Raw genomic sequence first — 57671 nt, forward strand, 5'->3', positions numbered from 1 at the left:
AAAGGGGGATGCCCCCGTCAACCCCCCCCCCGGTGGGATGGGTCCTGCGCGCCCCCCCCCCCCCCCCCCCCCCCCCCCCCCCCCACCACACGCGTACGGCTACCGGCCATCGCCGCCACGCACGGGGCCGGACGCACCTGGATGCCGCAACCGCTCAACAAGGCTGCCCGGTAAGGATGCTGAGAAGAACGGCGAGGTGGCCGTCACGATGGAGTAGCGGGTCGGTCAACTCGCAGTCGCCCGAACCGACGTGTCGCCCGCCGCAACGACGAGGAGTGACAGGTGCTGAACTTCGCCTGGGCCGTGCTCGCCGGATTCGCCCTGGGCACCCCGGCCGTGCCGTTCGGCCTCTCGATCTCCCTCGCCCCGCCCGTCGCGCTCATCGCCGTGCTCCTCGGCACGGCCGGGTGCCTGCTGTCCGCCGTCTTCGCGGCCGGGTGGCTGCGTACCCGATGGCTGGTCCGGCGCTCGAAGCGGCAGCCCGTCACCGCCGGGTCGCCGCCCGAGAATCGTCGGAACCGCCTCGACGGCCCGGCCGGCCGGCGGGCCCGGCGCGTGGTGAACCGGTACGGCGTGATCGGCTTCGGCATCATCGGGCCGGCGCTCTTCGGCACCTGGGGATCAGCCATGCTGGGCACGGCGCTGGGCCTGCCGCGGTGGCGGCTGATCGGCTGGCTCATGGCAGGCGTCACCCTGTGGTGCACCGTCATGCTGCTCGCCTCCGAGGCACTCATCGACGCCCTCGGGCTGAGGTGACGACACACGCCGCGTGCCTCCGGATGCGGCCTTCCGGCCCACCCGCCCTGGATCTCCACCTCGAACGAGTCCGGCAGCTCTTCCGCCAGAGGGCTTTCGGACGGACCCGGACGCGGCGATCAGCGCAGCAGTCGTTCTGAGACGATCAGTCGGGCACCACGGCACGGCCCGGGGGGGTGCTCCCGCTCTCCCCGTGCCGGGCTTCGTGCGGGTGGCCGACAGCCCGTACGGCGGTTCCTAGTCCTCCGTGTACGGCCGGGCACCGCGTTCCTGTCGCAGCCGGCCTTGGTTGATCGGGGCGAGCGTGACGGTGACGGCCCCCTCGGAGAACGCTCCGCCGTGCCGCCCGTGGAAGCTGGCCGGCAGCGCCGCACCGCTCGCGAGGCTTCCCGACGCATAGATGTCGATGATGCCTTCGTAGCCCTGGTTCTGGACGGCGTCGCTCGACCCCGCGGTCTGCTCGATCGTGATGCGGTCGTCGCCGTCCATGGCCACGACCGCGGCAACGTGGTAGGGCCACCCGGACTCGTTCCACGGAGAGGCGTCCTCGTGGTCGGCGTCGTCCATGTCCCACTGGGTCTCGACGATGGCGAACGCCTCACCGGGATCCGGCCGTTCCTCGCCGTTCCCCACTCCCCGGTACTGCGCGTAGGCGAGGGCTTGCCGGACGTTGCCGTTGTGCCCCTCTCCCCCGAACACCGCACCGCCGCGGATCCGGCTGGCGTCCTGCCCCATCTGGAGCCGCTTGCGGTGCATGATCTCCTCGGCGGTGTGCGAGCAGTCCGCCAGGAACGCCGATTCCGGCTCGTACTCCGCGTAGACGCCGGTGAGCGTCTCGCTTCCCACCTGGAGGGTGAGGGTCACGTCCTGCTGGTCGGTGGGCCTGCAGTATCGCGGCGCGGCCGCTCCGGCGCTGCCCCAGATGGTGGTGGTGTCATGCTCGTCGACGATCATGAAGTACTGACCGGTCTGCGACACCTTCAGGTTCAGCACCTCATTGCCCGGAGCACGGAGAATGCCCTCGTGATACCGCTGGACGACTGCCGGACCAAGCGTGGGCGTCCGTTCCTGCGCGGTCTCCACGGCGTCCCGCTGCACCGGCGAACTCGCCATCGCCCGCCGCGCGTTGGCTTCCGCCTCCCGCTCGAACCGGTCCCCCGGGTCGGACACCTTGAGGCCGCTGCCGTTGTCCGTGCCCGCCACGGGCCCCTGCCGTTGCTGGATCACATGCGTGAGCTCGTGGGCAAGGGTGTGCCTGTCCGCGCCGCCCTCGCCGATGACGACATGACTGCCCGAGGTGTAGGCATGGGCCCCGACCTCGCCGGCCGAAGCCTTGGCCGCGGCGTCGTCATGGATACGGACGTCGGAGAAGTCCGCCCCCAGCCGGGACTCCATGTCCGTGCGGGTCGCCTCGTCCAGGGGGCGGCCGGGGGCCTTGAGGACATCGTGGACCGCCGAACGCTGCACGGCCTGCTGGTGCCCGCAGCCGGCGCCGTGCTGGTGCTTCTCCTGGACCCAGGCGTGGCCCGTCTGTCGCAGCATCTGCACCACCGCCGCGTTGCCCGCGCCGGACTGCAGGGCCGGCAGCCGGCCCGTCGCCGCCTCCCGCCCCGCCCCGGCGGCCGTGCGGGACGCGGGCCGCGCCTGGTCGCCGGCCTCCCGGGCCGGTCCGTCCTGGGGATGCCTTGCAGTCATGCGATCACCTTTCACGTGCCCAGGTCACTTGGGGTGACGGAGGTCCTCGGACAGTCTCGGACACCGCGCTAACGCGGGCCTAGTGTTCCCTTAACGCCCCCTCACCGGCCCGTACGACCGGAGTACTGACACTTCGTCACCCTCACGAGTGCCAGGCGTGCTGCCCCCGCCCGGCGAGGGGAAGGCCGGTGGCCACATCCAGGCCGAGCCTTCTGGGCAGGGTGTCGGGACGGCCCGCAGACGCCCTTCGTCGGGCCCGCAGACGCCCTTCGTCCGGCGCGATGCGTTGCGCAGGCCCGTGCGGCAGGGCGGGCCATCGCCTCCCCGTGCGGCGGGTCGCGGACCATCCCGTCCCCGCGCGGTGGCGGTGAGTCAGGGCGCGGGCGGCGGAGGCGGAGAGCCTTCCAGCAGACGGGTGACCTCCTGCCCGAGGGCGTACGGGGGCGCTGTCGCGGTGGTGTCGATCCCCAGTCGTTCCGCAGCCTCGCGGAGGTGGAGGCGGCAGGTGGCCTCCAGCGCTCTCGCCCAGGCGTCCGAAGCGGCACGGGTACGGCGCCGCGCGATGACCGCGACGGCTGCCGCGAGCGGCAGGGCGGGCCACCACCACACGAGGAGCAGCACGTACAGCAGGGCCCAGCCGCCCAGCGCCGTGGCGCGGGCGAGCTCGTCTCGGGCGGTGGTGAGCTGGGTGCGTTCGCCGTCGGAGACCAGCAGCCACAGGTAGGGCCAGCACACGGCGATGTCGAGCCCCAGGTCCCGCTCCAGGCGGACGGCCGTCGCGTTCAGCCGGTCGCCGCTCCAGGTGGGCCTGTCCGGGTACTCCTGGGCGATGTCCTGCATGGACCGGAGCGCTTCCAGCCGAGGTGTCGGGTCGTGCGGCTGCCGGGCCGCGGCGGCCGCTGCCGCCGCATGCCGGAGCCGGTGCCACTCCCGCGCCCGGGTCTTCCACTTCTCCCTGCGGCCGTCGACCCGCCTCGCGACCCAGCCGCGCGGCCAGGTGGGCAGTCGGCGCCATTCCGCCGCCAGCGCGACGCGTTCGAGTACGGTGCCCAGCCACTGTGCGGCGACACCGACGACGGCGGCGCCGGCGAGCAGGCCGAGGACGAGCACGGCCGCCCCGCCGACGCCCTCGGCCGCCTTCGACCTGGCCAGGGAATCCAGCCAGGCCACCAGCCGCGGCAGGTCCAGTGCGTGCCCGTGGCCCAGTACACGGGCGGCCGTCGCCACGGCCAGGTAGAGCGCGCCGGGCAGCACCAGGAGAGACAGCCAGCGTTCGGCCAGCTTCTTCCCCAGCTCGGACACGAAGGCCGTCAGCATCGCTACAGCTTCCTGCGCCGTAGGGGCGCCTCGGAGAGGGCGCACCGCGCTGCCGAGGCCACGTCGTCGGGCAGCCAGAACCGGGAACAGCGGTCTGTGGGGCAGAGGTACACCGACTCCCCCGGCGCCGAGGGCGCGATGCCGGTGGCTGCGGAGGGATCGGGCACGCCGCGCAGTGCTCCGTAGAGGCCGTGGGGGTCTCCCGATGCCTGGAGCGCGGCGTCCAGTTCGTCGAGCGCGGCCACGGGGTCCGTTCCGGCGCGCAAGGCGTCGATCGCGCGGTCCAGCGGGGCCGCGTCGCCGATCATGGACACCAGGAACGGCCGGTAGCGGTCCGCTCGCTCGCACACGGCAGTCGTTGCCGCCTTGGTCATCGCCCGGCGAACAGCAGCGGATTGCGGCACTTGACCCCCTGTGTACAGCATCGGCTCTATGGGAGATTATGAGGCAAGTCCGTTGATGTGTATACGAGTTGTTCCATCGAGGGCGGGGTGGCGTGTACGGGGAACCGGGGGACGGGCTGCGGGAGGAACTGTTGTCCGCGGTCTTGGACGAGCTGCGCGTGATCCAGGAGACCGGCGATGTGTCGGGGCTGAGCCGGCCGGAGGCCGAGGAGCGGGTGGCCAGGCTGGAGTCCTGGCTCGACGAGAACGACTACGCCGATCTGTACGTGGGCCAGGTCCTCGGGTGGATGACCTGGTACAGGGCGCACCTCGCCCCCGAGGGAGCCCGCGAGCCCCGGATCCGCCGTGCCCTCGAACTCCTCATCAATTGCTACGAGAACGGCGTGTCCCACCTGCCCGTGCCGCTGCTCCCCTTCCTTGCCAACGGCGCCGAGCCCGTGGCCATCGACCAGCTGCGGCACGTTCTCGCCGTCGACGATCCCGAGCTGCTCGCGCACACGGTGATGCTCTGGCAGCGCATCGTCGACGACACGCCCCTCGAGTACCCCGACCGCGCCGCGCGACTGTCCAATCTGGCGGGCGCCCTCCATCTCCGCGCCCAGCGTGCCGGCCCCGACGCCGACGTCTCGGACCTGACGCGCGCGATCGAACTGCTCACGGACGCCGCCGCGGCCCGGCACGAACCCAGGTCGGGCGACCTCTCCAACGCGGGCCAGGTCCTGCTGACCGCGTACCGCCTCACCAAGGATCGCGGCAACCTGGACGAGGCCATCGTGAAGATCCGGGAAGCCACGGCCCTGTCACCCGACTCGCCCGCAAGCCTGGTCCTGCTGGGCAACGCGCTGCGTGAGCGGTTCGCCGCGACCGCCGACCCCTCGAACCTCACCGAAGCCCTGGCCTGCCTGCGCACCGCCGACCGGGTCGCACCGCAGGACCACCCCGAACGGGGCACGATCCACGGGGCCCTCGGCGAGGCTCTGCGGGACCTGGCCGCCCGGACGCACCGGACCGGCGACCTGGACGAGGCCGTTGCCCAGTTCGATCTGGCCCTCGCGCACACCCCCGAAGGCCACACGAGCCGGGACCAGCTGGCCGCCCGGCGGGCGGAGGCCCTGGAGCAGCGGGAAGACATCGACGAAGCGCGGGACATCCTGCGGCTCATGACGGAGAGTGTGCCACCCGTGGCCGGGCCGATTCCGGGGCAGGACGACGACGATCCCGCGAGCACCCTCATGGGAATCGGCGGACTGTGCAGACTGCGCAGCCAGACCGACGTCGAGCCCGAGGCGACGCACTGGCTGGAGATGGCCATCGCCTACTACCGGGCCGCGCTGGCCACGGCGGCATCCGACCATCCGAGACGGGCCGACTTCCTCTCGCTCCTCGGCACCGCCCTGGCCGCGCGGGGGCTATCGGGCGCACCCGTTCCCCCCGAGGGCGGCGCGGGCGCGAGCGGAACGTCGTGACGGCCGACAGCCCACGGCGGAGCGCGCCTGCGGACGGCGGCGCGCCGAGCGGGCCCGAAGGGGCTAGCGGACACAAAGTGGCGAGCAGGCCCGGCGGACCTGCCCTACCCCGCGCGGCGCGCCGGCCGGACGACTTCGACGAGGCCGTGGCGCTGCTGGAAGAGGCTGTCCGTGCCACGGCACCCGGCGACCCCGCCCTCGCGGGCCGCCTCACGCTCCTGAGTTCCGCCCTGCGCCGCCGCTACCAGGCCCACCGCGATCCGGACGATCTGAACGGCGCCGTCGCACGCTGCGAGGAGGTGCTGTGCCTCCCCCTGAAGGACGCGGCCGAGCGCGCCGGGCTGCTGATCTCCCTCGGGGGGCTGCTGGAGTTGCGTGCCTTCAGGAGCGGCGAAGTACAGGACGCCGAGGCTTCCGTGGCGGCTTACGTGTCGGCCTCGGCGGACTGCCCCGTCGACAGCCCGGACCATGGACGTCTGCTCTACGGCCTCGGCACCGCCTTGCTGACGCGCTATGAGTGCGTGGGCCGTCTCCAGGACATCGACGCCGCCGTCGAGCGGCTCTCGGAGGCCGTGGCGCACGAGCCGGGCGGTGGCGCCGAGCGCGGCGGGCGGCTGGCGCGGCTCGCGTGGGCGCTGCGGTTGCGTTACGGCCGTACGGAGGAGCGAGCGGACCTGGAGGCTGCGGGTGGGTACGCGTTCACCGCTTTCACGGTGACCCCGCCCGAGGATCCCGCGCATCCCGATCGCGCGTGCGATCTCGGCGGGTTCATGCTCGACTACTACAAGCGCACCGGGAAGCCCGAGTTCCTGGAGGCCTCCATCGGCCTGCTGGAGCAGGCTGCGGCGGCAGGACCGAACCGGACCTTCCTCCTCCACCATCTCGGAGCCGCCCTGCACCGCCGCTACGACGCCCAGGGCACTGCGGCCGATCTGGACCGGGCGGTCGCCGCGCTGACCGCCGCGGTCCAGTCGGCGGATCCGGGGAGCATGAGCCTGCTCGCATCGTTGTCCGGCCTGGCGAACGCCCTCCACGCACGGGCTCTGAGCCCCGGGGCGGCGTCCGCGGCCGTGGACCTCGATCGGGCGGCCGACCATCTGAAGGCGGTCCTGGACGCGACACCCGCGGCACGCCCCGGCGCCGCCGTCACTGCGTCGATCCTTGCCGGGGTCCTGAGCGACCGGCACGACCGCGGCGGTGCGGAGGACGACAGGGCCGAGGCGATCCGCTGGGGCGTCAGGGCGTGGGAGGAGCAGGAGGCGGACGCGGACATCCGTATCACCGCCGCGCTCTCCGTCGCTCGCATGCTGGCGGCCGAGGACCCCGACCGCGCGGCCGATCTCGCCGAGGCCGCCATCGGTCTGCTGCCGCAACTCGCCTCCTTGTACGCGTTCCGGGCGGACCGCCAGGCCATGCTGTCGCGCCTCGGCGGGTCGGCCGGCACGGCAGCCGCTCTCGTTCTCGGGGCCCGGTGCGGAACCGCCCGACAGCGGGCGGAGCGCGCGTTCCGTGTCCTGGAATCGGGGCGGTCGGTGCTGCTCGGCCACGCCCTCGGCACCCGCGGCGACCTGGCGGAGCTCTCCCTGACCGATCCCGGTCTGGTCGCGCGTTTCAGGGAAGCGCGGGGCCGAGTGGAGAATCCGGTCCCCGACGGGTCCCCTCCGGTGGGGGAATCGGAGATCGCGGCCGAGGCCGACCGGAGGGCGCGCACCGCTGCGGCACAGCGCCGCCGCGCCGCCGAGCTCTCCGACCTCACCCGGCGGGTCAGGTCCCGCCTGGGCGGCTTCGGGGCGCCGCCGACACTCGATGAAGCGCGCACGGAGGCCGCCGAGGGCGCCGTGGTGATGCTGAACGTGAGCTCGCTGCGCAGCGACGCGCTTCTGCTGACCCTGGAGGAGATCACGTCCGTGGAACTCACGGCCCTGGCCCCGGGAACCGTCACCCGACAGGTGTCGGCCTTCCGCACGGCTGTGGACACGGTGGCCACGACCGAGGACTTCGCAGAGCTCGCGACCGCGCAGGACGTGATGGCCTCGGTGCTGGAGTGGCTGTGGGACAGCGTGGCCGAGCCCGTGTTGACGGCGCTGGGCCACACACGGCCGCCCGAAGACGGCGAGCCGTGGCCACGGTTGTGGTGGGCACCGGGCGGGGTACTGGGTCTGTTGCCGCTGCACGCCGCCGGACGGCGCTCCGGGCCTGCGGGGCGCAGGGTGCTGGACCGCGTGATCAGCTCGTACACACCCACGCTGCGCGCGCTGCGCCATTCCCGCGAGCAGGCACGGCGGCAGGGCGCCGGGCCCGTCGCGCACCACGCGCTGCTGGTGGCCATGCCGCTCACGCCCGGGCTGCCGGGCGGCGGCCCGCTCACCCAGGCGCTTGACGAGGTCGCCCGGGTGCGGAGCCATTTCGGCGAGGTCACCTTTCTGTGCAACCCGGAGGTCACCACCGGTCCGCCCGCGGACGGCGCGGCCGTTCGCTCCGAAGTGCTGGACAGGCTCCCCGGCGTCACGGTCGCCCACTTCGCCTGCCACGGTACGACCCACACCACCGACCCCTCGGAGAGCCGGCTGCTCCTGCACGACCATCAGCACAGCCCCCTGACCGTGCAGGACCTGTTGCCCGCCGAGCTGGACAGCGCCCGGCTGGCGTACCTGTCGGCGTGCGGCAGCGCTTCGACGAAGGCCGGTGGCGGTCTCCGCGACGAGGCCGTCCACCTCGCGTCCGCCTTCCAGCTCGTCGGCTTCCCGCATGTGATCGGCTCCCTGTGGGACATCGACGATCGCACGGCCGCCACGCTCGCCGACGCCTTCTACGCGGCCTTGCGCACCGGCTCCGCTCCTCCCGACACCGACCGGGCGGCGTGGGCGCTCCACCAGGCGGTACGGGGCATCCGCGACGGCACGGACCTTCCCGGCCCCTACGACCGCACCCGCAACCCGTACCTCTGGGCTGCGTACCTCCACGCGGGTGCCTGAGCAGCGGAGCCGAGGCGGGGGCCGGCGACCGCGAGCCGGGTCGACGGACACACCTCAGCCCCGGCCGGACCGATGGGATCCGACAGGTCCGACCGGGGACGGGCGGGACCGTCAAGTGAGGCCGGCCGCTACTGGACCGTCGGCGCCGGTGGTTCGGTCGACGAACGACTCAGAACACGCCGCCGGCAGCAGTTGGCGTCATTCGCTCCTCCGTGTCAACCTGTCAGGTCGGCCGGCTGAGGAGACCGTCCACGACGGCCGGGAGAGACGTGGGCATCTCGTCGGTGACCCAGGCAACTCCAGGGCTGCGAGCGTGGATCCCCGGTCCGTCCAGACGAGGATCTTGCCGACGTACGCGCCGGACGGGTCATGGACGTGCGCGTCCACTGGCGCGAGTTCGTCCGGCAGTGCTGCATGCTCGCAAGGTTCCCGGACCTGCAGGTCGACGCTCACGGAGTCGGGCCCCCACACGGCGATCACCTGGGTGCGGTCCAGCTGGCTCCGCAGTTGCGAGGCGCCGGCGAACTCCGCCGACAATACGTGTTCAAGCACTGCGCGTTCGTCGGCGTTCAGCGGGCGCGGGTCGATGGACAGAGGAGCCATGCGCCCATTCTGAGGTGGCGAGGGCAATCGGCCCGACATCCACACCGACCGCCGCCGGGGGCCGCTTGAGCTCCGACTTCACCCGAGCCGGAAGGACTCAGCAGGCCGGGGGGGGGAGGCCCCACCGATGTGATCGGCGGGGCCTCCCCCGGCTCGGGCCGGCGACGACGCGCGGATGCGAGGTGCCGCGCCGGGGTCGAAGCCGGTGGCACCGGTCGTCCGGACATGGGCGCGTGGCACCCGGTGGTCCACCTCCAGGTCACTCGGCAGCGCGCAGCAGCCGGTCGGCGAAGTTCTTCATGGGGGCGGTGAGAGGAACGCACGAGGGGAGCAGAGTCAGCGGTGCTCCGGAACCGTCCAGGAGGTCGTTGAACGACCTCCTGGTGGCGCGCAGTACTCCGGGTACCGGCCACATCGGTGCTCCTTCGCCCCGTGACGGTCGCACGGCGGCGCCCAGATCGGCGAGGGGGCTGAGGATCGGGCTGTCGGTGCGCAGGGAGTCGGCTGAGGGCAGAGCTCCCACGGCTGCGAGGAGGGAACGGGCCACCGGTGCGGCTTCGCTCTCCTCCAGGCCGACCGCCGGACGCCCGGTCACACTCGCGCTGAAGTCGATGATCGCGCCCACGTCACGCGGGGTGAGTCCGGCCTTCACCTCCACAGTCCGCAGTCGCGGCCAGGGGTCCGAGGACGCCACGTGGCGGTCGGTGGACGTGAGCCACTGGGTGACGAGCGCCTCGGTGTGGAGGGAACTCGTCGCCCGGTCGCCGAGTCGGCCCAGGAGATAGGCCAGCCATCCGCTCGGCAGACCGACGGAACGACTGCCGAGCCTTTCGCCGAGTCGGCACACCGAGAGCAGGGGCAGGAGGTCCACCTCTGCCGAACGCTGCCGGACAACGTCCCTCCCCTCCTCCGAGCACAGCCACGACTTGACCGCCGCCACCGCTTCCGACCTCTCCTGCGTGGTGGCGTCCCGATCGCTCTCGGCTCTCCCCAGGGCGTGCAGGACACGCTGGGCCGGTCCCGCATCGTCGCCCGGTCCTCCGCCCGCATCCGAGAGACCTCTGTCGTAGCTTTCCCGGTACTCCGCGAAGCGCCGCGGCACCAGGCCTTCCATGCGTTGCCGTCGCCCGAACACCACGTGGGGAAGGTGAAGACGGTGGAGTGCGTCAGCCAGCCACGAGGGGACGTCCAGCCTGGTGAGCCTGCTGCCGGGCTCGACGAGGGAGACCGTGCGCCTGCCTTCGGCGTGTGTCGCCCGTGACACCTCCGCCTGCAGAGAGTGTCCGGGCTCCGGCAGTGTCTCGGCCTCGCGCACGTAGCGGGCCAGTACGCCCGCCGGCTCGACGGCCACCAGAGCGCGGTGCGGCACCTCGGGGCCGTCCCCCGCCGGATCGATGTCGACCACTGTCACCCTGACCCGCTGCCCGACGGCCAGCTTGGCGTGGCTCCGCGCGATCACGGGGTGACCGACGAGGGTGACGGTGTGCGGGCCGGTTCGCAGCACGTCCACATGGCGCTGCGCCAAGTGCCTGACCAGTACGTCACCCGGCACGTCGCCGGCCCACGAGGCCTCGGCGGCGGGTAGCCAGCACAGTCTTCTCGCCTGCGTGTCATGGCACACGACACCGAGACAGCCACCGTCCGGGCCGTTCACGGAGAACATGGGGCGGACGGACGTCTCCGCGTGCTCCCCGCGGTGCGCGTCACTGTCGACCGGGCCGCCGGTCAGGCTACGTGACGCGCTGTCCCAGTGCAGCTTGACCATACTGCCGTCAGCCACGAACGCCGCCGCGGCGGCGGAGACCGCGGCCCTCGGCAGGCCCGGAAGCATGCCGGCCATTCCGACCCGGAACAACGCGCTGCCCGAGCGCACGGCGACGAAGCCCTCGCCGAGGTCCGCCACCGGCCGGACGAGGACCGATCCGTCCGGAGCGAATCCTCGGGGCTGGCCCCGACGCGAGACCGTGAGCTGGGGCACGGGGCCGTCTTCGACGTGCAGCACCGTGACGGGCAGGGACGACAGGCCGGGTGGCAGCGTGGTCTCGCCGCGCAGGGCGGCGGTCAGCTCTCTCCGCAGCCACTCACTCCCCGGCCAGTCGCTCCGCTCGCCCGCCCCGGCGATCAGCAGGCGTGCCCTCGGAAGCCCGAGTACGCGAAGACCGCCGCCCGGTGCGGAAGAGACGAAGACGACGTCGCCGGGGACCACCGGGGAATCCCTCAGGGCTGTGAGCCCGTTGTCGCTGCCCAGCCAGACAGCGGATCCTGTCGGGTGGCCCTCGATGACGTCACGGTCGGCGGGATAGGGGAAGCTGCTCCTGCCCTCACCGAGGTGGATGGCGCCCTGCGTCTCGTCGGAGAAGGAGACCGGCAGCAGCATGCGCCCGTTTCGCGCGGATCCGGTGGCACCTCGCACTCCGGCGTGCCAGGAGTCCAACACGATGTGCCCGCACTCGTCGACGCCGCCTTCGACTCTTCCGTAGACCACGTCGCCCGGGCTGAACAGGGACCAGTCGAGTTCGGCGAGCGAGCTGCCGTCGGCGAGCCGGACCAGTTCCGATCGGACCTCCACCACGCGGCCGGGCGCGACCTCCAGCCAGATGGCTCGCCGCTCCGACCACGCCACCGCCCACGCCGTGCGCCGGCTCGCCTCGTCCGCGTGGACGGCTTCCACCAGTTCGGTGGCCGGGAAGCCGAACCGACGCAGCACACCCAGCCTGTGCCGTAGCGTCCGGCGGCCCTCGGCGGAGGAGAAGAAGACGGGCTCGGACATCGCCGTCGCTTTGTGCGGCAAGGGGACCGGCACCGACCGGCCGCGACCCGCAACCCACTGCCAGGTCCGCGAGTCGTGGTAGCGCCAGTAGCGATGGCGGCACGCCTCCGCGATATCGCTCGCCGTACCGTCCATGAACGAGAGCTGGGACCATTCGACACGAGGGCTCGGCTCGTCGGCCGCCCCCACGACGTCGAATCGCCGCATCGAAGGCCCGTCCGCGAGGTCGTCGGGCAGGACGACGCTCGCGGCCATGGCGCCGCGTGGCAACGGGACCAGGCGCGCGGCGTTGTTACCGCGTCCGGTGTCGGTCACCGCGCCGACGATCTTCGGATGGGCGGCACAGAGAATGTCGTGGGCCAGGGACCGGGCCGCTCCCACGGTGAGGCCCGGCAGTCCGGCCACCGTGAAGTGCTGGGAGTAGCGCGTGAGGGACAGCGCGTTCGGGCCCTTCAGGTCGTCCTTGGGAAACGCCACGACCGGGCGTGGTGTGTTCCCCAGGAAGGTCGCGTCGGCGGGGATCGCCGTCCGGACGCCCACGCCGTCCACGCCGTCGCGCAGCAGACGTACGACGGAACCCGGCGCGATGTCCGCCGCACCCCTGATCTCCGCGGTGGGAAAGAGCACCCCGGGGCGCAGTTCCACGGCACGCCCTGTCACGTCCAGGACGCCGAAGCAGTCCGTGCCGATGCTGTCGAGGTAGCTCCGCAGCAGAGGCAGCGACCGGGGCTTCGGGGACTTGGTGGAGCCGCGCCACACGTTGACCCCGTTGTCGTAGTGCTGATCCAGACGCACCAGCATCTTGGCGTCGCGGTACACGTCTTCGTCGTCCGCCTCGACGGCACGCCGCAGGCAGTTCTCCCGGTGGGAGAACTCGCGCCTGCCCACCTGCACGGTGAGCGGCTGGTCCTGCTGGTCGAGGTCTCCCGGCAGTTCGAACTGGAGGAAGAGGTTGTTGGGGGTCTGGTGGATCGAGCCGGCCAGCAGATAGAGACTGTCCCCTTCCTGAAGGCCGCGGTCCCCACTCCCGTCGGTACGCGGGAGTACGAGCCGGAAGCGTGGCTTCAGCCGAGGACGGCCATCGCTCTCCCCCACCATGCGGGCGAGAATCCGCTGCCGACGGGGAGTTCGCGGCCCCCGAGCGGCCAGTAGGGCCTTGACGTCGTCCGGGTCCAGGAACGCGCTGATCTGCTCCTCGCGTACATGGACGTCCTCAGCCCCGGGCTCGAGTCTGCGGCTGCCGGTGTGCACGCGGAGTACCGCCACATGCTTCCTGAGGTGGTCGATGTCGACGTCGAGGAGGTGGACGACGTGGTCGTCCGCCTCCCTGCGGACCTGACTCTCGATGCCTTTGCTGATGTCGGCGGGGGCGATCTCCATCGTCACGCCGCCGGGTACGGACTTCGTGGTGTCGCGGCCGAACGACACGGCGTCGATCCGGTCACCGTGGAACAGCTTCAGGCCGGCGGGATCGACCGTCCGGCCACCGACGGTCAGACCGGACTCCGGTACGTCGAGGATCCAGCCGTACCCGAACTCGAAGCGGTGGACGAGTCCGTCCGCCGTCGAGTCCACCCCGATGTAGTAGGGACGCCGTGAGGTCCGGCCGACTGCCGGGATCTTGAAGCGTCGTCCGTCGGGGCGCGCCTGCGGAAGTACCTCTGCCATGAATTCGGCCACGGACACAGGGGGTACCCGCAGGAACGAGGCGCGGTAGCCCTTCCCGCTCTGGACGAAGGAACAGCGCGCCCGGTCGGGATAGGGGTCGCGACGTCCCGCGATGAGCATGTGGGGTTCGTCTGCGGCCACCAGCCAGGGCAGGAGGTTTCCCTCGTCGTCCGGTGCGGCTCCTCTGGGGAGCAGCAGGTGGCCGTCCGGAGTCCGCTGGCCTGTGGTCGTGCCGGCGGCGAGCATCCGTCCGAACTCGGCCAGGGTGTCGTGTGGGGGCTCGCGCCGGGGCTCACGGGGCAGCACCTCGTCGACGACCGGGGACAGGACGAAATGGCGCTGTACGTCGACCAGCTGTCGCCTGGTCCCGGGCGTGTCCGCCGTAGGGGCGTCCTGGTCCACGATGTCGTCCATGACCAGGTCGGTCCGCTCGAGGAAGACGTCCTGGGGGTGATCACCGATGACCACGCCGTGTGCGATGGAGACCGTTCCGACGAACGCGCGGTCGTTCATGTGGACGACCGCGCGATGGTCGTACTGGCGTCTGTCGGCCTTCCGGGCCTTCACGCGGCCCATCGTCACGGCGCGGTCGTCGGCAGGGCCCGCGGTGGAGGTGGCGACCAGCGGCAGGCTCGGGTGCTGGTACAGGTACTGCGCGCCTTCCGCCCCAGCCACCTCACCGACCGGTCTCCAGTCCTTGTCCGGAGCCGCCGCCTTCGTCCACAGCGCCCGCAGACGGATGTCGCGCTGGTACACGGCGAAGGTCCATCCGGCGGACTCCCGCCGCGCGACCACGTGGTCACCGGCCGCTGCGTGGCCGTGATCGAAGGCCGCCACCGGGATCCTGGCCTCTTTCGCCCCGCTCGGCGTTCTGAGCCAGAGCACGATGTGCAGGACGGTGGTCGTTTCGGGCTTACGGATCTGACGCGCGACCATGCCGCGCAGCGTGTCCCCGAAGTCCCGGTCGTCGGCACCCTGGCCCATGGCCTCGACCAGGTGGTCGTGCGGCATGGGGGTCGCGGCCCGCCTCGGTCGCCGCGGGCGCTGGGTGTCGCTCACGACCACAGCGCGCCGTGCCGAACCGCCGGCCGTGAACTCGCCTGTCAGGGTGAGGGAATCGGTGGCGGCGAAGCCGAGGATGCCGTGGGTGGTCCGCACCACGTTGGCGCCCTTCTCGGGGTCCCGGTGGCCGGTCTTGTGCAGCAGCTTGATGTCGATCTGCTGATAGGGACGAAACTGATGGAGCAGGGTGAAGTTCTCCGGATTGCAGGGGAGTTCGATCCCCCTCTCCTCCACCGGGAGGACCGTCACCTCGGCTTTGCGGGCCTCCGGCTCGTCCCATTTCGTCACAGCGCACATGAACGTGCTGCCGACGTGCGTCCGCTGCTGCTCCCGCTTGGCGATCACGCTGTCGGGGAAGCCCTCGACGTGTGGCACCGCGATCCGCCAGGAGACGACGCCGTCGGTGCCGGTGGCGCGGACCGCTTCCTCGTAGGTGTCGGCCTCGTCTCGTGTCTCCTCGTCGGAAGCGGAATCCGCGTGGGTGAAGAGGCTCAGCCACCGCACGTTGCGCCGGTCGATCGCCGGGCCGCCGACGGTCGGAGGTGACAGGCGCAGGCGCCTCTCACCGTGGTGGAAGCGCGCGTGGACGATCAGCGCGAACGGTTCGGCGCTGCAGGCACGGTGCAGCGTCCGCCAGTCGTCGTCCTCCCAGTCGGACACGCCGAGCACGTAGGTACGTCCGGGCGTGAGGGCGAACCGCCAGGCCTGACCGTGACCGAAGCGGTCGGTGGCCGGGCCGCACAGGACCAGCCTCAGCAGACCCTGATCCTCGCCCGGGTCCGCAGCGCTGTCGGCCGCTACCGCCAGTTCCGGAAGCCCGGCGTCGAGCGGCATCCAGTGCTGCTCCTCCTCGTGCCAGACGGCCAAGGTCCGCCGTTGCCAGAGTGGTCGGTCGGCGAACGCCCGCGAAAGGTCGGGGTCCCATCGCCGACGGGCGGCGATGTCCCGAGCTGTGGCGCCCGAGGGGTAGACGGATCCCTCGAAGCCGTCGACCTCGAGAGCGAGGCGGGGGAAGGCATGTGTCGAGGCCAGTCGGGCCGCGCGGACCTCACCGGGCGCCGGCTCGGTCGTGGCGAGGGGGGCGATGTGGGTGGCGGTACGTTCACCAGGGCGGATCTTCACGGCGGCGAGGCGCCCCACCGTCCAGCGGCTGTCGTAACGAGGGAGGTCACGGGTGACGAGCTGTGGCAGCCCGCAGTTGAGGGACAGCCGGGCGCCCTGCGCGACGCGCTGTACGCCTGCGACCAGGCCCAGCACGAAGCCCTCGGCGTGCACGTCGCTGTCGGTGCCGGCGTCGAACAGATCGCGGACCGGAGGCCGTCGATCGCCCAGCACGGCGGTGTCCAGCCGTTCGTTGCCGAGGTAGAGCACGGCCTCGGCTGTACGGCGGTCAGCGGTGGCGCCGAGGATGCGTCGTGGGTCGGCGTCCAGGGCATCGGCGGCCTGTCTCCGCGCGGGCGCCTTGCAGGGTTCCCGTGTCCTCTGCCACGCCTCCTCGACCAGGGTGGCCAACCGGGCGGAGTGGACCTGGCTCTCCAGGTGGGCGGTGTCCCTCAGCAGCGTGACCAGCGCGGCTTGCGTCCCTCTGGCGCTGATCCGGGATCCGAAGGCGTCGAAAGGAGTGATCCTGGTCGATGGCGCCGTGTTGCGTGACGACCGGTGGTAGAAGGAGCGGAGCACTCGGTGCCGCAGCCGGCTGGCGCTCTCTGCGGGCAGCGCCAACTCGGCGCCCACTTCCGCGAAGAGTCGGTCGTAGTACAGCGTCGCACGAGAGCTGAGTTCGATGATCGTGTCGATGACGCGTTCCAGAACGGCGTTCAGTCGGTGCTGAGAACCGTCACCGGCCACTTCGGCCGAGAACAGGTCCAGCAGTCGGCCGCGCACCACGCGGGGCAGTCCCTGTGCGGTGTTGAAGCTGCGCAGAAGCTCGGCCCACGAGGCCACCCAGTCGGAGTGGACCCCCTCGTCGCCCAGGCCGGTCTGCTCCAGCAGGGCGGCGATCCGGAGCGTGCGTACGGTGACGGGTACGTGCTGCGCGGCGCGGGTCCCCTGCGCCAGACGCTCCAGCGCCTGCCGCTCCATCGCGTCCCCCATGAGCTCCCACTCGTGGACGGAGAAGGTGGTGTGCGCGCGGTCGGTCGGAGAACTGAGCAGCAGTGCCTTGTGGTCCAGGGGCTGCGGAACGCCGGACCGCACGATCGGCGTGGGAACCGGACCTCCGGCTTCGGGGCTCCAGTCCCAGCGGAAGTGTGCGGTGTGGGTGCCGCCACGTACCTCGCTCCGCAGCAGGGCGGCCTGGACGGACAGGGGCCTGGACGGGTCCGTCTCCCGTTCGGCCACCAGGTCGAAGAGAGTGTCCGCGGGCGAGGCATCGCCGGTGAACCAGCGTCCTCCGGCTTCCGTGCGGTGCGGTCCGACGCCTCCCGCGGCGGACTCCTCCGCCCAGGTCACGGCCGCCTTCAGATCGCTCCGGTGCCGGAGCATGCCGCGCACGGCGCTTCCGTGCGGCGGTGGAGGCTGCGTGTGGAGCGCCTCCAGCAGGGCGACCGTCTCGTTGGGATGGACGGTCGGTCGCAGGCCCTTGCCCACGCGGTCGACGACCCGCCCGGTGTGTGTCATGAGGGTGGCGAGGTGGCCGGTGGGAGTGAGCGACCCTTCCCGGTGTTCTCCCTTGGCCTTGGAGAGGTCCCGGAAACCCCAGTCGAGCACGTTCCGGATGTGCACCATCATCAAGAGCAGGAAGCGCGGGTGCTGTTCCCGCCTGCGCCCGTCGGTGAGCAGGTGCTCGGCCAGCAGCCCGGCACCGAGCAGGCGGACCAGCCGCTCGGGTTCGTCGTCGGCAAGGGGGCCGCTCTTCGCACGGTCCGGCATCCAGGGGGACCAGACACGTGCCGCGCTCTCGGGAGCCGTTCGCGCGGACGGTCCGGGAGTCGGACTGGGCGTGGGAATCCGTCCGCCTGGCTTCGCTCGCAGGCTCAGCAGCCGGCCTGTGTGGCGTAACACCCGGCTGTACTGGGAGACTTCGTACTCGAAGGTCAGCTGGACCAGTCGAACCGGATCCCTGTCGGGGAGGGCTACGGGCGGTTGCCACCACGCCTCGATCCGCTCCACTGTCTCGTCCGGTGACAGTTCCGCCATCACCACGGTGAGCGCGTGCATCCACAGGACGGACGGCATCGCGGAGTCGCGATGGCCCGCGATGCCGCCCAGACGCACGTACGCCGCTTGCCGTCTGGCCACGGCCTCGGGCTCCTGCCAGCCCAGAGTGGTCTTGTACTCCTCCACCCAGCCGAGCATCCGGGCACCGCACAGCGCCTCGTTCTGCATGGCGTCGAGGACCGGTGCCATGGTGTCGGGGGTGGCCTCGTGGATCAACGGCGCGAAGGTCACGCGGGCCGCACTCGCCAACAGGTCGGGCTCCATCTCGAAGGCGCCCCCTGACGCGCGGGCGAGGTCTCCGCGCACCACTTCGGCCGTATGCGACCACACTCTGGCCTTGAACTCCGCGGCTTGGACGAGGGCCAGCCGGCCGTGGTCGCCGCGCAGCGCGCGGCTCAGCAGCGCCGGGGGCTCGCCGAGGCAGTCGCGGACCAGTTGCGGCCGGTGCCAGGCGAGGAAGCGTCCCACGACCACTGCGAGGGTCGGGGTCAGTTGCTCGGCCAGGTCCAGGTAGGGGGCGTGGGCCCGGTCGGCGGCGTGCGAACTCGTCGGTACCTCGGCCAGGGCCCGTTCGAGCAGGCCCACGGCGTTGTCCCAGGTCCCCCCTCCGGCCTCCCGCAGCAGCGCTCCGAACCTATCGCGCACGCGCTCGTGGCTGACGGACGTGAGGACGCGGTACACGGCGTGCGCCCTGGCCGTCACGTCCTCACGGTTCGGGAATCTCCGGTGGGCGGCCAAGACGTGCGGCAGTGCGTGGAGAACGGAGGTCGTGTCGGCCTCCTGCAGACTGTCCAGCGCGTCACAGACCAGTTCCGCCGCTCTCGGAACACTCGCCGGCTCTCTCAGCGCCAGGATGACGTCCAGGTGCGTTGCCGCGTCCTCGACCGGCATTCCCAGCGCGGCACAGAAGTACCAGTTGTCCAACATGCGACCTCCTTGGTCCAGTCGGGATCGCTACCTGTTCACCAACTGGCTGTTGAAGGCTAATCTGACGTCTTTTCGGCATTGGGGCGCATCATCCCCATTGATATCTTCCCGTAACCATCGGCGGTCCGGGTTCACGGTGGCCGCAGCGGCAGGCTCAGGGCCTCCCGGAAGGCCGACAACTCCCTTTCGAGGACGGCGTCGTGTGTCTTCGCGGGCGGCGCGAGGCCGACGAGGCGCCGTCTGCTCTCGTGGGCACGGGCCAGCCATGCCGCGTCGTTCTCGGCGAGCGGGCGCCGGACCAACAGGGTCCAACTGCCCCGGCACCGGGAATCCGGATCGAGGGCGAGCGGGTCGACACCGTCCAGCAATCCGGCCCGCTCCAGCGCCACCGCGGACTCCGGCCGTCCGATGTCCGCGCCGGTCAGCGGTGTAGCTCGCCGCCACGCGGCCAGCGCGGCCCGCACCCCGTCGGACAGTGCCTCCGCTTCCCAGTCGTCGAGTTCCTCGACCACCGGTCGGTCTCTCAGCGCCTCACGTATCAGCCCCAGCACCACCGCGTCCGCCACCGGACCGGGCACGCGCACACCACGGAAGTCCGACGGCCGTGGCACACGGCGGCCTGCGTCACTGAGCCAGCGGGACACGCGGTCGTCGTCGGCCGCGGCCGTCAGAAGGGACGCGAAGCGCGCCGCTCCGGTACGCGCGTGGGCGTGGGCCGTCAGCATCCTCGGCAGCTCCGTCGGCCACACGGCGGCAATCGACTCGAGGGTGCCGTGCTCGGCGGCCCAGTCACCCCAACCACCGTTGAGATTGAGGTCCTCGACCACGGATGCGGCGTCCAGTCGCACCTCGTGAGGCTCGGTACCTCCCTCCTCGGCGTCACGCAGGGCTTCCAGGACCTCCGCCGCGCCGTTCAGTGAGCGGCCGGCCCGTCCGGGCGGGTGCGGGTGGGCCGCGGGAGCGGCGACCAGATACTCGTCGAGGCCCAGATCCCTCGCCGCCCGGACGGCCGCCTCCCTCACCGCCTGCGCCGGCACGCCGTGCACGTGGAGCACGACCGTACGGAACTCCGGTGCGAGCCTTCGCACATCTCGCAGATACGCCGACCAGCGAGGGGCGCCGCTGCCCACTCGCCAACGGATCACCAGGCCGGGCCCTCGGTCCAGGTTGCCCGTGCGATGCTCGCGGTACTCGGGCGAGAGAGCGTTGAGCAGATCGTTCCGGGTGGCGGGCCGTGGTTCCTGAGCCTCGCAGGCGTACCATCGCGACGGTTCCTCCCAGTCGAGCCCGCCGGCTCGCCCAGGTTCGTCCCCCTCCCCGCCTGTGTGCCGGTCGCGAGCGGCGACTGCCTGATAGAGGCGCTGCTCGGTTCCCGACATCGCGGCTGTCACGTCGTCACCCGACGGGTCGGCCAGTACCCGGGTGTCGCGGCCCCCGAGCAGGCACAGGTAGGTCTCCAGGCAGACGCGGAGCCGTTCGTCGGAGGGCGGCACGGCAGGCGATCCGATGCCGGGCAGGGGCATCCGATACACGTCCGCCGTTCGGACGGCGAGGGGCGTGGGCAGGGCGCGGAGCCTCATGGTCGCGCCTACGACACCGGTGCAGAGCACGGGCAGGGCCTCCGGCTCCGCCATCTCCACCGCGGCCTCATCGACGGCGACGTCGACGTCGGTCCCGGCGGCCAGCGCGGTGAAGAACCGGGAGGCGAAACGGGCGGAGGCTCCGTCGCTGACCGATCCGTGCACGGCGATCACGTAGGGGACGCCGTGCGTGGCGAGCCTCTCGGCCAGCGGAAGGGCCATGTGCTGCCGGGCTTCGACGGACCCCGGGTCCGCGGTGGAGCAGGCCATGAGCACCGCGATCTGAACACCGTTCTCAGTGAGCCAGCCCGACAACTCACCGGAGTCCAGAACCTCACCGCGGGTGCCGTCGGGGCTCTGCGCCACGACCAGACCCGCGCTGACGTGGTGACCGCCGAAGTAGAAGACCGCGGCGCCCGGCAGGGCCCTGCGGATCGCCTGCGCCGTCGCGGGAGCCGCGAGCAGCCGGGGGACGAATCGGGACCGCGCCAGCGCCGCCGCCACTCTGGAGCCGTCACCGGCTTCGCCTCGGCCCTGTGCCGGGGAGCCGAGCGAAACCCTCTCGCCTCCCGTCACGACGTCTCCCCGTACCAGGCTCGCGTCGGCGACGACCACTGCCGAGGCGGCTTCGTCGGTGCGGCGGGCAGTCCTGCGCGGGACGGCCGCAGTCACCTCCCGGACCACGGTGAACCTGGGATGCTGACGCAGCTCCCGACCCACACCGGGGACGGTACGCGTGTCGGCCCATTCGTCCCAGACGTCCGGCCTCAGCCGGATGTCCTCGGCGGGCACCCTGACGCGTTCCCAGGGAACGGCGCTGAGCGGCACCAGGTGGTCGGGCTCGAACGCCGGGATTCGCAACCGGATCCTGAGCCGGTCGGCTCCGTCCAGTTGACGCAGTTCCCCGACGATCCGCCGCCGGACGTCGTCCGGCAGGAGCACGCCTCCCAGGCGCCGCGCTCGCTCGTACTGGTTCGCCCGGAAGCGAAGGTAGGCCGGTCCCACGGGGGCCCTCACCGTCGTGTGCGCGGCCTCCCTCTCGGGGCCGTGCAGTGTCGCCACGACGGTTCCTCCCGGAAGCCAGCCGAGGTGAAGGGCGATGTCCCGCGTCACGGCCAAGAGGCAACCCCCTTATCTCGATCTTCCGCCGACAGGAGGGCCCGCGGAAGGGACAATGCTCGTCATGCCCTCGCCTGCTGCTCCCGTCCCGCCGTCGCGCTCCCCCGATGAGACCCGGCTGCGCCTCTTCCTCGCCGAGTCGGGCGAAGACGGGGATCGCAGGATGGAGGTCGAGGCGCGGGGGGCGTTGGATGCGCTGCTCGCCGACCGTACACGGGATCGTGAGGGCTTCGAGTCGGAACTGGAACGCCTCCTGGCGTTCTTCGCCGACTTCGCCGACCTGTGGGACGACTGGCAGGCTTCCCGCGACTCCGGCCTTCGTGGCCCTGGCGAGTCGGCGGGGGCGAGCGACGGCCCCCTGGACGCCGAGCGAGACGGCGGGGCCGACGAGGACGGAGCCGAAGAGCGCTTCCTGAACGTCTGCCTGACCTGGCCTCTCTCCCGGTGTGTCGTACCTCCTGAAACGACGCTGGAGTCCGGTCGCGCGTACGAACTTCGCGTGGACATCGGCTCGTTGTCCCAGGACAGCCTTCTGTCGGAGGGAAGCGGGGCGTTCCCGCAGGACCGCCTCCCGCACACCGACGACGCGGGCCGCGGCGACTGGCTGGACGTCATCGTCCTCAGTGACGACTTCACGGTGGCTGTCGAGCACCACCCGTACTTCCTGCCGCTCGCCGGTGCCGGCTGGGTGTGTCCCTGCCCCGCCGGCGGGGTCCACACATGTGAGGCGCAGCATCGGAGCGGACATGTACGTGTCCCCATGACGGCCCCTCCCGGATCCGGCCCGGCACGACTGCGGATCATCGTGGCCAGTCGCGGCAATCAGCTCCAGTCCGCTTCCCTGACGGCCCTTGTGGCACCTCGGGAGCAGCACGGCGGTTCCGCCTCCGCGCACATCGACTACACGCTCACCGCGGGATTCGCCGCCCTCGGCGCACTTCCCGCCCGTACCGCGGGCATTCGCGTCGGGCGGAGCAGAGGCGGCGCCCTCACTGTGGACGTCCTGGGGTCCGGCAGCGAGGTCAGTACCTTCTGGCTCAACGAGTTGCTGATGCTCAGCGCCCTCGACCGTACGCGCAACGACCTCGACCACATCCACGCGGAGCCGACTGCGGAGGGGGCCCGCAACCGGCTGAGGCAGGACAACGGCAAGCCGTTCGACGAGACCTTCGTCGACCTGAGGCGTCTGGCCGGCCTCGGCTGGGACCTGCTCACACTGCTCGCCCCCCACCCCGAACAACGCGCCGGCCTGGCGAGGGCACTTGACGAGCCCGCAGAGATCCAGGTCTGTCGTGAGATCGGCCGGGACATCGTGTTCCCCTGGGCCTTCGTCTACGACATCCCGATCGATGTCCGCGACCCCCTGCGGAACTGTGACGCCGGTATGCGAGAAGCGGAGGCGAACTCGGACGCCCGCTCCTGTCCCGCGGCAGACACTCACGGATACAACACGCTCTGCCCGTTCGGCTTCTGGGGCTACCGCCACCTCATCGAGCAGCCCCCTTCGTTGCCGCCGGGCCGTCGGCTTCCCCTGTTCGCCGGACGGGGCACCGGATCGCCGCACATGACGATGGCCCGCAGCCTGGCCCTGAATGAGTCCATGACAGAAAGCCACGTGGCTCACCTGCGAGCGACCTTCAGGGGCCGGCTCACCGATCACGCCGACCGGGCCGGGCTGCAGGCCGCGTTGGCGGCCGAGCAGCACGACTGCATCTACTTCTACTGCCACGGGCGCCGACCCGACGGAAGCGGAGAAGCCGCCTCGACCACGGTCCTGGAGATCGGTCGGGACGAGCGTATCCAGGCGTCCGCCCTCGCCACCTGGGTGGCGGACCCGGCCGGATGGAAGGCGAGCACACCGCTGGTGTTCCTGAACGGCTGCCACACCGCGGACAGGGAACCGGGGACCTGGCTCGGGTTCGTGGACGCCTTCTCCGGGCTGCACGCATCAGGGATCATCGGCACGGAGGTATCCGTCGAGCAGAGGTTCGCCACAGAGGTGGCTCAGAACTTCTGGCAGCACTTCGTGGACGGTGAGACGGTCGGGGTCGCCCTGCACAAGGTCAGGATGGAGCTGTTGGGAAAGGGGAACGTGCTGGGCCTGGCCTACACGGCCTACTGCTCGAACTCCCTGCGGTTGCGCGGGACCGAGCGCTGAAACGACGGACCCGCACCCTGCCAGGTCTGTGCACCGATCTCCCGCGCCGGCGTGACCGCGGGTACGTCCCCGCCCACGGGAACGGCGCTCTCGCTCTCGCCGGCTCGGGCCTGATGACCGTTCTCCGCCCGGTTCCTCGCCCTGCGGTCGAGCCAGGCGCCGATCACGAAGTACCCGAAGAAGCCGGTGGCCAGGCCCAGTCCGTAGCAAGCGAACAGATCGGGCTCGGCGAACTGCGTGTTGATGACGGTTCCGCCGCCCAGGGCGGCCACCACGGTCACGAGGTCGGCGATACGAGACCCGTCCCGGGCCCGCCGGAGCGTGCGGTAGGCGATCCAGCCGATGACGCATCCGAACGCGCCGGATCCGATCAGACTGAGCACGGAGAGCTGCACACGTACCCCCTTCGCCCGCCGCTCCGGGCGGACCAGGCCTACAGATCCCTCACACGCTAGCGCACACACAGCCCCGCTTGTCCCTGTTGCCGGAATCAGGGCGATGAGCCCGGCTGCACCTGATTCAGAAGAGACATGGCTGGTTCCGAGCGGGCCGGGCCAGGGCCATCTGTTGGCATCAAGCAGTCATGAAGTGGCAGGTGTTGGTGACTCATGGCACATGCGGTGGATCCGTGCTCGTCGATGCCCACGTACCTCTCGGGCCGCATCGCGCGGTAGCCGGTGTCGAGCACCGTGGGCTCGTCGACGCACCGCTTCTCCAACCGGAGACTCTGCTCGGCCGTCGTCGACCGTCTCATCCTCGACGGCGCGATCATCGAGACCGGCCATGAGCCATACCGCCTCGCCCGCACCAAGGCCCAGCAGCAGCTCCAGGCGGTCTGACCAGGTGCGCTGACATCAGCCGTTCGGGGCCTCGAACGTGGTCACCTCAGTCCGGAAGGCTCCCTGCCCGGGTTGAGCAGGGTTGATCAGCACCACGAAGTCCGGCAGGGCTCCCGGAACGGGCCGCCCGCACTCGTCCCGGCTGCCGGCTTCGGCCTGCCAGTCGATCAAGTGGACGACCACGGCATGACGGCCCTGGGGCACGGGGTGCTCGATCACGCCATCCGAGGGGTCCCCGCTGACGTCCTCGATGCCACCCACCAGCGCGCGACCGCGGGAGACGAAGAGGTACGGCTGGGAAGCGACCAGCTGGTGGGCCGCCTCTCGCTCGGTCAAACCGGCCGGCCCGGCCGCAGTGCCCGAACGGACCAGAACACCGAAGGCGCCGTCTCCGCCGACGTTGAGCGGAACAAGAGCACCCGCCTGGATATGACGGACGATGTCCTCGTCCTCAAGGAGTTCCTCCTCCCATGTGTCGTCATCGACGACTCCCTCGAACGGCTGCGGATCCCACAGGACAAGCATTCCGGCGTCCGTGGCCAACGTCGCCCGAACCTCATCACGCGGCTGCTGAGCACTCACTCGTTCCTCCGGTCGTCTCCCCCGCCACATTCGAATCAGCTGATTCTCCCAGCCTGGAGCGACAGATCTGGCGGGCCACGTCACCGCGCCGCCCGAGGCCACTTCGAGCCGCCTCCACCGACACGCTCGAAGTCAGCCCCTTGGAGCGGGAGATCCATGAGGGAGAAGTGGGGCGTCAGGCCCCGCTCAACAGGTCCTCCACCGCCTGCTGCTGGACGGAGTAGACGTCCGGGAGCTCGGCCAGGGAGGCCCGCTCGTCGATGCCGTGCAGGCCCTCGTAGGGGACACCGAATCCTGCCGTGGCGGGGATGCCGTGGCGGGCGAGGAGGTTGCCGATGTTCGACGGGCCCGCGGTCTTGGCCCGGACGCGGAGTCCCGCGGTCCGGGCCGCGGTCAGGAGGGCTGCGGCCGGCTGCTCGTTCTCCTCCAGGCGGAAAGCCGGCCAGGAGGCGACTTCGGTGACCCGCGTGGGTACAGGCGGTGGGAGTTCGGCGTCGACGTCGGCGACGATCCGGCGCACGAGGGTCTCGGCATGGTGCGCGTCGAACTCGGGGGTGGTGCGGACGTCCAGGTTGATGTCGACGCGGTCGGGGGTCACGGAGAAGCCCTCGCCTCCGTGGATCGCGGTGACGGTGAGCTTCGGCCCGAGGGGGAACCCGGAGTCGGCGTCCGGTCCCGGCAGCTCGGAAGCGTCGAGGAGGCCCACCAGGCGCGCGGCGCGGGTGACGGCGCCGACGACGGTGCGGCGGGAGCCGGAGTGCCCGGACGGGGCGTGCACCGTGATGGCGGCGCGCCACAGACCACGGCCGCCGACGACGACCTCGTCCATGCCGGGGTACCCGATGATCACGCCGGCCGGTCGTACGGCCTGGGGGTCGGCGAGGTAGGCGCAGGCGCCGCCGAAGTTGCCCGTGTGCTCGTCGACGTCCAGGAGGACTGCGAGGCCGCCCGCGAAGCCGTCGCGCCGTGCGGCGAGGTCGGCAGCGATGTGGCAGTACATGGCAGCGGCCAGCTTGGAGTCGGCGGCGCCCCGGCCCAGGAGCCAGCCGTCGCGGATGTCGCCGGAGGTGGGGGCGAAGGACCAGCGGGTGAGGTCTCCGTACGGGGCGGTGTCCACGCAGGCGTCGAGCGTCCACCACGGTCCCGGGCGCCCCCCGGCGACCTCGACCAGGATTCCCACCAGGGCGCCCGACTGATCGTGGAGGCGACGGTGCGGCACCGCGCGCCCGGCCAGCCAATTCTCCATGACGTCGAGAACAGGACCGTAGTCGTCCACTCCTCCACGACTCGGCCGGCGGATGAGCTCCTGAGCAAGGCTCACCACCGACCGAATCGTCTCGTCCCACCCGGCGTCCCGAAGGCCACTCGCCATACCTTGCTCCCCGACTTCCCCATCTGCGCCGCACGGGGCGGATCCCGCACCTCTCGTATCGTGCCCAGGAGCCGCGATGCCGCGCACGCTTCTCTCCTGTGGACACGAGGCCGGCCGCAGCCTCGCCGTCGAGGACGATGCCGCAGCCGAATCCCTCCGCGCGGTGCAGGGATGGAAGAGGGAGGACGGCCTTTCTCTCCGAGGCGACGAAGAACCCTTCCGGCATGGCGGCCTCGCAGCACTCGGTCAGAGGACCCTTCGCCGCTTCCGCTTGGTGACGGCCGTGTACTGATGCGCCAGGGCTTGGGCCATGGCTGTCGAGGAGTAGGTGGAGCGGACGAGGTGCTGGGCACGTCGGGACATCGACGTGGCGTGCTGGTCGTCGATCTCCATCAGGCGTTGCAGTCCGTCGCCGAGGGTGCCTGCGCTGGTGGTGTCCATCAGTATTCCGTTGAGTCCGTCGACGAGGTACGCGGGTACACCGCCTCGGAGGGGGCCCGCCACAAGGAGGCCCGCCTCCATCGCTTCGAGGACTGCGAGACCGAACTCCTCCTTGGCGCTCGGGCACACGTACCGGGCGCGAAGTCGTCTTGATGGACAGGCGAGGGCCCGTTCGAGCATGCGTACGTCGGCGTTGGGGAGGGCGGGCAGAAGCAGGAGCCGCTCGCGGGCCTCGCCGCAGGAGGCGACGGCTTGCTCGATGCGTTCGCCCATCGCGCGCTCCAGTGGGTCCATGGCCCGCGGGCTCCCTCCGACGAGCACGAGGAAGGACTCCCGGTGGCACCCGGAATCGATCCATGCACGGACCAGGACGTCTTGTTGCTTGACGGGGTGCAGCCTGCCGACGCTGAGGAGCACCACCGGTCTGTCGGCCGGGTGTGCCGCTGCGAGGGCGTCGATCCTGCCCAGCAGCAGTTCGCCCCGACGTGACGGGTGCGCAGGTGGCCGGTAGGGGGGAATGCCTTCCGGCGGTGCGCTGAGCGCGCCGCCGTGGCGGCGGGCGGCCAGTTGCGGGAAGTGCTGGAGCAGCTCTGCCGCGCCCTGGCCTCGTCCGGCGATTCCGACGACCCGGTCCGCCTGTTCGACCAACCGGTCGGCGACGAACACGCGATGGAGGTCCTGCCTGAGTGCGGATGCGTCCGGGTGAGCGACGTCGTAGCGTTCTGCGACCTGACGGTGAGGATCAGGGGTGGCGGTGAAGACAAGGCCCAGCCCGGCCCTTCGTGCCGCTTCGGCAAGGGCGAGGGAGCCGTCGTCGGCGTATCGGACGTGCAGGACGTCGACGGGCCTGCCGATCGACGTGAAGAGCCGCGTGGCCCACCAGGCCATCGCCTCCCGGTGGCGTCCCATCTCCGCGGTGCCCACCTGGTGGGGGCTGTCGACGGGAATCCTGAGGACCCAGTGTTCTCGGTCGCGTCGGCGCAGGAGCGCGGGGTCTGCCTCCAGCTCCGTGGTGCAGGCCGTCACCACCGTGAGGACGCCGGCCACGTGGTCGGTGCGCGCGAGCGCATCGCCGAGGGATCCCAGCAGAACGCCGAGCCCGCCACTCATGCCCTCGCCCGGGCGGTCGAGATGCCCCATCAGCATGGACTGCGCGATGAGCATCCCGGGGCGCAGGCCGACGGTGTCCGCGAGGTTCAGGGGGGTGTTTCGCAGGGCGTCCTGAAGGAGGCGCTCGTACATGTCCTCGGGTTCCCCGAACACGGCTGGTGCTGGGAGGGCGGTGCCGTAGGAGGAAAGCAGCCGCCAGGCGGCGTGCCGAATCTGCCGCTCCCCCGCTGTGCAGAGCGGGAGGAGTTCGGACGGGTGAAGGGGGCGCAGGCCCGTGGCTACGGCGAGATCGAGGGTCAGTGCCGCCGTACGAGGGCTGTGCGCGCAGTGGAGGGCGCCTCGCAGCGCGTCCGCGGCCTGGGTCGGCCCGTGTCGGCGGACGATGTCAGGCCAGGCGGCGGAGACGGCTGCGGTGGTGTGGTCACAGCCGGTGAGGAGCCGGACGCAGTCCTGCGGCCGTGGGAGTCTGCCGGACCGCAGGCGCTGCCTCAGTCGGGCCAGAGCCAGGTCGGCGGGCGTCGCGACATCGGGTCGACGGGACCCGGCACCTGCAGGGCCGTACTCGGCGCTGACCAGTTCGGCGAGCAGGTGGGGCCGAGGGCTGCGCCACGCGGGCGGGGCGCTCGGGGCCTGTCGCCAGTAGCCGACCCTGGCGGCCATGAAGGGATCCGGCAGCTGCGCAGCGGAGTCCGCCAAGGGGCTCTCGGCCGCAGCCAGGGCAGAGGGGCGGCGTGTCATGGGATCTCCTCGACGACGACGGTCGACCTCAAGGTGATTCGTCGACGCTCCGGCGCCCGGATGCACGAGCTGCTCTCCGCGCTCTGGATCGTGGGCCGTGGCGTACGGCGAGAACGCCGGCGTGACGACGGCGGGACGGCAGTGTGCATCTGAGCGCGTGTGGCGGGCCGAAGCATGTGCCATGGAGTTCTCTCAAGGCGTCGGCCCAGGCCGACGTCCTCGGGTCGCTGTGGTGAGTCCGCCGTTCCTTTCGCATGCGCAGCCGCTGTCGGTGCTGGCGCGGGCACTCGCGGGGGCGGGGGCGGAGGTGCTGTTCGTGAGTGCTCCCGCGTTCGCTCCGCTCGCGGAGAACGCGGATGTGCGGTTCGTGCCGCTGACCGTCACGCGTAACGCGAACACCGGCATCGCGCGGAGCACCCGGCAAGGAGCCCGGGAAGCGGAACGTCTGGAGGAGTTTCTCGGCTCAACGCGCCAGGGGGCTGTCCCAGCGCTGCTGACGCAGTCACGCCATCGCGGCGAGGACATGCTGGCTGACCCGGGGCGGGTCCTGGCAGGGATCAGGTCGCTGCAGGACCGCATGGCGCCCGACTGGTACGTGGTGGATCAGCTGAGCTATCCGGTGACGTTGGCCCTGCACTGTCTCGGTCTTCCGTTCGCCACGTTCTGCCCGGGGCATCCGACGTATCTGCCCCATTCGCCGGAGGCGCTGTTCGGTGTGCCGTACGCCTGGCCGGAGGCGATCCGCCCCACGGAGGAGAGCCTCGCCGAGCTGCGGCGGGCCGCTCGGGCCAACGACGTGGCGTTCACGGATCGCTTCGCAGAGGTCGCTCGGGCCCATGCGCCCACGGCTCAGTCGCCCGGGCGCGCCTTCGCACTCGCGTCACGGCATGCGGTGGTGTTCAACTACCCGAGGTTTCCGTGGCTTCCGGAGCGTCGACCGAGCGAAACGCGCTTTCTCTACGGAGGACACTGCTCACCTGCCGGAGAGCCGAGCCCCGGTCCTGCGTGGGAGGGCGTGGTGAGCCGGCTCAGGGCTACCCACACGCGGTTGGTCCTGATCGCTCTCGGCACCTTCCTCTCGGCTCGCGCCGACGTGCTGGCCTTGCTCGTCCGGGCGGTGCGCGCTCACGCCCCGGACTGCGCGGTAGTGGTGGCGGCGGGCGACAGCGCGGCGTCGTTGTCGGGTCTGTCGGGGCCGGACGTACATGTCGCGGACGTAGTGCCGCAACGGTGGCTGCTGCACCAGGTCGACGCGATGGTTCATCACGGCGGGAACAACTCCTTCACCGAGTGCCTTGCCGCCGCGACCCCCGCACTCGTCCTGCCGTTCTCCAGCGACCAGTTCTCGATCGCTCACGACGCCGAGCGGGCCGGGCTGGCACTCGCTCTCGATCCGTCCCGCCTGGATCAGGAAGGGGTGGGTGCGGCCATGCGGCGTCTGCTCGCCGAGCCCCCCTGCGGCCTGCTGCGTTGGACGCGCGCGGTGCGGCGTCGCGGCCCGGACTGGATGGCGCGGAGGCTGATGCGGACCATGGCCGGCGTCACGGTCGAAACCGACCGCGACGCCCGCGGCGGCTGACCTCACTCCCGTTCGGTGGGCGGTGATGCCGTAGATCCAAGGCCCGAGCCCCCCGCGGCGGGGGGCTCGGGCCTTATACCGCCAGACGTCGGCAGGCCTGTGTAGATGCTCTTCGCTCCACCGGGTCGTCGCCCTTGGGCTGCTTCAGTCGCCGTGACCTGTCCCGCCGCTGCCGAAGCCGCCGCTGGAGATCCCGCGCCACTTGCGCTTCTCCTCGCTCGGCGGATCGGTGTCGGCCTCACCGGAGCTCTTCAGGTTGTACGGCATGAGTCGGTGCTCGCCGTCGGTGTGCGGCATCTCCGCGGGCTTGCGGTACTCGGAGACCTCGCCCGGCAGCTGGCCCGTGTCGGGACGGTGCGGCTGCGACTCGGGGTCCGGGGGCGGTAGCTCCCTGTTCTTGACCCTGATGCCGAACATGAAGGCGCCGATGAGGACGGCGACCACGATCAGACCTCCGAGAACCTGGGCGAGTCCGGACTGCCAGACGCCGGCCGCCACCACCGAGGTATCGAGGATGTGTGTGTGCATGAAGCTGTCCCATCCGTCTAGACCTGTCCCGGGCGTCATGGATGAAGTCCGGGACGGCACCGTGATCGGCACCGTGATCGGCACCGTGATCGGCACCGGCAAACTTGATTCCGTTCTCGGGCCGGCGGCGGATGCGGCGACGGCTGCAGATTCCGATGTGCACCCCGGCGCCTCGGCACGAGTTCCGTCTATCGCCGACCTCGGGCACAGCCGTCGACCGGCATGGGGCACCCCCGAAAGTCCGTGACATCTGTCGTTCCGCAGGGGTGCGGCTGGTGCGGCCTACGACTCGTCGAACGGCACGGGTTCGGTGCTGGTGCGGAGTTGGTAGGGGCGCAGCCGGTTCGCCCGATCGGATCTGGGGACCTCGACGTGGCGGCGCCGCTCGAGCACCTCTCCGGGGAGCCGGTCAGTGGGCGGACGGTGCGGGTGTGCTGTGGGGGCCGGCGGGGGACCTTCCTGATCCCTCAGCCTGCTCCCGAAGACGAAAGCTGCGACCAGGACCCCGACGACGATGACTCCGACAAGAACGTGCACAAGAGCCTCCAGCGAGCGAATGTTCTTGTGCAGGGTTCGCTGGGGGGAGTTCGCCGGACGCACGTCGGGCGGGGAATCCCCCAGTCAGCCGATCTCCTTCCCTCTCGAGACCGGTAGATGAAGAAGCCGTAGGCCGCGAAAGTGTTTCCTGACACCGTGAGGATCAGTACACGCGTCCGCTATGAGACGACCGTTCGGCGGCCGAGGAAACGTGGGTCCGTCACGGTGACGCGCGGGCCCGATGCCTTCCGACACTGGGTCGTCACGGGCGCCCGGTGACACCCCGCCCGTTGTTCGCGGCGAAACCGATCGAGGCTGATGATCGGCGACCGGAACGGGCTTCACCACCGACGAAAGGCGGCTTCGAGCATGTCCTCAAGGGAGGTTGTCATGACGGGCTCATGAAAACTGGACGGATGTGCCGCGGTCGTGACGGGAGCGGCCCAAGACCAGGGGCGACCGGACTCTGCTTATGTCCTCCCCATCTGCCATGACCGCGGCCGGGCTGCGTGGTGCCCGCACGGTCGGCAGACGTTCTGAGCACGCTCGCGGCAGTTGCCGATCCAACCTTTGCGCGGCGGGGCACGAGCGAACCGTGAGCCCGCTCCGTGGACCCCACAGGTTCAGCCCTCGCGGCGGGCTTCACCTGCGCCGCTGCGGCACGCTCGCCCACCGCCCGTGCACCTCGGGAGCGGGGCACGAACGTGGGCCCGTCCCGGGGGTGTGCGGAAGATGCGCCGGTCAGAAGGCGTAGCGCACCCGCAGCCACGGGGCTCGGTCCTCGATCAGGCGGGTCAGCGCGTCGACGGCCTCCGCCTTGATCGCATTGCGGTAGCGCACGTTCCAGCTGCCGTTCTCGGAGCGCTTCGGCTGCTGGACGTCCTGGCGCCACAGGACATCCTCCGCGCGAGGGTGCCAACCGAGATTGACCTGGTGCAGGTCCTGGTTGTGGGTCAGCAGGATGATCTCCGCCGCCGCCTGGTCCTTCACCCGCCGCGGGAGTACGTCGTCCATGGCCCGGAGCAGCTCGGCCCAGGCCTGTTCCCAGCCGGTACGGATCACCACCGGCGACAGGTTGAAGTGCACCTCGTACCCGGCGTCGAGGAAGTCCGCGGCGGCGGCGAGGCGGTCCGGGACCGGACTGGTCCGGATGTCGAGGAGCCGGGAGTCGTCGGGCGGCATGACGGAGAACCTGATCCGCGTACGGCCCTGTGGATCGAGCCGTAGCAGGTCGGGGTTGACGAACTTGGTGGCGAACGATGCCTTGGCCGTGGGCCAACGTCGGAACGCGCGGACCAGATCGGCGGTGTTGTCACTGATGAGGTCGTCGACCGAGCAGTCGCCGTTCTCCCCGATGTCGTACACCCAGGCGTGCTCGTCGCATTGGTTGGGTTCCTCCTTGCGGCCCATCCCTGCGACGTGGCGGCTCAGACCGCCCAGGACGCGCTCGACGTTGGTGAACACGGTGATGGGGTTCGCGAACCCCTTGCGTCTCGGGACGTAGCAGTACGCACAGGCCATGGCGCAACCGTTGGAGAGCCCCGGGGCGATCCAGTCGGCGGAGCGTCCGTTGGGCCGGATGCCGAAGGACTTCCGCTCGCCCAGGACGAGGGTCTCGCGCTTGACCCTCACCCACCGCTCCACGTTTCCTTCGTTGCCGTGCAGGTGCGGAATGCGCCAGTGGGAGTCGGTCTCGATGACGCGGGCCTCGGGAAAGCGTGCGATGATCTGCCGCCCCCGCAAGGAGTCCATGGCGGCCGGCTCGGCGTGGATCTCCTTCACGTCGAGCAGCCTGCGCGCCTGCGGCCCGTCGCGGAACCGCCGGCCGCCCGTGGCGTCGGTCGGCGTCGCCGCGGCGGCGAGGTCGCTCATGCTGAACAGCCCGTCGGCGTCCCCCGGCTCGCCCGGGGCTTGGGAACTCTGTCGCATCTCCGCTCCACTGTCACGCACGCCACCGCTGTCCGCGCGACCGGCCGGACCCGGCCACCGGGTGAAGGCGTGAACCCAGGGTACGGAGAAGACTCACAATCCGGCGATTTCGCCGGCCGGTCGCTCACCGGAACCTCGCGGTGAAAAATGGTTCGATCGACGGCCCTCGCTCGTTCTAGGCTCCGTGACGTGGCAACGAAACTCAATCAGATCATCGCAGTGGAGAAGGGCGTCAAGTCCAGGGCGCACCAGGACCTGACGGCGGCCCACCACGGCCTGCAGAAGCCCGCGTTGCTCGCCGGCATCTCCCGTACGTACCAGCCGAAGGACGAGGAGGGCGAGCAGCTGCCGCCCGAGTCGACGCTGGTGCAGGTGAAGGCCGAGGACGCGCTGCGTGACACCGCGCGGGCACTGACCCGGCTCTTCGATGTGACGGCCACCAAGGACTGGGCGAACTGCGAGGCGCGCGCCGACGTCTCGGTCGACGGACGGGTGCTGGTGGAGCAGGTGCCCGTCGCCTATCTGCTCTTCCTGGAGAAGCAGCTGACGGACATCAACACCTTCGTCCGCAAGCTTCCGGTGCTGGACGCGGCCGAGTCCTGGACGCAGGACCCGTCGACGGACGCGTGGAAGACCGAGGTGGTCCGCACGGTCCGCACGAAGAAGGTGCCGCGCAACCACGTCAAGGCGGAGGCCACGGACAAGCACCCGGCGCAGGTCGAGGTCTACTACGAGGACGTACCGGTGGGTTACTGGACCACCGTGAAGTTCTCGGGTGCACTGCCGGCCCGGCGTGTCAACGAGCTGCTGGAGCGGGTGGAAAGGCTCCAGCAGGCGGTGAAGTTCGCCCGTGAGGAGGCCAACAGCTCCGAGGTCACCGACAAGCGGGTCGGCGACGCCGTCTTCGGCTACCTGTTCGGTTAGCCGGAGCACCACAGACTCCCCGGCCGCGGAGAGCGGTCGGGGTGCGCGAGGAGCGCAAAGCTGAAGCTGAGCCTTGTCGTGACATCCGCGGTTCCAGTGGAGGTTCGAGTCCTCCTCCCGGCACTTCCTGCCGGGATGGCCCAACCAGGCAGAGGCAGACCGCGGTCAATCTCAGACTATTGCTCCAGACTCAGCATGCGCCGCTCATCGCCGGATCGACCGGGCCCGGGCCCTGGTGCGTCGAAATGCCAGTTCGAATCTGGTCCGCCGAGCTCGATCGGCGGTGGTCCAAAGGCAGGACGCGACGCAATGACGAATGACCCGGGTCCTCAAGTGTGCCGGCGTGTGATGTGAGCGGCATCCACAGGGTCCGGGGGCAGGCTACGCCCTCGGACCCGCTCCTTTTCCTCTCGCCGCCACGCCCGATCCGAAGGTCCGTCGACAGGCGGCGGTGGGATGCCGACGCTGCGGGAACGCGCCGCAACATCCCGGCAACGAACCCTTGGCGCTCTGTGCATGGAATGCGACCCGGCGCGCCCATAGCCTCTCCTCGGCGCCTTTCCCGCCGAACCCGCACATGGACGAGAGGCCTCACTCTCATGGGCACGTCTAGTTCGTCCGGTCCCAGTCGCCCTGGAGTCCTGGGCACCGCCGCGGCCGTGGCCGCCGGTGCCGCCCTGCCCGCACTCGCCGCCGCACCCGCCCGGGGCGCGGTCCGCGCCCTGGGCGCCGGAATCAGCTGCGTGGCGTTGCTGCTGTGGGCGCTCACGACCAGCAGGACACCGCCCAGCCTGCGCCGACGCGGCCGAGGGCGCCTTCCGGTCCACTCCGCGCAGGACGTCATCGGGGGCGCGCAGAAACGCCCGTGAGGGCGGTGGCCTCGCCCGTCAGGACCGAGGCCACCACCCTCACATCGTTACCCGGTGCCGGTCCGGTCACTCCTTCTCGTCGCGCCGGGCAACTCCCTCGGCATTCCCGCCGACAACGGCGGCCACGTCCGTGACCGCCCTCTGTTGCGAATGGCCGGCGGTGCCCTGCCGGGACCGGAGACGGTGCCACGGGACGCCGTTGCTGCGCCGGATCCGCCTCAGCGGACGCGCCCCGCTGCCCGCCCGTCGTGGCAGCCGTGCTCGACGCCTGCGGGAGAGCCGCGGGCGCTCGCGGGGTCATGCAGCAGGTGGGCCGCGTTCAGCACGCTGATGGTGATCTCGCCCGCCTTGCCCGCTGCCATCGCCCTCGACCATCCCGGGTACCTGGAGAACGCAGACGGGTTCGAGAGGGAACGGGTGGCGGCGGACTGACGCCCGGCGTCAGACCCGTGCCTCTGACCGCTCCCACCCTTCGTCCGGGGCCAGTTCGCGGGTCGGGCGGGTGAAGCCCCCGGTGAGCCGGAGGAGGTACCCGAACCCGGCGGCAAGCCAGCAGCAGCCGATGAGGAGCGCCCGGCCGCCGAGCTGCGTCATCAGGTGGAGCGTGGCGCGGACCCCGAGGGCCGGGGACGCCTTCCACTCCCTGACGTTCGGGCAGGTCACGCCAGGCGGCACCGGTGGACAGCTTCCACAGGATCCCGTGCACGACCTGGCACCGGTCCCGCATCGAGGTCAGGTTCACAGCCCGCCGACAGCAAAGGCTGCGGTCCGGCCTGCAGCCACCCGGCCGGCTGTCATCACCCCGGGCCGACCACTTCAGGGGCGCGCTTGCCACCCTTTCGACGGCACGTTCACCGGCGCTTGGTTCCAGCCATGACCCACCCTGCTGCGCACACCGCCCGCTCGCCGGCTCCTTGTCGCAGGCAGGGCGGACGGGATCCGAGAGCGGCCGCTGGCAGCTCCCTCGCGACAGGGACGGCAGGGAGAGAATCCGACCACCTTCCAGCGCCCTCAACTGCGACGACCAGCCGCCTCACGCCATGACCGACAGGATCCGAATGGTCCATACCATTGACCTCGCGTCAGGCCTCTCCCTAGCATTCGTTCTGTCACGGCGGCCGCCCCACGAGGGCTCCTGTTCCCCCGGACGCCTCCTCTCCATGTCCGGAACCGTTCCCTTCAGGTACACCCGGTTCCTTCCCTCTCGGCGCCCTCCGGGCGCTGCGCCCCCACGCATCGAACAGGAGTCCATGTGGTGATCTCGGGAGTCGGGCCGCCGGTCGGCGTCGTGGACGGAAACGCCGGGCCGCTGTCCGTGGGACAGGAACGGCTCTGGTTCCTGGACCAGTTGGAGCCGGGCGATCCCGCGTACAACATTCCGTACGTGCTGCGACTCAGGGGCATGCTCGACGCCAGGGCGCTGAGTCGGGCGCTCGACGGCGTCGCGCTCCGGCACGAGGCGCTGCGCAGCAGGTTTCCCGCCGAGGACGGGCGTCCGTCGGTCGTCGTGGACGATCCCGCGCCCGTCCGCCTCGACCAGCGCGACCTGCGCGGCGGCACCGCGCGGGCGACCGCCGACGTGCTGGCCTCACTCACCAACGCAGGGTTCGATCTGGCCGCCGGGCCGCTCCTGCGGGCGGCGCTGTTGCGCACCCGCGACGACGAGCACCTGCTGTGCCTCGTCCTGCACCACATCGTCGCGGACGGTTGGTCGCTCGGGCTGCTGCGGGCCGAACTCGCCGACCACTACGCGGCCTTCAAGGAGGGCAGAGACCCCGTCCTCCCCGCCGTGCCCTCCTACCGGGAGCACGCCGCCGCCGAACGCGCCTGGCTCGACGGTCCTGAGGCGGCAGGCGCACTGGCCCACTGGCGCGACCACCTGGCCGGGGCGCCCGCGCTGGAGCTGCCGCTCGACCTCCCCCGGCCGGCCGCGCCCGGCAGTTCCGGCGCCTACCACACCAGGGTGCTGCGCGGGATAGGACCGGCGCTGGACGCCTTCGCGCGCGCCCACCGCGTCACGCCGTTCATGGTCCTGGCCACCGCGTACACGAGCATGCTGCACCGCAGCACCGGACAGGACGACTTCTGCGTCGGCGTGCCCACCGCCGCGCGCGACACCGTCGACAGCGAGCGGACGATCGGCTACTTCTCCTCCGCACTCGTCCTGCGGGCCGACTTCGCCGGAGCCCCCACCTTCACCGCGGCTCTCCGCAGGACGCGCTCCGACTGGCTGCGGGCACTCACTCACCGGCGCATCCCCTTCGAGCGCCTCACCGAGGAGCTGAAGCCCGAGCGGGACGCGGGACGCACGCCTGTGTTCCAGACCCTGCTCGCCGTCCACACCCACGAGGGGGGCGCGCTCGGCGAGCAGGCCTTCGCCGATCTGGCGTGCGCCGAGACCGACGGCGGACACACCGCGGCCAAATTCGAACTCGGCCTGGACATCAGGCCGGACGGGGACGACCTCCACGCCGTCTTCGGCTACCGCACCGACCTGCTGCACGCGCGCAGTGCCGCCGCGTTCGCGTCCCGCTTCGAGACCCTCCTCAGGGCCGCGCTCTCGCTCCCGGACACCCCGGTGCACCGGCTTCCCCTCCTCGGCGCGGACGAACTCCGCTTCCTCGCGGACGGGTCCCGCGGACCGGATCCCACCGGACCGACGGCCCCGACCGTGCTCCGAGCCGTCGACCTCGCGGCGGCCGAGCGTCCCGACGCCCTCGCCGTGGTCGGACCCGACGAGACCCTGACCCGCGGCGCGCTCGCCGACGCCTCCCGGACGCTCGCCGCCCGGATGGCCGCCCGCGGCGTCACCCGCGGCGACCTGGTCGCCCTCTGCATCCCCCGGGGACCGCGGGCGGTCGTCGCCATGCTCGCCGCCTGGCGGCTCGGCGCGGGCTACCTTCCACTGGACCCTTCCTACCCCGCCTCACGGCTCGCGTTCATGCTCGCCGACAGCGGCGCCGCACTGCTCGTCACCCCGGACGGGACGCTGCCCGACGGCCTGGCGGACGACCTCCCCGACCGGCTCCCCCTGCTGTCACTGCGCCTTGCCGCGGCGGAGTCCGTGCCCGGCGCGCTGCCGGAGCCGCCCGGCGAGGCCGGACCCGACGACCCGGCCTACCTCATCTACACGTCCGGGTCCACGGGCACACCCAAGGGCGTGCTCGTGCCGCACCGGGCGCTCGCCGCGAGGGTCGCCTGGATGCGCGAGGGGTACGGGCTCACCGACGACGACCGTGTCCTGCAGTTCGCGACGCTCTCGTTCGACACCAGCGCCGAGGAACTGTTCCCCGCTCTGGCCTCGGGTGCCGTCCTGGTCACCGCCCGGCCGGACACCACGCTGCCCGACCAGCTGGCCGAGCCCTACGCCGCCGGCGTCACCGTGCTGGACCTGCCCACGCCCTACTGGCACCACCTCGTCGCGGACCTGGACGAGACGCCCTGGCCGGACCGGCTGCGCCTGCTGATCCTGGGCGCCGACCAGGTGCAGCCGCACGCCGTGGCGGCCTGGCGGGCGCGGTTCGGCGACCGGGTTCGGCTGGTCAACTCCTACGGCCCCACCGAGACGACCATCATCGCGACCACCGCGGACCTCGGCGACCAGGACTGCGGCGCGCGTCCGCCGATCGGGCGTCCGATCGGCGCGACCACCGTGGCCGTCCTCGACCGGCACGGCGGCCCGGTGCCCCCGGGGACCCCGGGGGAACTCGTCATCGGCGGTGCCGGAGTCAGCGACGGCTACCTGGGCCGGCCCGGTGCGACCGCCCGCGCGTTCCTCCCCGACCCCGACGGGCCACCGGGTGCCCGCCGCTACCGGACCGGCGACCTTGTCCGCCACCGGGCCGACGGGGCACTGGAGTTCCTGGGGCGCATCGACGACCAGGTCAAGGTGCGGGGCTACCGGGTGGAGCCCGGGGAGGTGGAAACGGCACTCCTGGCGCTGCCAGGCGTCGAGCGGGCGGTGGTGAGCGTGCGCGGCGACATCCTCGTCGCCCACGTGGTCCCCACGCCGGATGCTCCCGCGCCCGACACGGACTCCCTGCGCGGCGGGCTCGCCTCCGTGCTGCCGCCGCACGCGGTCCCTCACGCCTTCGTCCTCATGGACACGCTGCCGCTCACCCCGAACGGCAAGCTCGACCGCGCTTCTCTTCCGGCGCCCGACTCCGGGGCCGCGCCGGGGACCGTGCGGGTGCCTCCGCGCACCGACGCGGAAGAACTTGTCGCCGAGGTCTGGAGCGAGGTCCTGGACGTCGAGGGGATCGGCGCGCACGACGACTTCTTCGCCCTGGGCGGGCACTCCCTGCTCGCCACCCGGGTCGTGGCCCGCATCCGCGCAGCCGTCGACCTGGCCGTACCGCTGCGCGCGCTCTTCACCCACCGCACTGTCGCCGCCTTCGCCGAGGCCGTCGAAGCTGCCCTGGCCGCCGAGATCGACACCCTGTCCGAGGCCGCCGCCGTCGAACTCCTGGCCGCCCAGGACACCCTGGAAGGAATCCGACCGACGTCATGAGCAGCACCGACACCTCGACTCCGGCCGACCCGTCCCCGCAACCCGGGCCGGCCCCGTCAGCTACCCGCACGACCGCCTCCCCGTCCCCGGGGTCCGCCGCCGCACCGGCCCTCTCCGACGCCAAGCGCGAGCTGCTCCGGCGACGGCTGGTGTCGCGGGCGAAGCCCGGGTCCGTCATTCCGCGCCGGGCTCCGGGAACGCCCGTCCCCCTGTCCTTCGCGCAGGAACGCCTCTGGTTCATGGAGCAGTTCGCCCCCGGGACCTCCGCGTACAACATTCCCGTCGTGCGGCGGCTGCGCGGCTCTCTGGACACCGAAGCCCTCCGGGTGGCCCTCGACGCGAGCGTCGCCCGCCACGAGACGCTGCGCTCCCGCTACCCGGCCACCGAGGACGGGCGCCCGCTGCTCGTCGTCGGCCCGCCGGAGCCGGCCGCGTTCAGCATCGTGGAGGCGGCCGACGAAGCCGCCGCCGAACGGGTCGTCGACAAGGTCTCCGCCGTCCCCTTCGATCTCGAGGCCGGGCCGCTGTTCCGGTCCCTGCTGGTGCGGCTCGCCGACGACGACCACGTCCTTCTGCTGCTCGTCCACCACAGTGTCGGCGACGGCTGGTCGAGCGAGGTGCTCCTCGGGGAGGTCCTGCGGAGTTATGCGGCCAGGGTGGCCGGCGAGGCGAATCCGCTCCCTGAACTCGCGGTACGGTACGGGGACTTCGCCCTCTGGCAGCGCGAGCGTCTGAGCGGTGAGCGACTGAACGCCGAACTCGCCTACTGGGAGGGCGAGCTCGGCGGGGTCGAGCCGCTGGAGCTGGCCTTCTCGCGACCCCGGCCACCACGCCAGACATTCGAGGGAGCCGGGTACGCCTTCACCGTTGACCGGCCGTTGCTCGACCGGCTGGCCGCCCTCGGTGACCGGCACGACGCCACCCTCCACATGGTGCTCCTGGCCGCGTTCCAGGTTCTGCTGTCCCGCTACGCCGGGCGGCGCGACTTCGCCGTCGGCTCGCCCGTCGCAGGCCGTCCGGAGCCTGAGCTGGAGCCGTTGGTGGGCATGTTCGTGAACGTGCTCGCGCTGCCCGCGCGACTGGACGGCGACCCTTCCTTCGCCGAGCTGGTCCGCCGCACCCGCGAGACCTGCCTCGACGCGTACGCGCATCAGGAGCTGCCGTTCGCCCAGCTCGTCAGCGAGCTCAACGTGCCCCGTGACATCTCTCGGCCACCGGTCTTCCAGGCCGTCCTCGCCGTGCAGAACTACGCGGTGCAGCGCGACGAGACCAGCCTCGAACTCCCCCTCGTCGTCGAGCCGTTCGGTGTGCGGGCGAGCGGCACCCGGTTCGACGTCGAACTCTTCCTCCAGGAGTGGCCGGAGGGCCTCTACGGCTCCTTCAACTACAACACCGACCTGTTCGCCGAGGAGGACGTCGCCGCCCTCGCGTCCCACTTCGGACGGCTGCTCGACGCCGTGGCCGCCGCGCCCGACGTCCCCGTGTCCGGCCTCGGGGCCCTGACCGACGAGCAGCGCGCGTTCGAGACCGTACGGTTCAACGACACCGCCGTCGACCGGCCGGCCACCACCCTCACCGCCCTCTTCACCGAGCAGGCCGATCGCACACCGGACGCCGTCGCGGTCGCCACGGAGGACCGGGCCGCCCTGACGTACCGCGAGCTCGACTCCCTGGCCGACCGGATCGCGGCTCGCCTGGCCGCCGAGGGTGTCGGTCCCGGGGACCTTGTCGCCGTGAGCGCCGAGCGCTCACCCGAACTGGTCGCCGGGCTCCTCGGGGTGCTGCGCACCGGAGCCGCGTACACCCCGCTCGAGCCCGACTACCCGGCCGAGCGCCTGGCCTTCCTGCTCGCCGACAGCGATGCCCCGATCCTGCTCACCCAGCGCGGGCTCGCCACTCCCGACGGCTGCACCGCCCGCGTCCTCCTTCTCGACGACCCCGCCGAATGGCCGAAGGCGCGCAGCGTCCCTTCCGGTCCACGGCCCGACGACACCGCGTACCTCATCTACACGTCCGGCTCCACCGGCCGCCCCAAGGGCGTTCCCAACACTCACCGGGCCATCGCCAACCGCATCCAGTGGATGCAGGACGCCTACCGCATCGGACCCGACGACGCCGTCCTCCAGAAGACCCCCACCGGGTTCGACGTCTCGGTCTGGGAGTTCTTCTGGCCCCTCACCACCGGCGCCCGGATCGTACTCGCCAAGCCCGGCGGGCAGAAGGACAGCGGCTATCTGCGCGACCTCATCGTGTCCGCCGGTGTGACCGTCGCGCACTTCGTGCCCGCCATGCTCACCGCGTTCCTCTCCGAGGAGGGCGTCGAGCGCTGCACCGACCTGCGCCGCGTGGTGAGCAGCGGCGAGGCTCTGCCTCCCGACGCCGCCCGCGAGCTCACCTCGCGGCTGCCGGGCCTGTCCCTGGCCAATCTGTACGGGCCCACCGAGGCCGCGGTGGACGTCTCCTCCTGGGAGTGCGCGGGGCAGATGGAGACCGTCCCGATAGGCCTGCCCATCGACAACACCCGTCTGTACGTGCTCGACGAGCGGTTGCGCCCCGTGCCGCCCGGTGCCCCCGGGGAGCTGCACATCGGCGGAACGGCCGTCGCCCTCGGCTACCACCGGCGGCCGGGCCTCACCGCCACCCGTTTCGTCCCCGACCCGTACGGCCCGCCCGGCTCCCGGCTGTACCGCTCCGGCGACCTCGCGCGCCGGCGCCCGGACGGCACGCTGGAGCACCTGGGCCGGATCGACCAGCAGATCAAGCTCCGCGGGCTGCGGATCGAGCCCGGTGAGACCGAGGCCGCGCTCCGCTCGCAGCCCGGCATCACCGACGCCGCCGTCGTGCTGCGCGAGGACCGGCCCGGCGACAAGCGCCTCGTCGGCTATCTCGTGGCCGCCGCGGGCGCCGAGGAGCCCGATCCGTCCGCCCTGCGTGCCGCGCTCCGGCGCAGCCTCCCCGACCATCAGGTGCCGACCGCGTTCACCGTCGTGCACGCACTGCCGCTCACCCCGAACGGAAAGCTGGACCGGCGAGCCCTGCCCGTCCCGACGATCCACCGCGCGGCCGGGGCCGCGGAGCCGGAGACACCGGCCGAGCAGGTCCTCGCCTCGATCTGGGCCGAGGTGCTGGGGCTGCCCCGGGTGGGCGCAGACGAGAACTTCTTCGACCTCGGCGGCCATTCGCTCCTCGCCACCCAAGTGGTGGCCAAGGCCCGCAAACGGCTGACGGAGGCCGGGGCCCGCCCGATCAGCGTGATGGACCTGTTCACCCACCGCACCGTCCGGGAGCTCGCGGCCGTCGCCGCCCGGGACGAGCGGGAGCGCGGGCCCCGGTCCTTGCTGCACCGTCTCACCCGCGCGGTCCCCGCCGACCGCAGGCGGCTGACTCTCGTCTGCGTCCCGTACGGGGGTGGCAGCGCCGTCGTCTACCAGCCGGTCGCAGACGCGCTGCCGACCGGCACCGAGCTGTGGGCCGTCGCCATCCCCGGGCACGACCTGGGAGTGACCGAGGAGCGGCTCTCGTTCGACGACCTCGCGGCCGGCATCGCGGCCGAGGTCCGGGAGCGGGTGGAGGGCCCACTCGTCGTCTACGGCCACTGCGCCGTGGGTACGGCTCTCGCCGTCGCCGTCGCGCGTGCCCTCGAGGCGTCCGGCCGGGAGCTGGAGGGCGTGTACGCGGGTGCCCAGTACCCCTTCGCCGCCCCCCGCAGCCGCATCCTCACCGCCCTCGGGAGGGTCGCCTCGCTCGAACGGCTGGTCGGCGACCGGACGTACGCCAACTGGCTGACCGGCATGGGCGTCGACACCTCCGAACTCGACGAGGAGCAGGTCCGGTTCGTCATCGGCAACATGCGCCGGGACACGAAGGCCGCCGAGGACTGGTTCACCCGGGCCATAGCCGAGGTCGCCGAGGGCGGCCCCCGGCTGCGCGCGCCGCTCGTCTCCCTGGTCGGCGACCGAGACCCGGCCGCCGACTTCTACCAGGAGCGCTACCGGGAGTGGCTGCTGCTGGCCGAGCGCTCCGCCGTGGCCGTGCTCGACGAGGGCGGCCACTTCTTCATCACCTACCGGGCCGCCGAGGTCGCGGAGGCCGTCACGAGCGTGCACCGTGCCGTCCTGGACGGCACGACCGACGCGCTGCCCGCAGCGGCCCCGGAGAACTCCTGGTGGTTCCACGGCGAGACCGGCCCCGTCACCACGGATCCGGTTCCCGTGACCGGCGGCACCGCTCCCGTCCCCGAAGCCGCCTCGCCCGCCGACGCCGGAGACGGCACGGCCACCGTGGCGGAGCCGGGCGACGGACCACAGCCCGGCATGGGGCGCTTCCTCCTGGTGGCGGGCGGCCAGCTCGCCTCCATCACCGGCTCCGCACTCACCGAGTTCGCCCTGCCGATCTGGATTCTCCTGGAGACCGGATCCATGGCCCGGTACGCGCTGTACGCGGTCGTCGCCATGCTCCCGGGCATCCTCGTCGGCCCGCTCGCCGGGGCGCTCGTCGACCGGATGGACCGGCGCAGGGTGATGCTCGTGGGAGACGTCGCCGCGGGCGCCACCCAGGCAGGACTGCTCGTCCTGCTCCTCACCGGCCAGCTGCGGTCGTGGGAGGTGTACGTCCTGCTCGGCGTGCTCTCCGTCGCGCTGACGTTCCAACGGCTCGCCTACGCCTCGGCCGTACCGCAGCTCGTGCCCAAGCGCTACCTGGGCCACGCCAACGGGATCGTCCAACTCGCCTTCGGTACAGCGCAGTTCGTCGTGCCGCTGGCCGCCGTCGCGCTCATGGCGGCGATCGGGCTGCGCGGTATCCTCGTCATCGACGTGATCAGCTACGTCGTGGCCGTCGGGATCCTGCTCGCGGTCCGGTTCCCGCGCACGCTGCCCTGGACCCGGCGCGAGTCCCTCGTCGCGGAGATCCGCAACGGCTTCGCCCATGTGTGGCGGCACCGCGGCTTCCGCTCCATGCTGCTGTGGTTCGCCGGGCTCAACGTCTTCCTTTCGCCGCTGTTCCTCCTCACCACTCCGCTGGTCCTCGCCTTCGACGACCTCGGCGGAGCGGCCCGGGTCGCTGTCGCGGGCGGCGCCGGGGCGCTCCTGGGCGGTGTGGCCATGGGCTTCTGGGGCGGGCCCCGCCGGCACCGGCTGCGCGGCATGCTCGCCCTCGCCGGGCTCCTCGCCCTGGCGGGCGCCGTCACGGGACTGCGCGCGAACCTGTGGGTGGTCGCCCTCGGGGCCTTCGGGATGTCCTTCGCCCTCGCCCTCGTCAACGGCATCTACGCGACGATCGTGCAGACCAAGGTGGCGCAGCGGTTCCACGGGCGGGTGTTCGCCCTCAACACGCTGGTCGCCTGGTCCACGCTGCCCCTGGGGCACGGCGTCGTCGCCCCGCTCGGCTCCGCCTTCTTCGGGCCGCTGATGGAGCCCGGGGGCGCTCTCGCCCCCGTCTTCGGACCACTCGTAGGCACCGGTCCCGGCCGCGGCATCGCCCTGATGTACGTGCTGTTCGGGCTCGCGATGGCGGGGCTGGTCGCCCTCGGGCTGCGGCTGCCCTCGCTGGCCCGCTTCGACCGCGACGTCCCGGACGCGGAGCCGGACGACCTGGTAGGCCTGCGTGAGCGTGCCCGGGCCGCGGCGGACCGCCGGGCGAAGGCGGGCGCCCCGTGATCCGCCGGCCCGGGACGGGCCGTTCCCCCGCGGGCCCCGTACCGGCCCCGCCCGCAAGCCTCCCGGCACTGCTCGCCCACCGGGCCGCCGCCCACGGGGACCGGACGGCGGTCGTCAACGGGCCCGCGCGGCTGGACTTCGCCGAATGGCAGCACCGCAGCGGTGCCCTGGCCGCCGCCCTGAGCACGGCCGGGCTCGCCGCCGGGGACCGGGTCGGGCTGTGGTTCGGCACGGACCGGTGGACGGAGTACGCCGTGGCGTTCCTCGCCGTCCTGCGGGCCGGCGGCGTCGCCGTACCGCTCTCCGACCGGACGTCGCCCGCCGGTCTGGGGCACGCCATGGCGGACTCGGGGGCACGCCTCCTCGTGCACGCCGGTGCCCAGCTGCCGGCCGGTACGCCGCACGGGGTGCGGGGGCTCACCGAGCAGGACGCCGCCGGGTATCCCGGCGAGCCGCGCCTTCCCGAGCTCGACACGGCCGCCCCAGCCCAGATCCTGTACACATCCGGCACGACCGGGGTGCCCAAGGGGGTCGTGGCGACGCACGCCAACCTGGTGCACGGGTGCACCCGCGACGAGCGGCGCCGACCGCTCCGCCACTCCCGTACCTTCCTGCACGCGTTCCCCGTGGGCAGCAACGCGGGCCAGAGCATGCTCGTGAACGCGCTCAACGCGCACGCGACCTGCGTCACCGCACCGCAGTTCACCCCGGCGCGGTTCCTCCGCGCGGTCGCCGAGCACGCTGTCGGCAGCGTCTTCGTGGTTCCCGCCATGGCGATCGAACTCCTCGGCTCACCTGCCCTGGCGGCGGCCGTCGAGGCCGGCTCCCTCGGCACCGTGCGCCTCGTCGGCTCGACGGCGGCGGCGCTGCCGCAGCAGGTGGCGCTCGGTCTGGGCCGGGCCTTCGCCCCGGCCCAGATCGTCAACTACTACACGTCGACGGAGGCCGCCCCTGCCCAGGTCACGCTGCTGTTCGACGCGGCCCGGCCGGAGTCGCCCGGCCGGCCGGCGTCGTTGGCCGACCTGCGCGTCACGGACGGCGCGGGCCGACCGCTGCCGCCCGGCGCGCCCGGCGAGCTGTGGCTCCGCTCTCCCTCGGCCCCCCGCTCCTATCTGGGCGACGGCGACGACGGGGTGTTCCTCGGCGGTTGGACGCGGATGGGCGACCTCGGCCGGGTCGACGCGGACGGCTTCCTGCACCTCCTCGACCGTGAGCGCGACGTCGTCAAGTCCGGTGCCCACAAGGTGTCCACGCTCCTCGTCGAGAACGCCCTGCACGCCCACCCGGACGTCGCCGACGCCGCTGCCGTCGGAGTCCCCCACCCCGCCCTCGGGAGCGTCGTGGCCGCCGCCGTCGTCCCTCGCGGCGCGGACCCGGTGGGGAGCGGCGGCGACCGCGACGGTCTGACCGCGACCGCCCTGCGGGCCTTCCTCCTCGACCTGCTGGCCGTCCACGAACTCCCCGCCACCGTTCTGTTCCTCGACTCGCTCCCCCGCAACGAGGGCGGCAAGGTCCTCAAGCGGGAGCTGCGCCGGATCCTCACCCACGACCCCCGCGAGGCCACCCCATGACCCAGCTCAGCCCTGCCCAGCACGGGATCTGGCTCACCGAGCGCACGCTCGACACCGGCGGCGCCTACCACATGGCCGTCACCCTCGACCTCGGCGGCCCGCTCGACGCCGAGGCCCTCGACCGCGCCTGCCGGGCCGTGACGGCCCACCATCCGGTTCTGGCGAGCCGGCTCGGACCGGACGGCTCCGTCCACACCTGCGAGGTCCCGTCCCCCCGGCGCGTCGACTGCTCGCCCGACGAACTGGACTCCGTCCTGGCCCGGGAGCGCGCGACGCCGTTCGACGCCGACACCGGCCCCCTCTGCCGCTTCACCTTGTTCCGCACGGGCCCCGCGCACCACGTCCTCCTGGTCACCGCCCACCACCTCGTCCTCGACGGCGAGTCCAAGGACCGGCTGGTGGCCGACCTCGCCACTGCTTACCGGGGCGAGCCCCTGCCCCCCGCCGTCGAGTGCCCGACGGGCCCGCCCGCGCCCGAGGCGATCGCCGCCGCCCGCGCGTACTGGGAGGAGCGCGGGTACGGGCCGGGCGCGCCCGTCCTGCCCGGCCTCGTGCCGCCGGCGGACGGCGGCCTGGTGGCCGCGACCGGTGCCGAGATGCCGTTCCGGCTGGACGCCGAGCGCTGCGCCGCGCTGGCGGAGGCCGCCCGGAAGCTGGGCGTCACCCGCTTCGAGCTCCTCCTCTCCGCCTGGCACGCGCTCCTCGTCCGGTACGGGGATCCCACCCCCACCACCGCGGTCGAGCTGTCCCTGCGGCCGCCCGGCGCGCCGGTGGGCGTCGGACTCGCGGTCAACGAACTGCCCCTGCGCGTCGGATCCGTCGGAGGCGGGAATCCGCTCCGCCTGCCGTTCGAGGACTGGGTCCGCGCGGTGCGGGGCGAACTGCGCGCGCTGTACGCACACCGGGCCGTCCCCCTCGGGCAGGCAGTCCGCGGCCTCGCACCCCGGACGGCGCTCGCGCCGCTGTCGGTCAGCTACCGGCGCCGCCCCGCCGCACCCGCGCCGGACTTCGGGCCCGTGACCGCCGGGGTGCGCTGGATCGGTTTCTCCGGCACGGTCCGCAACCTCCTCCACCTCCAACTCGTGGACAGCGGCGACGAGATCCACGGCAGCGCGCAGTTCCGAACCGCGCCGCTCCCCCGGCACGCGCCCGGGGAGGACGACTCGGACAGCGGCGGCGTCGGCTGCCTCACCGCCGACGCCGTCCGCCGGATCGTCGCCCACTGGACACGGCTGCTCGACGGAGCCCTCGCCGACCCCACCGCACCCCTCGGGGAGCTGCCCCTGCTCGCCGCGGACGAGCTGCGCGACCAGCTCGCCGCTCCCGCGCCGCAACCGGAACTCACCGCGCGCACCGTACCCGCGCTGCTCGCCGCACGGGCGAAGGAGCATCCGGACGCGGTCGCGGTCGTCGCGGACGGCGAGCACGTCACGTACGCCGAGCTGATCCACCGGGTCGCACACGCGGCCGCGGCGCTCGCCCGGCGCGGCGCCGGACCGGGCACCCTCGTCGGCATCGCGCTGCCGCGGGGCCTCGACCAGCTCGTCGCAGTCCTCGGCACGCTGGCAGCCGGGGCCGCCCACCTGCCGCTCGACCCCGCCTACCCGGCGGAGCGGCTGGCCTTCGTGCGTGAGGACGCCGCCCTCGCCCTCCGCGTCACCTCGATCTCGGAGGGCGCCGGCGACCTCACCCCGGCGGATCTCACGCCGCCGGCGAGCGACGCCGCCCCGGCTCTCCCGCTCCCGGATCCCTCCCTCCCCGCGTACGTGCTCTACACGTCGGGTTCCACCGGTCTTCCCAAGGGTGTCGAAGTTCCGCACTCCGCCCTCGCCAACGTCCTCGGCAGCCTCGCCGAGCGCCTCGGCTCCCGCCCCGAGGACCGCTGGCTGGGGCTGACCTCGCTGTCGTTCGACATCTCCGCCGTCGAGCTGCTCCTGCCCCTCACCACAGGTGGGCGCGTCGTGCTCGTCCCCGAGGGCGCCCACCGCGACGGGCACGCGCTGCTCGACCTGATCCGCCACGAGGGTGTCACCCACGTGCAGGCGACACCCAGCGGGTGGCGGCTGCTCCTCGACGCCGGTCTCGACCGCAGTGTCCCCGTCCCGAACGCGATCACCGGGGGCGAGGCACTGCCCGCCCCGCTCGCCGCCCGGCTGACGGCCGCGACCACGCGGCTGGTCAACGTCTACGGCCCCACCGAGACCACCATCTGGTCCACCTTCGCGGAGCCCGCGCTCGCTCCGGAGGGCTCGGTCTCCCTCGGCTCCCCGCTCTCCAACACCCGTGTGTACGTGCTCGATCCGGGCGCCACACCGGTGCCGTACGGGGTCATCGGTGAGCTGTACGTCGGCGGCGCCGGAGTCGCGCACGGCTACCGGGGGCGGCCGGGCCTCACCGCGACCCGCTTCCTTCCCGACCCGTACGGACCGCCCGGCAGCCGCATGTACCGCACCGGCGACCTGGTCCGGCGAGGTCCGGACGGGGTGCTGGAGTTCCTCGGCCGCTCGGACAGCCAGGTGAAGCTGCGGGGCCACCGGATCGAACTGGGCGAGATCGAGGCCCGGCTGGCCGGGCACCCGGCGGTCGCTCAGGCAGCGGCCGCCCTGCACGGCCCGGAGACCGACCGCCGCCTCACCGCCTACGTCGTCCCGGCCGGCGCGGCCCCGCACCCCGACGCGCTGCACGCCTTCCTCGCCGACACTCTGCCCGCCGCCCTGCTCCCGGGGGCGTACGTCGTCCTGGACGCCTTCCCGCTGACGCCGAACGGCAAGCTGGACCGCGCCGCCCTGCCGGAGCCCGTCCGCCCCGAACCGGCCGCCGCGCCGTCGCCGGACGAGGTGCTCGACCCGATCGGTGCCGCCGTGCTCGCCATCTGGCGCGAGGTGCTGGAGATCGACGACCTCACCCCCGACGAGGACCTCTTCGACCTCGGCAGCCACTCCCTCATCATCACGGCGATCGCCGCCCGGATCCACGAGCGCCTCGGCGTCGTCGTCCCGCTGAACGTCTTCTTCGACACACCCACCGCACGCGACGTCTCCGCCGTCGTCCGTACCCTGCGCGAGGAGCAGCCATGAGCAACGAGATCCGCTACGCCGTCGTCGTCAACGACGAGGAGCAGCACGCCGTCTGGCCGGAGGGGGCGCCGCTGCCCGAAGGCTGGCGGCCCGAGGGCTTCGCCGGAACCGAGGAGGAGTGCGTCGCCCACGTGGACCGGGTCTGGTGCGACATCCGCCCGCTCAGCCTGCGCCGCAGGCTGGCCGACGAGCGCCCCGGCATCCGGACGGAGGCCCGATGAGCACCTCGGAGCACCCGCGGGACCTGCTGCCCGGCACCCGGCTGCCGGATGGCGCGCGGTCCGACGCCCGGCAGTCGCAGGCCACTCCTTCCGACCATGCGGAGGCGCTCCACCGGCAGGTGGCCGCGCTCGTGTCGAGGTCCACGGACGGACTGCTCGGCGTACGGGAGCTGCTCGACTCCACCGAGCCGCTCGCCGCGCTCGGCGTCAGCTCGCTGTCCCTGCTGCGTCTGGTGGACGCCGTGGAGGAGACGTACGGCGTGTTCGTCGATCTCGGCGACCGGACCCTGCACACCGAGGGTCTACGCGGGTTCACGGATCGTCTGATCCGGTTGGGGGCGAAGTCCACACCATGAGCCCCACCGACACCGGCGCTCCTCCGGAGCACGACTCTCCCCCGCAGGTCGACCGGCTCCCGGACGAGGTCCTGGACATCCCCTTCACCGCCGGACGGTCGGGCGACGCGCCCCTCACCTGGGGCCAGCGCGCCATCTGGCACGCGATCGGCCGAACCGCCCCCAACGACCACTACTTCAATCTGGGCAGGGTCCTGCCGCTCGCCGACCGGGGAGCCCCGGTGGACACCGCCTGCCTCGCCACTGCGCTCTCCGCCCTGCTGGCGCGACACGAGGCGCTGCGCACGCGGGTGGTGGTCGAGGACGGCGAGCCGAGACAGCGGCTCCATGCGGAGGGGCGTGCGGAGCTCGTCGTCAGGGACGAGCCCGATCCGGACCGGGCCGGGGACAAGGCCGCGGAGCTGCTGGCGGAGCTGTCCGGGCACCGGTTCGGGTACACGGAGGAATGGCCGGTGCGGCTGGGCGCGGTACGCAGCGGCGGGCGGATCACCCACGCCGTGCTCGCCCTCTGCCACCTCGCCGCCGACGGGCACGCCGCGGAGGTCCTCGTACGCGACCTCCGGCTGCTGGTCCGGCGCGGGGCGGCTGGTCCGGTCAGTCCGGAGACCCCGCTGGACCTCGCCCGGCACCAGCACGGTCCGGCCGGGCGCCGGGCGAGCGAGGCGGCGCTCGCGCATTGGGAGCGCGGGCTGGCGCAGGTGCCGCCGACGATGTTCGCGGAGCGGGTGGCCGATCCTCTCCGGCCGCGCTTCTGGACGGGCCGGCTGGTCTCGGCTGCCCTGCCGCGCGCCGTGGACGCTGTGGCGGTCGCCCACGGGGTGAGTGGTTCCACGGTGCTGCTGACCGCGGCGGCGGCCCTGGTAGCGGTCGGCCAGGGACACCGGGCCGCCGCGGTGATGCCGATCGCGGGCAACCGGGCGGCGGAGCGTCGGCGGACCATGGTCGGCACGCTGTCCCAGGACGCGCTGTTCGTCCTGGCCCTGCCCGACGCCCCTCCCGGAAAGGCCGTCTTCACGGACCTGTTGGCCGGGGCGTGGCCCGCCGCGCTGGCCGGCTACCGGGCCGCCGCCTACGATCCGGTGGGCTGGGACGCGCTGCTGGAGCGAGCGTCCCGTGACCGGGGCACCGAGGTCCACCCGTACTGCTGCTTCAACGACATGCGTCTGGTGGACCGGGCCGCCTCCACCATCCCGGCGCCCGGCGCCGCTGAGCTGGCGGAGCTGCGAAGCCGCACCGTCCTCGACTTCCCCGCGACGCAGGAGCGGGTGGCCTGCCGCTACTGCCTCCATGTGACCGGGGACGCGGCCTCGCTGACCGTCACCCTCACCGCCGATACGGCCTGTCTACCGCCGGATGCCATCCACGCCCACCTGCGGGGCATCGAGGAGGTCGTGGTCGCGTCCGCCGCCGGGACCCCGCCCCCGCTGTCACAGCTGGCCGGGCTCCTCGCGGGACCGGAGGCAGACCGGTGACCGGCGGGCGCGTGCCGAGGCCGCTCGCCCACGCCGACACGACCTCCTGCGTGCAGGGCGGGCGGATGCGGTTCCACCTGGCGGCGGGCGACGGGGGCCCGTTCAGGGGCCGGGTGGTCGTCACGGACGTGGTGGCGGAGCGGGTCGTGGCGGAGGCCGATCTCGCCGAGGTCGGCTGGACCCTCGACGTGCCGGGGACGTGGCCGAGTTCCCTGTACCGCGCCTCCTTCCACGATGCCCGCCCCGAGACGCCCGCGCCGGAGCGGGACGCCGAGCACGAAGTGTGGTTCGTCGTGCGGGCGGCGCGGCCGGGCAGCACCTCCTCCGTGCTCGTCTCCGTCCCCTTCGCCACGTGGCGTGCCTACCACCGGGCCGGCGAGCCAGGCCGGAGTCTGTACTACGCGGAGCAGCCCTCCCGCGCGGCGCGGGTGTCCCTCGCGGCGCCGGGCGGCGGGCCGCCGCCGGAGCGGTGGGAGGAGCCGCTGCTGCGCTGGCTGCACCGGACGGGGCGCCCCGTCGAGTACTGCTCCGGCTTCGACCTGCACGACGGCGCCGGCCTCCTCGCGCCGTACCGCCTCCTGGTGGTGAACGGGCACGACGAGTACTGGACGGCGGAGATGCGCGACTCCGTCGAGAGCTTCGTACGGCACGGCGGGAACCTCGCCGTGTTCGCGGGCAACACCGCCTGGTGGCAGATCCGGCTGGAGGACGGGGGTCGCACGATGGTCTGCCACCGTGACGCCGCCGCGGACCCGGTCGCCGCCGCGGACCCGGCGCGGGCGACGGTGGAGTGGTCGAGCTCCCCGGTCGACCGGCCGGAGAACACGATGACGGGCGTCAGCTTCCGGCAGGGCGCCGGGGCGTGGGGCGAGGGCATGGCACTGATCGGCCGCGAGGCGTACACGGTGCGCTTCGCCGGCCACTGGGTCTTCGAGGGCACCGGGCTGCGCGACGGGGACGCCTTCGCGCGCGGAGCCCTGGGATACGAGACGGACGCCGCGGAGCTGGACTGGTCGGCCGGGGTGCCGCGGGCGACGGGCCGGGACGGGACGCCCCGGTCGTTCGCCGTCCTCGCGACCGCCGACCTGCGGCACTGGCGGACGTACGGGCAGGGCGGCTGGGCGACCATGGGGGTGTTCCGCGCGGGCGCGGGCACCGTCTTCAACGCCGCGACCATCAACTGGGGCCGTGCACTGCACGATCCGGCGGTCGACCGAGTCACCCGCAACGTGCTCGACCGGCTCTCCGCCGCCGCTCCGTCTCCCCGCTGGCACACCGTGGGCGCGGCGCCCCGCCTGCGGGCGCTCGCCGCCTGCGAAGGGCTGCTCTTCGCCGTGGCCGAGGACGGCCGGACGCTGCTCCACCGCGAACCGTCCGAACAGAACCTCCCGTGGACACCGTGCCCGCCCGCCGACGGCGCCCCGCAGCCCGAGCTGCGCTGCCTGACCGCGCCGCGCGAGGCATCCCACCCGCTGCCACTGGCGCTGCTGGCGGTCACCGGCGACGACCGGCTGGTGCACCGGGCGCCCGTGCCCGGGCCTGCTGCGTGGCTCCCGGCGGGGCGGGTCCCTGCAGGGACGACGGCCTTGGCGGTGTGCGACAACAGCCTGTTCGCGGTGACACCGGACGACGACACCCTGCACCAGCGTCCGGCCGGCGACTTCGACGCCCCGTGGCGACGCCTGGGACCGGCAGGCAAGGCGTCCGCGCTGGCCGTCCTCGGCGCCCGCCTCCATGCCGTGACACCCGACGGCCTCCTCACCCGTCCCCCCGTCCTCACCGACGTCCCGTTCTCACCGTCCACGCCCCCGCTCCCCTTCCCACCTGCACGGGCCCTCGCGGTGCACGCGGGACGCCTGCTGGCGGCGACGGAGGACGACCGGCTGATCAGCCATCCAGGGGTGTGAGAAGCAATGGATCGGCGGGGCTGCCGATACCGGTTCGTGGCTCTTCTCCGCGGAGACGTGCGGTCGGGGCCCGGTCCAGAAATCCGTGTGGGAAATGGGGGCTGCCTGCCAACGCGGTGGCCTACGCTTCCGGGGCATGACCGTCGTACTGCGGGGCGAGGCCCTGGAACTGACCCCTGCCGGGCCCGACGACGTACCCGCACTGGCCGCCATCCGGGCCACGCCGGAGGTGCTCGCACGCTGGCGCGGCGGGCCCGACCTGGCGTCCGAGATCACGGATGACCTCGCCGCCCCGGACACCCACTGCCTGACGGTCCGCAGCGAGGGCCGGATCGTCGGCATGATCCAGTGGTACGCGGAGGAGGACCCCGACTACCGGCACGCGGGCATCGACCTGTTCCTCGACCCGTCCGTGCACGGGCGCGGGCTCGGCACCGACGCCGTACGCACTCTCGCCCACCACCTCGTCCACGACCTGGGATTCCACCGGCTGGTCATCGACCCGTCCGCCGACAACGCCCCCGCGATCCGCTGCTACACGAAGGTCGGCTTCCGGCCGGTGGGCGTCATGCGGCAGTACGAACGCGGCGCCGACGGCAGCTGGCACGACGGACTCCTGATGGACCTGCTGGCGGAGGAACTTCTCTAGAGCACGCAGCCGCTCAACGTTCACGCCCCACGGACAGAACCTGCGCGTGTACGACGCCTGGGCCCGTACGGTGACCTTCCGGCGCAGCGACCGCTCCCTGCTCGTCAACCCGTTCTTCCACACCTTCGGTGACAAGGCCGGGCGCTGTCTGGAGCTCACGGTCGCCTGCGCCCAGGAGCGGATCCGGTTCGGCCGGCCCATCGGCGAGCGGGCGAGCGCGAGACGTCCCTGGACCGACGTCGGCCGCTACTACCGGGATGGGGCAGCTGCGGCCGCGGGCCGGTCGGTGTCGCCGTGCCAGGTGGGCCAGCCCAGCAGGCGGGGTCGTGCGGTGACCCAGGCACGGGTGTCCGTGCCGATCTCCGCGCTGATGAGATCTTCGAGCAGTCCTCGGCACGGTCGTAGAGGACGACGTCGTTCTGTGCGTACAGCGCCTCGACGCTCGTGGGGCGGTTGGGGTCGAGAGGGGAGAAGTAGCGGCCGAAGGTGTGGCGGTCATCGGTGTAGCCGCGCAGAGAACCGCGCTTGGTCCAATCCGGGCGAAGGTCGCCTGGCTGGATTCGCTCCGGTGCCGCGGGATCGGCGAACTCGAACCAGGAGGAGGCGTCGAGCATCCGTGCGTACTCGGCCACTGCGGGCGCCGCGCCGGTCAGGTCGTCCCGGAGGCTGGTGGGCAGGTCGAAGTCCCAGCGACGCCGGTACAGGGGAATGTCGGCGGCCTCGGTTCACGTCATGGTTTCGTTGTACGTCGGCAGTTGGCACACCCGATCCTGGAAGCCGCGCCCGGGCCTTGACCACGCTCAGCTCACACGGGCCGCAGTCGATGAGCACGACGGCGTAGGAGGAGCCATCGCAGATCAGGTGGACGTGTGTTGGGGCACGGCTTCAGAACGTGCAGCGCCGTGTTCCTTCGTGCCCCCTGGTCAGACCGCGGCGGTGAGGAGGTCACTCAGAGGCTGGGCGGAGTCCGTTCCGGAGTGGCCGAGGGGCGCGTCGAAGCTCCAGACGAGGAAGAGCAGGAAGACCACCAGGGCACTGAAGGTGGTGGCCAGCAGCAGTTCGCGCGCGGACCGGCGGATCTGCAGGGTGTAGAGCAGGCCGAGGGTGACCAGGGCACCGGCGAGGAGGCCGAACCAGAGAGCTGCGGGCAGGGTGGTGCCGGAAGTGCCCAGGCGCTGGTGACGGGCGTCGTCCGCCGCCGCCACCTGGTCCAGGAGCGGCTGGTAGGCCTGGGCCTGGAGCTCGTCCGCCGGGGTGCGATGAGCGATGTCGCTCCGGATGCGGCCCAGCAGTTCGGCGCCTGTGCCGTCGACGGGCAGGTCGTCCTTCAGCGCGGGCCATTCGGCGGTGACCGCGTGCCGGGCGTAGGCGTCGATGTGCTCCTTGATCTGTGTCCGGAAGGCGGCAGGGTAGACGTCCAGGCGCTGATCGATCTCGTACAGGGCCTGAGCCTCGCGCTGGACGGTGTCCTCGGCCGCGGTACGGGCCTCCCACACGCCGGCGATCGCCAGTCCGAGCACGATGGCGTAGACGACGCCGACCATCATGACCATGTACTCCAGCACGTCCGGTGTCTCGGAGGTGTCTTCGTCGACGGCCACGCGGCGGTGCCGCAGGACGGTCGCCGTGACAACGAGAACGCAGACCAGGACCGAGGCCAGGGTGTAGACGAGCCATTCCGGCATTGCAGAACTCCAGGACGAGCGAGGCGATGTGTATGAGGTACGGGGCGGACGCGGCGGGCCGGTCAGGGGCCCGGCGGCCGGACGAGAGGCAGATGGTCAGCCGTGAACGCGGCGACGGGACCCCGGCCGCAGGGCGGCCGCGGCCAGAACAGCCGGCAGGGTGATCACGACCGTGGACATGGTCATCGAGAGCCTGGCCGGAGCGGGACGGGACGGACCCCCCGTGTAGTGCGAGCGCGGCTCCCACCGGTACCCCTTGGGCACTTGCGCCGCAGCGGGGGTGGTGATGCTCGGCACCGGAGGCGCTGGTGGTGCCCACTCTGGGCCCTGTGCCGGGGCGGCGGATTCCGGAGCGACTCTCGGTGGCGAGGGCGCGGGCGGCCTCGGCGGCGCCGACTCGGGGACCGACAGGGGCGGAGGCGGTGGTGACGGCCGCGACAAGGAAGGCGGCGTGGGTGACGGAGCAGGCGGTGGTGACGGCCGTGACAAAGGAGGCGGCGCCGTGGGCGCCAGGGCCGTCGGAGCGCACGTGGCGCGCGGGGCTTCCGTCACCTCGGCGCCGTAGCCCATGTCGACCCATACGTCCGGGGCACACACCACCAGGTGACCGTGGGCGGGCGAGTGGTCCATGACGACGGCCACGTCTCCGTGGTACGGCAGCGGGCACAGCGCCGCCGCAGCCCCGAGACCGACACTGATCCAGCCACCCACGCGTCATTCCTCCCCGTGACGACCTGACGTCGGACACCCATTCACGGCGCGGGAGAGCGGTCGAACAACTGCCCTCGGAGCTGCCACTGCGGGGGTAACGATCATGAGCCCGGCCGGTCACGGGGACCGGAGGTGCCACCTGCCATCGGGGTGAACGGTCAGGGTAGCCGCCGTCGGCGATCGTCAGCGTTCCCCATGGCCTCGCATCACCCTCGCAAGCCGAGACGACCGCTCGACGGCACGTCAGAGATCACTGTCGATGCCGGTGACGGCTGGCGGCGCGAGCGGGGCGTCTGCTTCCGCGATTCCCGCCTCCCGCAGTGCGGCCGAAACGAGCCTCGTCGCGTCCAGTTTGGCCCCGTGACGGTCGGCGGCCTCGACCTCCAGCCGGATGGCGAACGTGCCGTCCTCGTTCAGCGTCAGCAGGTTCACTCCTTCGCTCTCGCTCACATCTGTGTGCTGGGGGGCCAGCTTCCGTTCGAGGGCGGCGCGCTCCGAGTCGGTGATGCCCGAGGTGAACGTGCCGGGAACGGTGATGACGAAGGTGGTCATGGGGGCTCCTCGCGTGGGACGGAGGGCGAGCGTCGTTCTGCTTCCCTCATCCTCCGTGATGACTTGGCTCCGAAAGGCTTCTGGCATGGCAGCGGGCCGCAGGGAAGTGTGGGTGCATCGTGTTCCCGATCTCATGCGGCGTGGAGCGGGTACTCGTCACGGGGCGGCGTGATGCGTGCGTGCATGACCCAAGGCT

35 protein-coding genes and 1 pseudogene are annotated in these 57671 nt (G+C 72.1%); 18 read left to right on the forward strand and 18 right to left on the reverse strand.

Annotation, left to right across the window (positions count from 1 at the left end):
- Positions 1-282: 282 nt before the first annotated feature.
- A complete protein-coding gene (locus tag ACZ4XX_RS21330) occupies positions 283-756 on the forward strand; it encodes a hypothetical protein (protein ID WP_468509422.1) in 474 nt (157 codons plus the stop codon).
- Between the two features lie 237 nt (positions 757-993).
- On the opposite strand, the gene ACZ4XX_RS21335 is transcribed toward ACZ4XX_RS21330, so the two are convergent.
- The 3 genes from ACZ4XX_RS21335 to ACZ4XX_RS21345 all read right to left on the reverse strand — a co-directional run bounded on the left by ACZ4XX_RS21335 (position 994) and on the right by ACZ4XX_RS21345 (position 4118).
- On the reverse strand, positions 994-2451 hold the full coding sequence (locus tag ACZ4XX_RS21335) for an eCIS core domain-containing protein (RefSeq protein WP_468509423.1): 1458 nt from the start codon (positions 2449-2451) through the stop codon (positions 994-996).
- Between the two features lie 372 nt (positions 2452-2823).
- On the reverse strand, positions 2824-3768 hold the full coding sequence (locus ACZ4XX_RS21340; RefSeq protein ID WP_468509424.1) for a hypothetical protein: 945 nt from the start codon (positions 3766-3768) through the stop codon (positions 2824-2826).
- 2 nt (positions 3769-3770) lie between these two features.
- Positions 3771-4118, reverse strand: a complete 348-nt coding sequence (locus ACZ4XX_RS21345; RefSeq protein WP_468509425.1) for a hypothetical protein — start codon at positions 4116-4118, stop codon at positions 3771-3773.
- A gap of 185 nt (positions 4119-4303) precedes the next feature.
- Between ACZ4XX_RS21345 and ACZ4XX_RS21350 the strand changes: the two genes are divergently transcribed.
- Together ACZ4XX_RS21350 and ACZ4XX_RS21355 are read left to right on the forward strand one after the other, a co-directional pair.
- Complete coding sequence (locus ACZ4XX_RS21350) at positions 4304-5638, forward strand: tetratricopeptide repeat protein (protein ID WP_468509426.1); 1335 nt, start codon at positions 4304-4306, stop codon at positions 5636-5638.
- Between the two features lie 77 nt (positions 5639-5715).
- Entirely contained in the window at positions 5716-8613 is a 2898-nt protein-coding gene (locus ACZ4XX_RS21355; RefSeq protein WP_468509427.1) for a CHAT domain-containing protein, read from the forward strand.
- A gap of 198 nt (positions 8614-8811) precedes the next feature.
- On the opposite strand, the gene ACZ4XX_RS21360 is transcribed toward ACZ4XX_RS21355, so the two are convergent.
- From ACZ4XX_RS21360 to ACZ4XX_RS21370, 3 genes are all read right to left on the reverse strand, one after another.
- Positions 8812-9216 carry a hypothetical protein gene (locus ACZ4XX_RS21360; protein ID WP_468509428.1) on the reverse strand — a complete coding sequence of 135 codons (405 nt, stop codon included), beginning with the start codon at positions 9214-9216 and terminating at the stop codon, positions 8812-8814.
- A gap of 259 nt (positions 9217-9475) precedes the next feature.
- Positions 9476-18802 (reverse strand): hypothetical protein, encoded by a 9327-nt coding sequence (locus tag ACZ4XX_RS21365; RefSeq protein ID WP_468509429.1) that lies wholly within the window; start codon positions 18800-18802, stop codon positions 9476-9478.
- A 131-nt stretch (positions 18803-18933) separates the two neighbouring features.
- Positions 18934-21444 carry a CHAT domain-containing protein gene (locus ACZ4XX_RS21370; RefSeq protein WP_468509430.1) on the reverse strand — a complete coding sequence of 837 codons (2511 nt, stop codon included), beginning with the start codon at positions 21442-21444 and terminating at the stop codon, positions 18934-18936.
- 121 nt (positions 21445-21565) lie between these two features.
- On the opposite strand from ACZ4XX_RS21370, the gene ACZ4XX_RS21375 reads away from it, so the two are divergent.
- Entirely contained in the window at positions 21566-23659 is a 2094-nt protein-coding gene (locus tag ACZ4XX_RS21375) for a CHAT domain-containing protein (protein ID WP_468509431.1), read from the forward strand.
- Here ACZ4XX_RS21375 and ACZ4XX_RS21380 read toward each other — a convergent pair.
- Positions 23617-24054, reverse strand: coding sequence for a hypothetical protein (locus ACZ4XX_RS21380; protein WP_468509432.1), 438 nt, complete (start codon positions 24052-24054; stop codon positions 23617-23619). The genes ACZ4XX_RS21375 and ACZ4XX_RS21380 overlap by 43 nt on opposite strands.
- Before the next feature lie 282 nt (positions 24055-24336).
- On the opposite strand from ACZ4XX_RS21380, the gene ACZ4XX_RS21385 reads away from it, so the two are divergent.
- A complete protein-coding gene (locus ACZ4XX_RS21385; protein ID WP_468509433.1) occupies positions 24337-24498 on the forward strand; it encodes a hypothetical protein in 162 nt (53 codons plus the stop codon).
- A gap of 15 nt (positions 24499-24513) precedes the next feature.
- On the opposite strand, the gene ACZ4XX_RS21390 is transcribed toward ACZ4XX_RS21385, so the two are convergent.
- From ACZ4XX_RS21390 to ACZ4XX_RS21400, 3 genes are all read right to left on the reverse strand, one after another.
- Positions 24514-25023, reverse strand: a complete 510-nt coding sequence (locus ACZ4XX_RS21390) for a hypothetical protein (protein WP_468509434.1) — start codon at positions 25021-25023, stop codon at positions 24514-24516.
- Positions 25024-25255: 232 nt separating this feature from the next.
- The gene (locus ACZ4XX_RS21395) at positions 25256-26452 is read right to left on the reverse strand and encodes a M20 family metallopeptidase (protein WP_468509435.1); all 1197 of its coding nucleotides are present in this window, start codon (positions 26450-26452) and stop codon (positions 25256-25258) included.
- A 246-nt stretch (positions 26453-26698) separates the two neighbouring features.
- Positions 26699-28741 (reverse strand): glycosyltransferase family 4 protein, encoded by a 2043-nt coding sequence (locus tag ACZ4XX_RS21400; RefSeq protein ID WP_468509436.1) that lies wholly within the window; start codon positions 28739-28741, stop codon positions 26699-26701.
- A gap of 232 nt (positions 28742-28973) precedes the next feature.
- On the opposite strand from ACZ4XX_RS21400, the gene ACZ4XX_RS21405 reads away from it, so the two are divergent.
- The gene (locus tag ACZ4XX_RS21405; protein WP_468509437.1) at positions 28974-30320 is read left to right on the forward strand and encodes a nucleotide disphospho-sugar-binding domain-containing protein; all 1347 of its coding nucleotides are present in this window, start codon (positions 28974-28976) and stop codon (positions 30318-30320) included.
- 144 nt (positions 30321-30464) lie between these two features.
- Here the strand turns inward: ACZ4XX_RS21405 and ACZ4XX_RS21410 are convergent, their stop codons facing one another.
- Positions 30465-30848 carry a DUF6479 family protein gene (locus ACZ4XX_RS21410; RefSeq protein ID WP_468509438.1) on the reverse strand — a complete coding sequence of 128 codons (384 nt, stop codon included), beginning with the start codon at positions 30846-30848 and terminating at the stop codon, positions 30465-30467.
- On the opposite strand from ACZ4XX_RS21410, the gene ACZ4XX_RS21415 reads away from it, so the two are divergent.
- Positions 30847-31095 carry a hypothetical protein gene (locus tag ACZ4XX_RS21415; RefSeq protein ID WP_468509439.1) on the forward strand — a complete coding sequence of 83 codons (249 nt, stop codon included), beginning with the start codon at positions 30847-30849 and terminating at the stop codon, positions 31093-31095. The two genes, ACZ4XX_RS21410 and ACZ4XX_RS21415, sit on opposite strands and share 2 nt — an antisense overlap.
- A 35-nt stretch (positions 31096-31130) precedes the next feature.
- Here the strand turns inward: ACZ4XX_RS21415 and ACZ4XX_RS21420 are convergent, their stop codons facing one another.
- Positions 31131-31448, reverse strand: a complete 318-nt coding sequence (locus tag ACZ4XX_RS21420) for a DUF6479 family protein (protein WP_468509440.1) — start codon at positions 31446-31448, stop codon at positions 31131-31133.
- Positions 31449-32126: 678 nt separating this feature from the next.
- Positions 32127-33314, reverse strand: a complete 1188-nt coding sequence (locus tag ACZ4XX_RS21425; RefSeq protein ID WP_468509441.1) for a spore photoproduct lyase family protein — start codon at positions 33312-33314, stop codon at positions 32127-32129.
- 147 nt (positions 33315-33461) lie between these two features.
- On the opposite strand from ACZ4XX_RS21425, the gene ACZ4XX_RS21430 reads away from it, so the two are divergent.
- Positions 33462-34238, forward strand: coding sequence for a DUF7873 family protein (locus tag ACZ4XX_RS21430; protein WP_468509442.1), 777 nt, complete (start codon positions 33462-33464; stop codon positions 34236-34238).
- Positions 34239-34897: 659 nt separating this feature from the next.
- Positions 34898-35107 carry a hypothetical protein gene (locus ACZ4XX_RS21435; protein ID WP_468509443.1) on the forward strand — a complete coding sequence of 70 codons (210 nt, stop codon included), beginning with the start codon at positions 34898-34900 and terminating at the stop codon, positions 35105-35107.
- Positions 35108-35325: 218 nt separating this feature from the next.
- Here ACZ4XX_RS21435 and ACZ4XX_RS21440 read toward each other — a convergent pair whose 3' ends face one another.
- The 3 genes and pseudogenes from ACZ4XX_RS21440 to ACZ4XX_RS21450 all read right to left on the reverse strand — a co-directional run.
- Positions 35326-35469, reverse strand: coding sequence for a hypothetical protein (locus ACZ4XX_RS21440; protein ID WP_468509501.1), 144 nt, complete (start codon positions 35467-35469; stop codon positions 35326-35328).
- A gap of 79 nt (positions 35470-35548) precedes the next feature.
- Positions 35549-35770 (reverse strand): hypothetical protein, encoded by a 222-nt coding sequence (locus ACZ4XX_RS21445; protein WP_468509502.1) that lies wholly within the window; start codon positions 35768-35770, stop codon positions 35549-35551.
- Positions 35748-35834: pseudogene (locus tag ACZ4XX_RS21450) on the reverse strand (IS5/IS1182 family transposase); the annotation flags it as partial. The pseudogene ACZ4XX_RS21450 and the gene ACZ4XX_RS21445, both read right to left, overlap by 23 nt.
- Before the next feature lie 525 nt (positions 35835-36359).
- On the opposite strand from ACZ4XX_RS21450, the gene ACZ4XX_RS21455 reads away from it, so the two are divergent.
- The 9 genes from ACZ4XX_RS21455 (at position 36360) to ACZ4XX_RS21495 (ending at position 54527) form a co-directional block, all read left to right on the forward strand.
- Complete coding sequence (locus tag ACZ4XX_RS21455; protein WP_468509444.1) at positions 36360-39617, forward strand: amino acid adenylation domain-containing protein; 3258 nt, start codon at positions 36360-36362, stop codon at positions 39615-39617.
- The gene (locus ACZ4XX_RS21460) at positions 39614-45274 is read left to right on the forward strand and encodes an amino acid adenylation domain-containing protein (RefSeq protein ID WP_468509445.1); all 5661 of its coding nucleotides are present in this window, start codon (positions 39614-39616) and stop codon (positions 45272-45274) included. The genes ACZ4XX_RS21455 and ACZ4XX_RS21460 overlap by 4 nt, the downstream gene beginning before the upstream one ends.
- A complete protein-coding gene (locus ACZ4XX_RS21465) occupies positions 45271-46845 on the forward strand; it encodes a class I adenylate-forming enzyme family protein (protein ID WP_468509446.1) in 1575 nt (524 codons plus the stop codon). Before ACZ4XX_RS21460 ends, ACZ4XX_RS21465 begins: the two co-directional genes overlap by 4 nt.
- Positions 46842-49922: a non-ribosomal peptide synthetase gene (locus ACZ4XX_RS21470; protein WP_468509447.1), complete on the forward strand. Its 3081-nt coding sequence runs from the start codon at positions 46842-46844 to the stop codon at positions 49920-49922. Before ACZ4XX_RS21465 ends, ACZ4XX_RS21470 begins: the two co-directional genes overlap by 4 nt.
- Positions 49919-50143, forward strand: coding sequence for an MbtH family protein (locus ACZ4XX_RS21475; protein WP_468509448.1), 225 nt, complete (start codon positions 49919-49921; stop codon positions 50141-50143). Before ACZ4XX_RS21470 ends, ACZ4XX_RS21475 begins: the two co-directional genes overlap by 4 nt.
- Positions 50140-50499 (forward strand): acyl carrier protein, encoded by a 360-nt coding sequence (locus ACZ4XX_RS21480; RefSeq protein WP_468509449.1) that lies wholly within the window; start codon positions 50140-50142, stop codon positions 50497-50499. The genes ACZ4XX_RS21475 and ACZ4XX_RS21480 overlap by 4 nt, the downstream gene beginning before the upstream one ends.
- Positions 50496-51971, forward strand: coding sequence for a condensation domain-containing protein (locus ACZ4XX_RS21485; protein WP_468509450.1), 1476 nt, complete (start codon positions 50496-50498; stop codon positions 51969-51971). The genes ACZ4XX_RS21480 and ACZ4XX_RS21485 overlap by 4 nt, the downstream gene beginning before the upstream one ends.
- A gap of 65 nt (positions 51972-52036) precedes the next feature.
- Positions 52037-53878 carry a N,N-dimethylformamidase beta subunit family domain-containing protein gene (locus ACZ4XX_RS21490; RefSeq protein ID WP_468509500.1) on the forward strand — a complete coding sequence of 614 codons (1842 nt, stop codon included), beginning with the start codon at positions 52037-52039 and terminating at the stop codon, positions 53876-53878.
- A gap of 136 nt (positions 53879-54014) precedes the next feature.
- Positions 54015-54527, forward strand: a complete 513-nt coding sequence (locus ACZ4XX_RS21495; protein ID WP_468509451.1) for a GNAT family N-acetyltransferase — start codon at positions 54015-54017, stop codon at positions 54525-54527.
- A 923-nt stretch (positions 54528-55450) separates the two neighbouring features.
- Here ACZ4XX_RS21495 and ACZ4XX_RS21500 read toward each other — a convergent pair.
- Positions 55451-56212 carry a bestrophin-like domain gene (locus ACZ4XX_RS21500; RefSeq protein ID WP_468509452.1) on the reverse strand — a complete coding sequence of 254 codons (762 nt, stop codon included), beginning with the start codon at positions 56210-56212 and terminating at the stop codon, positions 55451-55453.
- Between the two features lie 954 nt (positions 56213-57166).
- Positions 57167-57475, reverse strand: a complete 309-nt coding sequence (locus ACZ4XX_RS21505) for a hypothetical protein (protein WP_468509453.1) — start codon at positions 57473-57475, stop codon at positions 57167-57169.
- Between the last annotated feature and the right edge of the window lie 196 nt (positions 57476-57671).

The organism is Streptomyces sp. NPDC029956 (genome assembly GCF_055574655.1).

Coding starts and splice junctions, on each gene's coding strand:
- ACZ4XX_RS21400 (WP_468509436.1), bottom strand. CDS start 28,741: ATGACACGCCGCCCCTCTGCCCTGGCTGCGGCCGAGAGCCCCTTGGCG.
- ACZ4XX_RS21440 (WP_468509501.1), bottom strand. CDS start 35,469: ATGGCAGCGGGCAAGGCGGGCGAGATCACCATCAGCGTGCTGAACGCG.
- ACZ4XX_RS21460 (WP_468509445.1), top strand. CDS start 39,614: ATGAGCAGCACCGACACCTCGACTCCGGCCGACCCGTCCCCGCAACCC.
- ACZ4XX_RS21480 (WP_468509449.1), top strand. CDS start 50,140: ATGAGCACCTCGGAGCACCCGCGGGACCTGCTGCCCGGCACCCGGCTG.
- ACZ4XX_RS21475 (WP_468509448.1), top strand. CDS start 49,919: ATGAGCAACGAGATCCGCTACGCCGTCGTCGTCAACGACGAGGAGCAG.
- ACZ4XX_RS21490 (WP_468509500.1), top strand. CDS start 52,037: ATGCGGTTCCACCTGGCGGCGGGCGACGGGGGCCCGTTCAGGGGCCGG.
- ACZ4XX_RS21375 (WP_468509431.1), top strand. CDS start 21,566: ATGCCCTCGCCTGCTGCTCCCGTCCCGCCGTCGCGCTCCCCCGATGAG.
- ACZ4XX_RS21360 (WP_468509428.1), bottom strand. CDS start 9,216: ATGGCTCCTCTGTCCATCGACCCGCGCCCGCTGAACGCCGACGAACGC.
- ACZ4XX_RS21390 (WP_468509434.1), bottom strand. CDS start 25,023: ATGCTTGTCCTGTGGGATCCGCAGCCGTTCGAGGGAGTCGTCGATGAC.
- ACZ4XX_RS21410 (WP_468509438.1), bottom strand. CDS start 30,848: ATGCACACACACATCCTCGATACCTCGGTGGTGGCGGCCGGCGTCTGG.
- ACZ4XX_RS21430 (WP_468509442.1), top strand. CDS start 33,462: ATGGTTCGATCGACGGCCCTCGCTCGTTCTAGGCTCCGTGACGTGGCA.
- ACZ4XX_RS21505 (WP_468509453.1), bottom strand. CDS start 57,475: ATGACCACCTTCGTCATCACCGTTCCCGGCACGTTCACCTCGGGCATC.
- ACZ4XX_RS21335 (WP_468509423.1), bottom strand. CDS start 2,451: ATGACTGCAAGGCATCCCCAGGACGGACCGGCCCGGGAGGCCGGCGAC.
- ACZ4XX_RS21485 (WP_468509450.1), top strand. CDS start 50,496: ATGAGCCCCACCGACACCGGCGCTCCTCCGGAGCACGACTCTCCCCCG.
- ACZ4XX_RS21395 (WP_468509435.1), bottom strand. CDS start 26,452: ATGGCGAGTGGCCTTCGGGACGCCGGGTGGGACGAGACGATTCGGTCG.
- ACZ4XX_RS21425 (WP_468509441.1), bottom strand. CDS start 33,314: ATGCGACAGAGTTCCCAAGCCCCGGGCGAGCCGGGGGACGCCGACGGG.
- ACZ4XX_RS21500 (WP_468509452.1), bottom strand. CDS start 56,212: ATGCCGGAATGGCTCGTCTACACCCTGGCCTCGGTCCTGGTCTGCGTT.
- ACZ4XX_RS21340 (WP_468509424.1), bottom strand. CDS start 3,768: ATGCTGACGGCCTTCGTGTCCGAGCTGGGGAAGAAGCTGGCCGAACGC.
- ACZ4XX_RS21470 (WP_468509447.1), top strand. CDS start 46,842: ATGACCCAGCTCAGCCCTGCCCAGCACGGGATCTGGCTCACCGAGCGC.
- ACZ4XX_RS21415 (WP_468509439.1), top strand. CDS start 30,847: ATGAAGCTGTCCCATCCGTCTAGACCTGTCCCGGGCGTCATGGATGAA.
- ACZ4XX_RS21365 (WP_468509429.1), bottom strand. CDS start 18,802: ATGTTGGACAACTGGTACTTCTGTGCCGCGCTGGGAATGCCGGTCGAG.
- ACZ4XX_RS21495 (WP_468509451.1), top strand. CDS start 54,015: ATGACCGTCGTACTGCGGGGCGAGGCCCTGGAACTGACCCCTGCCGGG.